Annotated in this window: 51 protein-coding genes and 10 pseudogenes (1 of these 61 running past the window's edge); 24 read left to right on the forward strand and 37 right to left on the reverse strand. The window is 45.4% G+C overall.

Translation table 11 applies throughout. The features are described from left to right. Positions 1-372 precede the first annotated feature (372 nt). The gene (locus H6G17_RS17150) at positions 373-978 is read left to right on the forward strand and encodes a hypothetical protein (RefSeq protein ID WP_192159179.1); all 606 of its coding nucleotides are present in this window, start codon (positions 373-375) and stop codon (positions 976-978) included. A 2-nt stretch (positions 979-980) separates the two neighbouring features. Here H6G17_RS17150 and H6G17_RS17155 read toward each other — a convergent pair whose 3' ends face one another. Then, on the reverse strand, positions 981-1,598 hold the full coding sequence (locus H6G17_RS17155) for a TMEM165/GDT1 family protein (RefSeq protein ID WP_192159181.1): 618 nt from the start codon (positions 1,596-1,598) through the stop codon (positions 981-983). Positions 1,599-2,102: 504 nt separating this feature from the next. Between H6G17_RS17155 and H6G17_RS34705 the strand changes: the two are divergent. Beyond that, positions 2,103-2,655: pseudogene (locus H6G17_RS34705) on the forward strand (cation diffusion facilitator family transporter); the annotation flags it as partial. 81 nt (positions 2,656-2,736) lie between these two features. On the opposite strand, the gene H6G17_RS17165 reads toward H6G17_RS34705, so the two are convergent. Continuing rightward, positions 2,737-3,003 carry a metal-sensing transcriptional repressor gene (locus tag H6G17_RS17165; protein WP_347276444.1) on the reverse strand — a complete coding sequence of 89 codons (267 nt, stop codon included), beginning with the start codon at positions 3,001-3,003 and terminating at the stop codon, positions 2,737-2,739. A gap of 274 nt (positions 3,004-3,277) precedes the next feature. On the opposite strand from H6G17_RS17165, the gene H6G17_RS17170 reads away from it, so the two are divergent. The 4 genes from H6G17_RS17170 (at position 3,278) to H6G17_RS17185 (ending at position 6,979) form a co-directional block, all read left to right on the forward strand. Continuing rightward, positions 3,278-4,669 (forward strand): MFS transporter, encoded by a 1,392-nt coding sequence (locus H6G17_RS17170; protein ID WP_192159183.1) that lies wholly within the window; start codon positions 3,278-3,280, stop codon positions 4,667-4,669. Positions 4,670-4,814: 145 nt separating this feature from the next. Beyond that, complete coding sequence (locus H6G17_RS17175; protein WP_242038448.1) at positions 4,815-5,363, forward strand: NAD(P)H-dependent oxidoreductase; 549 nt, start codon at positions 4,815-4,817, stop codon at positions 5,361-5,363. Between the two features lie 81 nt (positions 5,364-5,444). Then, entirely contained in the window at positions 5,445-6,305 is an 861-nt protein-coding gene (locus H6G17_RS17180) for an RNA polymerase sigma-70 factor (RefSeq protein WP_192159185.1), read from the forward strand. A gap of 14 nt (positions 6,306-6,319) precedes the next feature. Further along, complete coding sequence (locus tag H6G17_RS17185; RefSeq protein WP_192159187.1) at positions 6,320-6,979, forward strand: class I SAM-dependent methyltransferase; 660 nt, start codon at positions 6,320-6,322, stop codon at positions 6,977-6,979. Between the two features lie 250 nt (positions 6,980-7,229). Here the strand turns inward: H6G17_RS17185 and H6G17_RS17190 are convergent, their stop codons facing one another. From H6G17_RS17190 to rppA, 4 genes are all read right to left on the reverse strand, one after another. Beyond that, a complete protein-coding gene (locus tag H6G17_RS17190; protein ID WP_192159189.1) occupies positions 7,230-7,388 on the reverse strand; it encodes a hypothetical protein in 159 nt (52 codons plus the stop codon). Between the two features lie 20 nt (positions 7,389-7,408). After that, positions 7,409-8,110 carry a glycoside hydrolase family protein gene (locus tag H6G17_RS17195; protein ID WP_192159191.1) on the reverse strand — a complete coding sequence of 234 codons (702 nt, stop codon included), beginning with the start codon at positions 8,108-8,110 and terminating at the stop codon, positions 7,409-7,411. 174 nt (positions 8,111-8,284) lie between these two features. After that, positions 8,285-9,655: a two-component system sensor histidine kinase RppB gene (gene rppB, locus H6G17_RS17200; RefSeq protein WP_192159193.1), complete on the reverse strand. Its 1,371-nt coding sequence runs from the start codon at positions 9,653-9,655 to the stop codon at positions 8,285-8,287. Between the two features lie 34 nt (positions 9,656-9,689). Beyond that, a complete protein-coding gene (rppA, locus tag H6G17_RS17205; RefSeq protein WP_192159195.1) occupies positions 9,690-10,376 on the reverse strand; it encodes a two-component system response regulator RppA in 687 nt (228 codons plus the stop codon). Between the two features lie 125 nt (positions 10,377-10,501). Between rppA and H6G17_RS17210 the strand changes: the two genes are divergently transcribed. From H6G17_RS17210 to H6G17_RS17220, 3 genes are all read left to right on the forward strand, one after another. Beyond that, entirely contained in the window at positions 10,502-11,185 is a 684-nt protein-coding gene (locus H6G17_RS17210) for a cobalt transporter (RefSeq protein WP_192159336.1), read from the forward strand. Positions 11,186-11,191: 6 nt separating this feature from the next. Further along, positions 11,192-14,356: an efflux RND transporter permease subunit gene (locus H6G17_RS17215; RefSeq protein WP_192159197.1), complete on the forward strand. Its 3,165-nt coding sequence runs from the start codon at positions 11,192-11,194 to the stop codon at positions 14,354-14,356. A 343-nt stretch (positions 14,357-14,699) separates the two neighbouring features. After that, on the forward strand, positions 14,700-16,013 hold the full coding sequence (locus H6G17_RS17220) for an Nramp family divalent metal transporter (RefSeq protein WP_192159199.1): 1,314 nt from the start codon (positions 14,700-14,702) through the stop codon (positions 16,011-16,013). Between the two features lie 46 nt (positions 16,014-16,059). Here H6G17_RS17220 and H6G17_RS17225 read toward each other — a convergent pair whose 3' ends face one another. From H6G17_RS17225 to H6G17_RS17235, 3 genes are all read right to left on the reverse strand, one after another. After that, positions 16,060-16,791: a tetratricopeptide repeat protein gene (locus tag H6G17_RS17225; RefSeq protein WP_192159201.1), complete on the reverse strand. Its 732-nt coding sequence runs from the start codon at positions 16,789-16,791 to the stop codon at positions 16,060-16,062. Between the two features lie 198 nt (positions 16,792-16,989). Then, positions 16,990-18,348 carry a mechanosensitive ion channel family protein gene (locus H6G17_RS17230; protein WP_192159203.1) on the reverse strand — a complete coding sequence of 453 codons (1,359 nt, stop codon included), beginning with the start codon at positions 18,346-18,348 and terminating at the stop codon, positions 16,990-16,992. A 129-nt stretch (positions 18,349-18,477) separates the two neighbouring features. Further along, positions 18,478-18,831, reverse strand: coding sequence for a phage holin family protein (locus tag H6G17_RS17235; RefSeq protein ID WP_192159205.1), 354 nt, complete (start codon positions 18,829-18,831; stop codon positions 18,478-18,480). 122 nt (positions 18,832-18,953) lie between these two features. Between H6G17_RS17235 and H6G17_RS17240 the strand changes: the two are divergent. Beyond that, positions 18,954-19,825 (forward strand): annotated as a pseudogene (locus H6G17_RS17240) (IS630 family transposase). A 54-nt stretch (positions 19,826-19,879) separates the two neighbouring features. Here H6G17_RS17240 and H6G17_RS17245 read toward each other — a convergent pair. Beyond that, a complete protein-coding gene (locus tag H6G17_RS17245) occupies positions 19,880-20,599 on the reverse strand; it encodes a hypothetical protein (protein ID WP_192159207.1) in 720 nt (239 codons plus the stop codon). A gap of 562 nt (positions 20,600-21,161) precedes the next feature. Between H6G17_RS17245 and H6G17_RS17250 the strand changes: the two genes are divergently transcribed. Next, on the forward strand, positions 21,162-22,283 hold the full coding sequence (locus H6G17_RS17250; protein WP_347276445.1) for an AI-2E family transporter: 1,122 nt from the start codon (positions 21,162-21,164) through the stop codon (positions 22,281-22,283). A 26-nt stretch (positions 22,284-22,309) separates the two neighbouring features. Here the strand turns inward: H6G17_RS17250 and H6G17_RS17255 are convergent, their stop codons facing one another. Then, positions 22,310-22,993 (reverse strand): methyltransferase domain-containing protein, encoded by a 684-nt coding sequence (locus H6G17_RS17255; protein ID WP_192159208.1) that lies wholly within the window; start codon positions 22,991-22,993, stop codon positions 22,310-22,312. A 324-nt stretch (positions 22,994-23,317) separates the two neighbouring features. Here H6G17_RS17255 and tnpB point away from each other — a divergent pair, with 324 nt between their 5' ends. Then, positions 23,318-24,502 carry an IS200/IS605 family element RNA-guided endonuclease TnpB gene (gene tnpB, locus H6G17_RS17260; RefSeq protein ID WP_192159210.1) on the forward strand — a complete coding sequence of 395 codons (1,185 nt, stop codon included), beginning with the start codon at positions 23,318-23,320 and terminating at the stop codon, positions 24,500-24,502. An 11-nt stretch (positions 24,503-24,513) separates the two neighbouring features. On the opposite strand, the gene H6G17_RS17265 is transcribed toward tnpB, so the two are convergent. From H6G17_RS17265 to H6G17_RS17285, 5 genes and pseudogenes are all read right to left on the reverse strand, one after another. Beyond that, positions 24,514-24,858, reverse strand: a complete 345-nt coding sequence (locus tag H6G17_RS17265; protein ID WP_192159212.1) for a DUF3703 domain-containing protein — start codon at positions 24,856-24,858, stop codon at positions 24,514-24,516. A 243-nt stretch (positions 24,859-25,101) separates the two neighbouring features. Then, a pseudogene (locus H6G17_RS17270) lies at positions 25,102-26,148 on the reverse strand (IS701 family transposase); the annotation flags it as partial. 16 nt (positions 26,149-26,164) lie between these two features. Beyond that, positions 26,165-26,994, reverse strand: a protein-coding gene (locus H6G17_RS34710) for an IS5 family transposase (RefSeq protein ID WP_347276447.1) whose coding sequence is annotated in 2 segments (ribosomal slippage) — positions 26,165-26,604 and positions 26,604-26,994 — 831 coding nt in all. Because the reading frame shifts where the segments join, the coding sequence is not laid out codon by codon here. Positions 26,995-27,095: 101 nt separating this feature from the next. Beyond that, positions 27,096-27,395 (reverse strand): annotated as a pseudogene (locus H6G17_RS17280) (transposase); the annotation flags it as partial. Between the two features lie 63 nt (positions 27,396-27,458). Then, positions 27,459-28,425, reverse strand: a protein-coding gene (locus tag H6G17_RS17285; RefSeq protein WP_199316814.1) for an IS630 family transposase whose coding sequence is annotated in 2 segments (ribosomal slippage) — positions 27,459-28,068 and positions 28,067-28,425 — 969 coding nt in all. Because the reading frame shifts where the segments join, the coding sequence is not laid out codon by codon here. Positions 28,426-28,802: 377 nt separating this feature from the next. On the opposite strand from H6G17_RS17285, the pseudogene H6G17_RS34715 reads away from it, so the two are divergent. Beyond that, positions 28,803-29,507: pseudogene (locus tag H6G17_RS34715) on the forward strand (cytochrome b/b6 domain-containing protein). A gap of 17 nt (positions 29,508-29,524) precedes the next feature. Further along, positions 29,525-29,917 carry a YkvA family protein gene (locus H6G17_RS17295; RefSeq protein ID WP_192159216.1) on the forward strand — a complete coding sequence of 131 codons (393 nt, stop codon included), beginning with the start codon at positions 29,525-29,527 and terminating at the stop codon, positions 29,915-29,917. Positions 29,918-30,015: 98 nt separating this feature from the next. Here the strand turns inward: H6G17_RS17295 and H6G17_RS17300 are convergent, their stop codons facing one another. From H6G17_RS17300 to H6G17_RS17315, 4 genes are all read right to left on the reverse strand, one after another. After that, on the reverse strand, positions 30,016-32,715 hold the full coding sequence (locus tag H6G17_RS17300; RefSeq protein ID WP_192159218.1) for a LuxR C-terminal-related transcriptional regulator: 2,700 nt from the start codon (positions 32,713-32,715) through the stop codon (positions 30,016-30,018). Between the two features lie 212 nt (positions 32,716-32,927). Beyond that, positions 32,928-33,425 carry a hypothetical protein gene (locus H6G17_RS17305; RefSeq protein ID WP_192159220.1) on the reverse strand — a complete coding sequence of 166 codons (498 nt, stop codon included), beginning with the start codon at positions 33,423-33,425 and terminating at the stop codon, positions 32,928-32,930. Positions 33,426-33,527: 102 nt separating this feature from the next. Then, on the reverse strand, positions 33,528-34,568 hold the full coding sequence (locus H6G17_RS17310; RefSeq protein WP_192159222.1) for a F510_1955 family glycosylhydrolase: 1,041 nt from the start codon (positions 34,566-34,568) through the stop codon (positions 33,528-33,530). Positions 34,569-34,639: 71 nt separating this feature from the next. Continuing rightward, positions 34,640-34,954, reverse strand: a complete 315-nt coding sequence (locus H6G17_RS17315) for a hypothetical protein (RefSeq protein WP_192159225.1) — start codon at positions 34,952-34,954, stop codon at positions 34,640-34,642. A 193-nt stretch (positions 34,955-35,147) separates the two neighbouring features. Here H6G17_RS17315 and H6G17_RS17320 point away from each other — a divergent pair, with 193 nt between their 5' ends. Further along, positions 35,148-35,648, forward strand: a complete 501-nt coding sequence (locus H6G17_RS17320; RefSeq protein WP_192159227.1) for a heavy metal-responsive transcriptional regulator — start codon at positions 35,148-35,150, stop codon at positions 35,646-35,648. 124 nt (positions 35,649-35,772) lie between these two features. Continuing rightward, entirely contained in the window at positions 35,773-36,042 is a 270-nt protein-coding gene (locus H6G17_RS17325) for a thioredoxin family protein (RefSeq protein WP_192159229.1), read from the forward strand. 313 nt (positions 36,043-36,355) lie between these two features. Here the strand turns inward: H6G17_RS17325 and H6G17_RS17330 are convergent, their stop codons facing one another. Then, positions 36,356-37,000 carry a transposase family protein gene (locus H6G17_RS17330; protein ID WP_192159231.1) on the reverse strand — a complete coding sequence of 215 codons (645 nt, stop codon included), beginning with the start codon at positions 36,998-37,000 and terminating at the stop codon, positions 36,356-36,358. A gap of 113 nt (positions 37,001-37,113) precedes the next feature. On the opposite strand from H6G17_RS17330, the gene H6G17_RS17335 reads away from it, so the two are divergent. Next, on the forward strand, positions 37,114-37,572 hold the full coding sequence (locus H6G17_RS17335) for a helix-turn-helix domain-containing protein (protein ID WP_192159232.1): 459 nt from the start codon (positions 37,114-37,116) through the stop codon (positions 37,570-37,572). On the opposite strand, the gene H6G17_RS32705 is transcribed toward H6G17_RS17335, so the two are convergent. Genes H6G17_RS32705 through H6G17_RS32715 form a run of 3 tightly spaced genes read right to left on the reverse strand, consistent with a single transcriptional unit; the run spans position 37,562 to position 38,716 of the window. Continuing rightward, the gene (locus tag H6G17_RS32705; RefSeq protein WP_347276446.1) at positions 37,562-38,080 is read right to left on the reverse strand and encodes a transposase; all 519 of its coding nucleotides are present in this window, start codon (positions 38,078-38,080) and stop codon (positions 37,562-37,564) included. The genes H6G17_RS17335 and H6G17_RS32705 overlap by 11 nt on opposite strands. After that, complete coding sequence (locus H6G17_RS32710; RefSeq protein WP_199316804.1) at positions 38,025-38,246, reverse strand: transposase; 222 nt, start codon at positions 38,244-38,246, stop codon at positions 38,025-38,027. The genes H6G17_RS32705 and H6G17_RS32710 overlap by 56 nt, the downstream gene beginning before the upstream one ends. Before the next feature lie 11 nt (positions 38,247-38,257). After that, positions 38,258-38,716, reverse strand: a complete 459-nt coding sequence (locus H6G17_RS32715) for a transposase family protein (RefSeq protein ID WP_199316805.1) — start codon at positions 38,714-38,716, stop codon at positions 38,258-38,260. 181 nt (positions 38,717-38,897) lie between these two features. On the opposite strand from H6G17_RS32715, the pseudogene H6G17_RS17345 reads away from it, so the two are divergent. Next, a pseudogene (locus tag H6G17_RS17345) lies at positions 38,898-39,483 on the forward strand (IS630 family transposase); the annotation flags it as partial. Here H6G17_RS17345 and H6G17_RS17350 read toward each other — a convergent pair. Next, the gene (locus H6G17_RS17350; RefSeq protein WP_192159234.1) at positions 39,445-39,807 is read right to left on the reverse strand and encodes a hypothetical protein; all 363 of its coding nucleotides are present in this window, start codon (positions 39,805-39,807) and stop codon (positions 39,445-39,447) included. The pseudogene H6G17_RS17345 and the gene H6G17_RS17350 sit on opposite strands and share 39 nt — an antisense overlap. A 74-nt stretch (positions 39,808-39,881) precedes the next feature. Here H6G17_RS17350 and H6G17_RS17355 point away from each other — a divergent pair, with 74 nt between their 5' ends. Then, complete coding sequence (locus H6G17_RS17355; RefSeq protein ID WP_192159235.1) at positions 39,882-40,508, forward strand: methyltransferase domain-containing protein; 627 nt, start codon at positions 39,882-39,884, stop codon at positions 40,506-40,508. Here H6G17_RS17355 and H6G17_RS17360 read toward each other — a convergent pair. Continuing rightward, on the reverse strand, positions 40,505-41,395 hold the full coding sequence (locus H6G17_RS17360; protein ID WP_192159236.1) for a hypothetical protein: 891 nt from the start codon (positions 41,393-41,395) through the stop codon (positions 40,505-40,507). The genes H6G17_RS17355 and H6G17_RS17360 overlap by 4 nt on opposite strands. Before the next feature lie 90 nt (positions 41,396-41,485). Next, positions 41,486-42,616, reverse strand: a pseudogene (locus tag H6G17_RS17365) (efflux RND transporter permease subunit); the annotation flags it as partial. 328 nt (positions 42,617-42,944) lie between these two features. Between H6G17_RS17365 and H6G17_RS17370 the strand changes: the two are divergent. From H6G17_RS17370 to H6G17_RS17380, 3 genes and pseudogenes are all read left to right on the forward strand, one after another. Then, a complete protein-coding gene (locus H6G17_RS17370; RefSeq protein ID WP_192159342.1) occupies positions 42,945-43,505 on the forward strand; it encodes a recombinase family protein in 561 nt (186 codons plus the stop codon). Between the two features lie 52 nt (positions 43,506-43,557). Next, a pseudogene (locus H6G17_RS17375) lies at positions 43,558-45,170 on the forward strand (IS481 family transposase). Further along, positions 45,164-46,138: pseudogene (locus tag H6G17_RS17380) on the forward strand (AAA family ATPase). Before H6G17_RS17375 ends, H6G17_RS17380 begins: the two co-directional pseudogenes overlap by 7 nt. Positions 46,139-46,334: 196 nt before the next feature. Here the strand turns inward: H6G17_RS17380 and H6G17_RS17385 are convergent. The 9 genes and pseudogenes from H6G17_RS17385 to H6G17_RS17425 form a co-directional block, all read right to left on the reverse strand. Beyond that, a pseudogene (locus H6G17_RS17385) lies at positions 46,335-48,359 on the reverse strand (efflux RND transporter permease subunit); the annotation flags it as partial. Between the two features lie 81 nt (positions 48,360-48,440). Continuing rightward, positions 48,441-48,953, reverse strand: a complete 513-nt coding sequence (gene fldA / locus H6G17_RS17390) for a flavodoxin FldA (RefSeq protein ID WP_192159240.1) — start codon at positions 48,951-48,953, stop codon at positions 48,441-48,443. A gap of 439 nt (positions 48,954-49,392) precedes the next feature. Beyond that, the gene (locus H6G17_RS17395) at positions 49,393-49,779 is read right to left on the reverse strand and encodes a VOC family protein (RefSeq protein ID WP_192159242.1); all 387 of its coding nucleotides are present in this window, start codon (positions 49,777-49,779) and stop codon (positions 49,393-49,395) included. A 280-nt stretch (positions 49,780-50,059) separates the two neighbouring features. Continuing rightward, positions 50,060-50,473 (reverse strand): heavy metal-responsive transcriptional regulator, encoded by a 414-nt coding sequence (locus H6G17_RS17400; protein ID WP_192159244.1) that lies wholly within the window; start codon positions 50,471-50,473, stop codon positions 50,060-50,062. Positions 50,474-50,560: 87 nt separating this feature from the next. Further along, a complete protein-coding gene (locus H6G17_RS17405) occupies positions 50,561-51,175 on the reverse strand; it encodes a cupredoxin domain-containing protein (RefSeq protein ID WP_192159246.1) in 615 nt (204 codons plus the stop codon). A gap of 123 nt (positions 51,176-51,298) precedes the next feature. Beyond that, entirely contained in the window at positions 51,299-53,554 is a 2,256-nt protein-coding gene (locus H6G17_RS17410; protein WP_192159248.1) for a heavy metal translocating P-type ATPase, read from the reverse strand. 43 nt (positions 53,555-53,597) lie between these two features. Then, entirely contained in the window at positions 53,598-53,792 is a 195-nt protein-coding gene (locus tag H6G17_RS17415) for a heavy-metal-associated domain-containing protein (protein WP_192159250.1), read from the reverse strand. Positions 53,793-53,985: 193 nt separating this feature from the next. Beyond that, entirely contained in the window at positions 53,986-54,318 is a 333-nt protein-coding gene (locus H6G17_RS17420) for a four-helix bundle copper-binding protein (protein WP_192159252.1), read from the reverse strand. 159 nt (positions 54,319-54,477) lie between these two features. Further along, positions 54,478-54,834, reverse strand: a complete 357-nt coding sequence (locus tag H6G17_RS17425) for a four-helix bundle copper-binding protein (RefSeq protein ID WP_192159254.1) — start codon at positions 54,832-54,834, stop codon at positions 54,478-54,480. Positions 54,835-55,117: 283 nt separating this feature from the next. Here H6G17_RS17425 and H6G17_RS17430 point away from each other — a divergent pair, with 283 nt between their 5' ends. Beyond that, positions 55,118-55,990: a DUF5602 domain-containing protein gene (locus H6G17_RS17430; protein ID WP_242038452.1), complete on the forward strand. Its 873-nt coding sequence runs from the start codon at positions 55,118-55,120 to the stop codon at positions 55,988-55,990. Positions 55,991-56,126: 136 nt separating this feature from the next. Here H6G17_RS17430 and fldA (H6G17_RS17435) read toward each other — a convergent pair whose 3' ends face one another. Continuing rightward, entirely contained in the window at positions 56,127-56,639 is a 513-nt protein-coding gene (gene fldA / locus H6G17_RS17435) for a flavodoxin FldA (RefSeq protein WP_192159256.1), read from the reverse strand. 457 nt (positions 56,640-57,096) lie between these two features. On the opposite strand from fldA (H6G17_RS17435), the gene gorA reads away from it, so the two are divergent. After that, positions 57,097-57,671 carry the 5' end (the start) of a glutathione-disulfide reductase gene (gene gorA / locus H6G17_RS17440; protein WP_192159258.1) on the forward strand. It continues 769 nt past the right edge of the window, so only the first 575 of its 1,344 coding nucleotides appear in the window; it begins with the start codon at positions 57,097-57,099; its stop codon lies off the right edge, out of view.

The raw sequence follows: 57,671 nt of genomic DNA on the forward strand, positions 1-57,671 counted from the left end.
GATCTGGAATTTTATTCATCACTACAACCAAAGGATTCAAGCGGAGCCATCCAGTTGTTAAGAAGTCTATTTTTCTCCATCCTTTACGAAATACCACTACCGTACAGTTTGCTTACTAGGTTGCAGTCAAGTCATTTTAAGATTAAAGTTGTCATTTGCACTCATTCTATTGCTGTGTTTATGAGCGATTGCCACTTGATGGAAAAGTCTGTGAATTCTATATAGCTGAGTCAGTTGCTACCATTATCGCTAGCTTAGATGTTTGGCTTCTGTTAAAAACTTTTTTAGATTGGCTGTAAGTTTATCCCAATTTAGAGGCAGTTCGCTCTCCAAAAAGCTAATGTAAATTTATGATTACTAGGTTTATCATCAATGCCCCCACCACAAATAACAAAATTAATTGGAGGATTAGCTGCAATCGCACAGATAATCCTCGCCCAGCTAATTTACTGGGAATACAGCCAAAAAAATTCATCTATCTCAACGGGAAAACACATACCAGTTAGCGATCGGATTAACTCAAGGCTTGAACTAACCGACCGCTTATTTTCTTCTAATAAAGTTTGGACCCTTGGTTTATTAACTTTCGTACTTTACGGACTGCTGGGGTTTCATTTTGCTGTTGTTGGTGCTAGTCTCTGGGTTTGGGCTTTAGCCGTTTTAATTAACTATTGGAATCTTGCTAATCTGAGGCAAAGAAGATTTTGCGAGCGCCACAAAAATTATTTGGTCAAGATATTACTAGCTGCTCAGATCATGCCTTCAGCTATAGCGGTTGCGGGAATAGTCTGGGCAAGCATTCAAAACTTACCAATTTATCTTCCCATCACCCTTGGGCTGGCAACTGGTATCAACTCAGTTGTGACAATCGCGATGTTTACAGAATCATTTGGCAGGAGCAAAGCTGTTACTCTGGCAACAGGTTTATCTTATTCAGGTTTCATCTTGGGCTGGATGGTACAAAACGTTCCCCTTTAGAGCTAAACTCCTTCCCACCAAGCAACGGCAGCAAATAAAAAGAATAATACTCCTCCTAGTATCGCGATCGCCCGCTCGGAAATTCGCCCCGCGATCGTTTTGCCGCAAACAACAGCAATTAGGGCGCAGATGGCGTGTCCGAGAATCGCTCCTACCGTTACGCCCAGAGTATTATTCGACGCGGCAAGCGCAATTGTGGCAATTTGAGTGCGATCGCCCCACTCTGCTAAAAACGTCAAGATAAAACTCTCTAGAATGACCGCCCAGTTGCTTTTGTGCTGTTTCAGGCTCAGTTCGCTGTGTTCTACAGCTGTCTTCGCCTCATCGACAACTGAACTTTGGGCTGTAGAGGGCATTTTCCACCCATCAACCAGCAACTTGATCCCAAAGCAAACAAACAGAGCAATTTCAGCATAGTGGATGTATGTTTTGGGCAGGAAAGCGATCGCTTGTCCTAACATCACCGATAGGACTGTCATGGCGGCAAGTGCTGCCACTGCGCCTGCAAGCACAAAACGGCGGGAATGGCGCATGGACATCACGACTGCGATAAAAAATGTCTTATCGCCCAATTCGGAAATTGTAATTAGTAACAAGCCAGCAGTAAAAGCAGTTAGCACTCTCCCAAACTCCTCAAATGCGTTGCGATTTTTGAGCGAGCTTGACGAGCGCACAAACACTTCACCAAGCTCACCTCAGTTGTGAACTTAGTGAAGGTCTCGCTTTCAATCTTTTGCTTTTCAGTCTTAGCGGTTATCCTAACTGAATTCAGCAGTAAAATTGTTTTCTGAACCAGGCTGGATGCCAGTATGTTGATTCAGATTACTGGTAATTTAACTACCAGCAGCTACTCCCCTTCAAACTTTTTCTATCATACATCAGAGCGAGTAAAAAATCATAATATTTCCGATCGAAATGCGAGATAATTCTCATCATCAAAGTCATTTTTATTTCATATTTTTCTCATTTTTATTTCATGTTCACGTTCCCTATTTTCCAATTTCTAACAACTCAAACTTCCCCCGATCGTTTCCTACTTACAGGTGAAGAACTTGGAAGCGACTGGCTCTAAAGTAGAAAATTGTTTGGATTGTTCCTACACTCTGACGAACGCAAAAGCTGCTATGAGAAACTCCTCTGCCCGTTCTTATGCCTTGCTCTCAATTGGAGCCGCTCTACTGACTATTGCCCTGAAGGTGGGTGCATATTTTCTGACTGGCTCTGTAGGATTGCTTTCAGATGCAGCTGAGTCTGGAGTCAATTTAGTCGCGAGGAGTCGCAACCTGGGCGCTGACTTTTGCTGCCAAACCCCCTGACGAAGAACACGCCTTCGGGCATTCTAAAGCAGAATACTTTTCTAGTGGTGTGGAAGGGTCACTGATTCTTGTTGCTGCTGTCAGTATTGCCGTAGCCGCATGGCAACGCCTACTTCATCCACAGCCCATAGACCAAATCGGGATCGGACTGGGACTGTCATTGGTAGCTACGGCAGTCAATGGCGGACTTGCCTTGGTGCTGTTACGTGCGGGCAGACGCTTGCGCTCGATTACCCTGCGAGATGATGCCCATCACCTGCTAACAGATGTCTGGACTTCTGTTGGTGTCATGCTAGGTCTGATCTTCGTGCCGCTAACGGGCTGGTTAGTACTCGATCCACTAATTGCCTTTCTAGTTGCTGCAGAGTCAACCCGCCAATACCTGTACAAACTATTAGGATCTTCCCTAACTTCATGCAGACCTCCTTGAATGAATTGGCAGCTAAATAATTAGATTCAGAGCTTTGCGAAAATTAGCTAATTCTGTCTCATAATTGCTCCCTGAATCTGCATTTATTTGGAATTGTTCGAGCTGAGCCATCAGAATTATCTGGGCTACTTTGTTGAGTGCTGAGCGTACAGCCACAATCTGCAAAATCAACTCAGAACTGGACCTATCCGCTTCAACCATCTCGTGAATACTTGCGACATGCCCTTTGATTCTAGCTAGACGGTTGAGAACATCTTTGGACTGGGAGCTAGACATCATTATCCCCCCCTGGGGTATACAGATATAAATATTCTAGTTTTGCTTCTATTTGAGTGCCAACCCAAATTTTCCCCGCTCTTGCTCGCTGCTTTTCACTGGCTCACCTTGATATGCCCCTATAGGGGTTAATTCTGAATTTACTTAAATATAGGGATTCCACAGCTATCCCTTGAGATAATATGGTAATAAGCGAGCTTTTATCCCAACTTTCACCTGGCTGAATGCCGATCGCTATTCAACTCCTTAACTAAATAGATTGGAGCGTGACAAGCTAATGAATGTCTTTTCGATTTTCAGTAGCCTGAGAAATCCCATATTTGCCAGACTTTATACAGCTCAAACCACTAGTCTGTTGGGCGATGCCCTCACTTGGGTTGGTCTAGCTCTCCTCGCTTTCGATTTAGCTGGGAAGAACTCGGCGATCGTGCTATCTTTGGCGCTGACATTGAGAGTGACTGCATTCGTTCTGTTTTCGCCGTTAGCAGGTGCGATCGCCGATCGCTTCGACCGCAAGCCGATCTTGGTCGCAACTCACTTGATACGAGTGGTTATTGTCAGCCTATTGCCGTTTGTGACAGAAGTTTGGCAAGTTTACGTACTGATCTTCGCACTCAACACCTTTAATGCCTTCTTTACGCCAACTTATCAAGCGACAATCCCCCTAGTGACTGGGCAAAACGATTACCCGCAAGCGATCGCGCTTTCTAGTGCCACATTCCAGTTGCTAGGTGTACTCGGTCCAGGTATTGCTGGTAGCGTTGCGGCTTTGATTGGAGCAAGACAGGTTTTCTTTCTAGATGCCTTGACTTTCTTAATTGCCGCAGGATTAATCTTCACTCTACCTGATCGATTGAGAGCATCAAGCCAACTCTCGTCACAGACAAAAGGCAGAACTTGGCAAGACATCAAAGATGGTACAACCCGCCTTTTAACGGATGCCCCGATTCGATACGCGCTTTTCATGCAGTTAGTCGCATCCATTGCTGGAGCGCAAATTTTAGTCAATACAGTCAATTACGTCCAAGGAACGCTGAAACTAGGAAACGTACAGTACGGCTGGGTAATGGCTGCTTTTGGGGTGGGCGCAACTCTTTCAGCAGTCGTTGTAGGTAGCGCGAACAGACGCTTGCCGAGAACAACCTTTGTGCTGTGCGGTGCAATTCTCGTGACATTGGCACTGCTACCCGCTAACTTTTCCAACCTAGCGTTGCTGATGGTATTATGGCTACTGGCTGGTGCCGGACAAAATTGCGTGAACTTACCCACTCAAACCTTAATTGCCGATTACATCAGTGCTGATGCCCAAGGACGAGTTTACGGCGCACACTTTGCTTGGAGTCATCTGTGGTGGGGAATTTCCTACCCCCTAGCTGGCTGGTTGGGAAGTTACTTTAGCGATCGCGAATTTCTCTATGGCAGTTTAGTCGGCTTGACAGTCCTGATTGCGGTACAACTTGCTCTCTCACCCCAAGGACGCGATCGCGAACACATACACGTACACAAGAGTTTTTGGCACGAACACGAACACGTTCATGACGAGCACCATCAACACGAGCACGTTCGAGAGACACTAGCGCGCGAACCACACAATCATTTTCACAAACACGAAACTATGCGCCACAGCCATCCTTATCAAAGCGATCTCCACCATCATCACAGTCATTAGAGTTGTTGGAGGGGCAAAACACGCAATCGCGCCAAGAAGTGTTACCCAGTCTATTAAATTAGCTTTGACAGATTGCGACTGTCACAACAATGGGACGTTTTTCGTCTTATATATAAGCGATCCACAAAAAACGAAAAACCTTTTCATGAAGAAGTTACTGGAAATTCAATCCAGCGTTCGTCAGGAAAATTCAATTTCCCGTACCCTGAGCAACCAGTTTGTCCAAACTTGGAAAACCGCTCATCCTGACATTCAACATATCATCCGTGATGTTGGTATCGATCCCCCAGCCCATCCTACAGAGCTATGGACAAAAGCTAATTATACTGCTCCAGAAGCCAGAACACCAGAAATGATTGCAGCTTTAGCGCACTCCGAGCAACTAATTGCAGAATTATTGGGGGCAGACTACCTTTTGCTTGGCGTGCCGATGTATAACTTTAGCATACCGTCAAACCTGAAAGCATATTTAGACAATGTAGTTCGGGTAGGTCGAACCTTTGCCTTTGACAAGGAAACCCTGACATTTGAGGGACTAGCCACAGGTAAAAAAGCCTTAGCGATCCTTCCGAGCGCATCGGACTATAGCCCTGGCACACCGATGGCACAGATGGATTTCTGCAAACCTTACTTGCGAGCGGTTTTGGGCTTTGTTTGTATTGAGGAAGTGACGGTTGTATCAGTACCAAACTAATTTATGCCGGATGCAATTCGACAGCAGGCGATTGAGACAGCAAGAACGAAATTAAAGACGATAGCAGCGACTTGGTAACTGATGAATCGATTAGAGGTGTTTAACCAGTACCGACCTTTGCTATTGGCGATCGCCTATCGTATGCTCAGTAGCGTTACAGAAGCGGAAGACATGGTGCAGGAAGCGTGGTTGCGATGGCAACTGAGCGAAGTAGAGGTAAAATCCCCGAAAGCCTACCTTTCCCAACTCATTACTCGGATGTGTATCGATTACTTGCGCTCGGTTCGCACCCAACGAGAAAAATACATCGGTCCCTGGCTGCCAGAACCTTCAATCGCCGAAATTACTACCAATTCCATTGAGCAAGTCGAGCTAGCCGACTCGCTACAGTTTGCATTTTTAATGTTGTTGGAATGTTTGTCGCCAATTGAACGCGCAATTTTCTTGCTGCGCGAAGTATTTGATTATGAGTACGCTGACATTGCCAAGATAGTCGATAAAAGCATACCTAATTGTCGTCAAATTGTCCGTCGCGCCCGCCAGCATCTTGCCCTGCGAAGACCTAACGTCGGTACGTTATCGCAACAGCAAGAGGAGCTAGTTGCACAGTTTTTAGAGAGCTGGAACCAAGGAGATTTACACAGTCTCATTGCATTAATGGCAGAAGATGTGACTTTTTGGGCAGATGGCGGTGGAAAAGTCGTGGCAGCTCAAAAACCGCTAAACGGTCGCTTGAAAGTGGCACGGTTCTTGATTGCAATTCGACGCAGCCGACTTTTACCCACACTCACGCCTCGGATGCTTCGGATTAACGGTCAACCTGGACTAGTGAATTATGTAGATGGTAAGCCCCACAGCGTTTTTACGTTTGATGTTTGCGATCGCGAAATTAAATCGTTATTTGCTGTCGCGAACCCTACTAAGTTGAAGCAAATTCAGTAACAAGAAGAAAAATAATGCATCGAATTCAACCTTCCGCACAACCACCTCAAACCACCGGTCAAACTGTTCGCCGCTGGGCGCATTTATATGATGCAGTTGTTGGGTTAGTCTCCTTGGGAAAAGAGCGGGATATTCGAGAAATGACTGCTACGATGGCAAACCTACAACCAGGCGAGCGAGTTTTGGATGTCGGGTGCGGCACTGGCAGTCTGGCGATGGCAGCCAAGTCACGGGTTGGTTCAACCGGGAAGGTGTACGGCATCGACGCTTCCCCAGAGATGATAGACGTAGCCCAGCGTAAAGCCCTACAGGAAAATGTAGACGTATCCTTTCAAGTTGGGTTGATTGAAGACATTCCTTTCCCCGATTGTACGTTCGATGCCGTTTTGAGTAGCATGATGCTGCATCATTTGCCTGGAGAAGAGCTGAAACGCCAAGCATTTGCTCAAATGCACCGCGTTCTGAAACTAGGTGGTCTCTTACTGATTGTCGATATTGAACCACCGACTCATCCCCTGCTACGGATTTTATACCCCCTACTGCTGGTTCATTTCTGGGTGGAAACTAGCTTATCTGAGTACCAAGCTTTGATGGCAGAGATTGGATTTACGGAAATTGAAGTAGGAAAGACTCGTTATGGCGGACTCGCATTCATTCAAGGAAAAGTCTGTTAATAATTTTTTGTCAATGAAGATTTCAGTGCCGCTATTTCTTCTCCTTTAGCAATACAAAGAGCGTCGAAAATAAATATTTACCTCTTGGCAAATAAAATTTTAGAAGATGCGATCGCAGACAAGCATCAATAATTTATCAGGTCGAGGCATGGGAAACATACGAAAAAGGAAAGGATATTATTTGCATCAGGAGCAATAGATTTTGAGCGAGGTTGCATTCTCACAAAAGCTTTTTTGGCAGAATCTCGCCTCACGAGGATGGATACTTGTTAAAGGCTTTAGCTCTACCTTGGCGATCGAAGGAAAACACAATAAACGAGTCTTTGCGGTCTCCCATCTCCATTCCAAGAGTACCTACAGGCATTTTGGGAACGGTTACACCAGCAACATTTAGCTTTGTAAATTTCAAGTCAATAATCGAGCGAAAATTTAGTGATGGCGATCTCCCGAACTTTGGACTTGTGCCAATTCCTCGGCAAGAACTTGTTGATAAATTTTTGCTAAATAAGGAGTTACCCAGTTATCTTCAATTCCATATCCCAAACTTGTCCAAGTACCTGATAGCATCTGTAGGACTTCATCGACTCGTCCTTGTCTCAACAAAAACGGAATATCTGTACCCCAAGTCCGACGGTCTTTCAGCCATTTATAGGTGACTTTATCTTGGTATTTAGGCTCAAAACTATACGTACTCAAACCTGTAGACCCATGAGGGTGAGGGTGATATTTGCGAGCTTTTTCTAACCAAGTCGATGTGAGAAATTGGTAACGACCCGCAGCAGTAGAACATTTTTTCTGATTTGGACCGCTAGCAATTTGCCTGCAAACGTTAGGATGTCGATTTAAATTGTGAACGTGGTCTCCACCGTAGAGCAGAACGTATGGATTTTTAGCATTTGACTCGCTGGCAGATATCGTCCGCATTAATGCCCGAATATAAGGATCGCCTCCCGCCATAGCTAGTTGTGGTAAGTAGCCAAAAGGATTTTTTTCAGGAGATTGTTGTTCTCTGCGTCCATTCCAAACGAGAATAGGTAAGGCTAACACCCCTAAAACAAGAAATCTAAACCACCATCTCGGCTTTTCAGGTTGTCTGAGGTTGTTTGGCTTGTTACTGAAGGATTTCTGCATTTGCTTAGAGCTAACCGAGCGGAAATTGTTCTAGTTTCATGTCAGAATAATCTGCATTTAGCCGTCCTTATTCTTAATGCGATCGCAACAATCCCAGCCATCATAACAGGAATTTCTGGCAGATTGCTTGACATCATCCTCAGATACTAATAAAAATATCTTTCCCCGTGCATATCAGTCGATCGCTAAGGATAATCGCAGGGTAAATAGCGTGCCTTGACCGAGTTGGCTCTGAACCTGAATGCTACCCTGGTGAACCTGCGAGATCGCCCGGACAATAGCCAAGCCCAACCCAGTTCCCCCAGTTTTTCGCGAACGATCGCTGTCAACGCGATAAAAGCGGTCGAAAATGCGGGTTTGTTCTTCTGGCGCAATCCCAATTCCTGTATCTTTTACGCTAATAAAAGCGGAGCGATCGCGGGCGGTTAAGCTAACCACCACTTGACCTCCACTCGGTGTATACTGAATCGCATTCGCAATTAAGTTTGACACCAGACGGTAAAGCTGGGACTCGTTCCCCAAAACATAAATTTCGCGATCGGGAATTTGATGCGTTAGGTGAATTTCAGCGATGGTTGCTAGCTCTAAAAATTCCTCCGTTAGATCGCTGACTAGATCGTTTAAGCAACAGGGTTGAAAGGGCTTGGGCGATGAATTGTGCTCGAGGCTGGTCAATAAGAGCAAGTCTGCGATCGAATGACTCAAGCGTCGTCCCTGTCGTTCGACCGTGTGGAGCATGGCTTGCATCTCTTGCGGATTCGATTGCGGCACTCGTAAGATGGCTTCTACGGTGGCTAAGAGGCTGGCAAGCGGCGATCGCAATTCGTGGGCGGCGTTAGCAGTGAACTGTTGCTGTTGCTGATGGGACTGGTAAATCGGTTGCATCGCCAATCCTGAGAGCCACCAACTAGAAACCGCAACCAAGCCTAAAGCGATCGGAAACCCAGCGAGCAAAATCCATTGCATCCGGTTGACTTCAGCATCAAAGGATTCTAAGGTGCGCCCAATTTGTAAATACCCCCAGGATGAGTGAGGACTGTGCTGATGAATCGCGTCATGGGTATCAGCACTGTGTAGGATGATGGTGAATTGATGGTAGCGGATGCCATTCGGACTCCGAAGCGATTGCCACGGGTCAACATGCAAAGTTTGAGGTAGTTTTGCGGGTTGGTTGGGTGAAAAGGCGAGGAGATTACCTTGGCGATCGAACAGACGAAGGTAGTAGGTGCTGCGATCGCTCAGTCCAATTGTATGTCTTTGAATCAAGGTAGGATTGGTGTTACAGGGTTGTCCGATCGAGCACAATTCAGGGAAAATCTGCCGCAGTGCGGTAGTAGGATCTCCTGAAGCAGGCAGCATTGGTTCCAAGCTGTCGTGCAGCGTTCCCGCGATCGACTCCATTTCTCGTTCCATTGCCGCCCAATTGGACTGAACCAACGAGCGATACATCCCAAATCCAGAAAGACTCAAGATTGCCCCCATAACAACCGCATACCAGAGTGCTAAACGGGTACGGCTGCGGCGAAAAAGTCCGTGACTGTTCATGGTTGCGAGCGAGGTAAGCTATGCATCGATCGGGTTAAGGATTAAATCGGTAGCCTTGACCGGGAATTGTTTCAATCGGGCAGTCGCAGCCATAGCTGGCTAACTTGCGACGCAATAACCGCATTTGTGCCGCGACCACGTTGCTAATCGGTTCTTCTTCGAGATCCCATAGTTGATGTCGAATTTTGCTACCCGAAACGATGCGAGCGGGATTTTGCATCAGATAAGCGAGTATTTGAAATTCCTTCACCGTTAAAGGAATCGTTTGAGGTGGTTGGGCTAGTCTATTGCAGAGTGCATTGTTAGCGTAATCCAAGGTAAACGTGCCAACGGTAAGCGATCGCGGTTGGAGGTGGGGCGATCGCCGCTGAAGTGCCCGCAACCGCGCCAGCAGTTCTTCCATCACAAACGGCTTGACCAGGTAATCATCGGCTCCAGCATCCAGTCCAGCTACACGATTTTCCGGCTGACCCAAAGCAGTAAGCATCAGCACGGGTAAGGGATTTTGGTGCAATCTGAGCCGCTGACATAGCTCCAGACCCGATAGCTCTGGTAGAAGCCAATCGACGATCGCTACGGTGTAATCCGTCCACTGGTTTTCCAGACAGTGCCATGCCTCAACACCATCCGGCACCCAATCTACCACATATTTTTCGCCGATTAACACTTGCTTAATCGCCAGTCCTAGATCCGCTTCATCTTCTACCAACAGAATTCGCATTGCTCAAAAATTCAACCACGAAATTGATTTTATCGAAACTGCTTCTATTTCACCTGAATTTCATCTGCTATTTGGCAGACTATGAAAGATTTTGGTTCAGCCCTGCGTCTGTGTAAGGAGGTATGATGAAACCCGTTCCATTTATTAGTTCCATTCTTGCCGTCAGTTTAGTTGTTAGTGCGCCCACTGTTGTGTTTGCTCATGTTGGGCATGGCGATGAATTTCAGTCACAAGGCGGCGCTCAGCGCGTAAAAGTCAATGCCCAAACCGACCAGATGTTGGGGATTGTAGTCGCGCCGATCGCCCCAGCCGCAGATGGTAGCTCCGCTGTCATGGTGCCTGTCACCGCATTGGTAGATGCTGATGGCAAACAGTTAGTTTTTGTGCAATACGAGAATTTTTATGAGCCAGTTCCCATCACCAAGGGCGCGACCAAGGGCGAACTGGTTGAAGTGACAAAAGGATTATCCGTTGGGGAAAAGCTCGTCACTCAGGGGAGTTTGTCGCTCTATGCCGAATCTCGTAAAACCCAAACCACTGCATCTCCCAGTCCAGATGCGATCGCTTCCCCTCAAACCAATGCAAATCACGCTCAGGCTGATGCACAAGGAATCCCTCACAAACACGATGCCGCTGGCAATCTTGCTTCACAGCCTGGTGAAACGACTCCGCGATCGAGTGGATTCCCGATGGGGATCTTAGTCGCCGCAGTCGTTGGAGGAGCAGCACTGTTGGTAGGAGGAATTGCCCTCATGGGTGGCAGTCGCAAGAAAAAGAGAACCTTTTCTAACAAGAAAGGGGGCTTCTAATTTAAAATGTTTAATTCAATTCTGAATCAGACGCTCAAAAATTCAATTGCCCAACGGTGGCTCATCGTCGTTGGTGCCATTTTGGTAACAGTGTGGGGTGTGATCGGCGTTACCCAGATGCCGCTGGATGTGTTTCCCGAATTTGCACCTCCCCAGGTTGATATTCACACCGAAGCATTTGGACTGGCTCCGGAGGAAGTGGAATCGCAAATTACCGTGCCAATTGAGAGTGCGGTAAATGGCTTGCCAGGAGTAACCACCGTGCGATCGTCCTCCAAGGTAGGGCTATCGATGGTACAGGTGGTGTTTGACCAGGATGCCGATATTTATCGGGCACGCCAATCGGTGACGGAACGCCTCCAGCAGGTGACCAATCAGCTTCCTGAAGGGGTGCATCCACCGGAAATTTCACCATTGGCATCGCCATTGGGCACGATTCTGCAATATGCCTTCACTGTCAACGGACAGGGAAAAACGTCGCTGATGGATCTGCGTCGTTTAGTCGATAGTACGCTCAGCAATCAAATTTTGTCCGTGCCTGGAGTTACCCAAGTCACGGTCTATGGTGGCGATGAGCGTCAGGAACAAGTGCTGATCGATCCGGCAAAACTGCGATCGCTCGATGTTTCTCTCACCGAAGTCACCGATGCCGCCAGGGGGGCAAATGCCAATGCTCCAGGCGGGTTTTTGATTGGTGGCGGTCAGGAACTGCTGGTGCGCGGCATGGGACAGGTGAAATCCATCCAAGATTTGCAGCAGTCCGTGGTCAAAGTGAAAGACGGCAAACCAATTTTGCTCGAAGATGTGGCAGAGGTAAAAACTGGGGCAGCCCTAAAACGGGGAGATGCTAGCTTCACCGGACAGCCTGCGGTAGTGCTGATGATCAATAAACAGCCCAACGTCGATACGCCCACAGTTACAAAAGCGGTGGAAGCCGTAATGCGATCGTTGCAGTCCACCTTGCCTGCCGACATACAGGTAGCGCAAACATTCCGTCAATCTAACTTCATTGATGTAGCCATTGGCAATGTCGGTGGTTCTTTGGTGGAAGGCATCGCGATCGTGTCGGTGGTCATGCTGCTGTTTTTGATGAACTGGCGCACAGCAATGATTACCCTGACTGCGATTCCCCTATCGCTGTTGATCGGTGTGCTATTGATGAAAGCGTTTGGCTTAGGGATTAACACCATGACGTTAGGTGGATTGGTCGTTGCTTTAGGCGCTTTCGTTGATGACTCGATCGTCTACATGGAGAATTGCTATCGCGGACTCCGAACCAATCAAACTCAGGGCAATCCTAAGCACCCATTCAAAGTCATCTTCGATGCGTTTGTGGAAGTGCGACTGGCGGTAATTTTCTCAACGGTAATCATTATCGTTGTGTTTGCACCCATCTTTAGTCTGACTGGCGTAGAAGGACGGATTTTTGCGCCGATGGGGTTAGCCTATTTGCTCTCAATTGGTGCGTCTTTGCTGGTTGCTATGACCTTAACCCCCGCCCTATGCGCCATTTTGCTAGCTAATCAAACGCTGCCTCAAGAAAACACGTTCGCCTCGCGCTGGGCAGAACGCTTATATCGTCCGCTGCTCAATTTATCGCTGCGATCGCCCCAAATCATTCTGGGATTGGCACTGGCTGCCTTAGTTGCAGCGTTTGCGATCGTGCCTTCCCTCGGACGGGTATTCCTGCCGGAATTCCAGGAAAAATCGATGGTTAATTCAATGGTGCTGTTCCCTGGTGTTTCGCTGGATATGACGAATCGGGCAGGGATGGCGCTTTCTAACTTGCTGAAGGACAATCCCCTATATGATTGGGTGCAGGTGCGGGCAGGACGCGCTCCTGGCGATGCCGATGGGGCGGGAGTCAGTATGGCGCACGTGGATGTGGAACTGAGCGATACGGCGCTGAAAGACCGAGAAGCCAGCATCAAGCAACTGCGTGAAGCATTCCTCAAGTTCCCTGGTGTTGCGCCTAACATTGGTGGGTTTATCTCCCACCGCATGGATGAGGTGCTGTCTGGGGTCAGAAGTGCGATCGCGGTGAAAATTTTTGGACCTGACCTGACAGAACTGCGAAAGGTAGGAGAACAAGTCCGCGATGTCATCCAGCCGATTGCTGGAGTTGTAGACTTGCAGCTCGAACCGCAACTCCCGATTCGTCAGGTGCAAATTCAATACGATCGCGCCGCAGCTGCGACCTATGGCTTGAGCATGGAACAAATATCGGGCGTTGTGGAAACGGCACTAAACGGTCGAGTGGTGTCGCAGGTGTCAGAAAACCAGCAGCTGATCGATATTTCCATTTCACTGGCAGAGAATGCTCGCAATAGTTTAGATGCGATTCGCGCGATTCCGCTTTTCACTCCCACAGGTCAAACCATCCCCCTCAGCGCCGTTGCTAAAGTAGATTACGGCATGGGAGCTAATGTGGTAAATCGAGAAGACGTTTCACGGCTAATTGTCGTTTCAGCGAATGTTGCCGAGCGCGATCTGGGTAGCGTGGTGGGCGATATTCAAGCTCAGATTCGGCAAAAGGTACAGTTGCCCAATGGCTACTTTATTCAATACGGCGGACAGTTTGAATCAGAGCAAAATGCCACTAATAACCTACTGGTGTTTAGCATCCTGGCTGCGATCGTCATTGCGGTGTTGATGTTCTTCTCGGTGAAGTCACTCCCTGCTACGATCGCGATTATGATCAATCTACCATTAGCGTTAGTGGGCGGAATTGTGTCGATCGTATTGAGTGGCGGTGTGATGTCTGTTGCATCTTTAGTTGGCTTTATCACCCTGTTTGGTGTCGCTGTCCGGAATGGCTTGTTGTTGGTAGACAATTACAACAACAAGTTTGCTCAAGGAATGCACCCCAAAGATGCGATCGTCAGCGGCTCTTTGGAACGAATTGATGCTATTTTGATGACTGCTCTCACCTCAGCACTGGGAACATTACCCCTTGTCCTGTCTGGTGGAGCCGGAAACGAAATTCTACAACCGCTGGCGATCGTGGTTTTGGGCGGCTTATTCACCTCCACAGCATTGACGTTGTTAGTAATTCCTGCAATCTACGCTAAGTTTGGCAAGTGGTTGATCCCCAAACAAAAAGTAGCCGCAGTTGAAACGAACTTTCCCGTGAACGTGACACCGCAACCTTCAGCAGACTCGATGCTGTAATTCTTTGAGGATTAGCAGAGGCGCGATTTGTTTACCGACATGGGAAGCGATCGCACCTCAAGGTTTGGCGTTGCTGATTCCGTAATGAAATCTGACAAATATGAAACTTGAAATTCTATTTTCTTCGTAAGCAGCCACTTGAAAATTATCACACTTTCAGCAACGCGCTGTTCTAGGGATGGCGGATGGACGGAATTGCTCCAGACAGATCGGTTCGTCAGTGTATGGCTACCGCTTTTGGGCGTGTCGAGCGTGATGTATGTGCCTAGAAGTTGATGATACTAGCAAAAAATCTGAGATTATGAGAAGAATATGAAAAATAATCTCGGTTAAATAAACGACCATGCCAGAAAACCGCCCCAGCCTACCAGAAGTTCACCGCAGTATCAAAATCCCTGATGGTAGTGGCTTTTGGCGCAAGATGCTTGCCTATGCGGGACCAGGGTATCTCGTTTCAGTTGGTTATATGGACCCTGGCAACTGGGCTACAGATATTGCTGGCGGGTCTAAGTTTGGCTACACGCTATTGAGCGTAATTCTGCTGTCGAACTTGATGGCAATCTTGCTGCAATCGTTATGCGTGCGTTTGGGTGTTGCTACCGGACGAGACTTAGCACAAGCTTGTCGTGACTATTTCAATCCGAATGTTAACTTTTGTTTGTGGGTACTGTGCGAAATCGCGATCGCCGCTTGTGATTTAGCAGAGTTACTAGGTAGTGCGATCGCCTTACAACTCTTATTTGGGCTGCCTTTAGTCTGGGGAGTGTGCATCACGGCTCTAGACGTGCTGATGTTGTTATTTCTGCAAGGAAAAGGCTTCCGCTATGTAGAAGCTTTGATAATTATGCTGGTAGCAACAGTAGGAATTTGTTTCGGCTTAGAAATTCTCTTCTCTCGCCCCGACGTAGCAGGAATATTACTAGGGTACGCACCCAAGCCGGAGATTTTGCAGAATCCAGAAATGCTCTACATTGCTATGGGTATTTTGGGAGCAACAGTGATGCCACATAACTTGTATTTGCATTCCTCGATCGTACAAACTCGCGATTGGCAACCAACGAGCCAAAAACGGTGGGAAGCAATTAAGTTTGGCACAATTGATTCAACAGTAGCTTTGTCACTGGCACTATTTATCAATTCAGCGATTTTGATTGTTTCTGCGGCAACGTTTCATTTTTCTGGTTATCAAGATGTAGCAGAAATTCAAGATGCTTACAAATTACTATCTCCACTATTAGGAGTCAGTGCCGCCAGTGCGATTTTTGGTCTTGCCTTACTTGCTTCTGGACAAAGTTCAACCCTAACTGCAACTTTGGCAGGACAGATTGTGATGGAAGGCTTTCTACAACTGAGGCTACCCCCTTGGTTGCGCCGTTTAGCTACCAGGCTGATTGCGATCGTTCCAGCTTTAATTGCGATTATTTTCTTTGGCGAACGCAGTACGGGGAACTTACTCGTTTTCAGTCAAGTGATTTTAAGCTTACAGTTATCGTTTGCGGTGATTCCGTTGGTGATGTTTACGAGCAATCGCCGCTGGATGGGAGAATTTGTCAATCCCCTCTGGCTGAAAGTTCTAGCTTGGTCAGTCGCTACAATTATCGTCAGCTTAAACGTTTGGCTGCTGTGGCAAACCTTTTTAGGCTGGCTGAAGCTATAGAATAGAAACTTCCGCTCTTTGTCTTCTTGTACTTTACCTTCAAGATTTACGGTTGTACGGAAGGTTTAGCAGTTGATGGCTGTTGGATCGTTTGCAGAAAAGTCAACGCTTGTTGGTGGGCGGGGACATTTCCTTGAGCGGAAAAAATTCGCGCTGCTTGCTGTAGATCGGCGATCGCTCCCGACTTATCTCCCAATCGATAGCGGACAGTGCCTCGGTTGCCATATGCTTCAGCCATGTCAGGCTGGAGTTGAATTGCTCGATCGTAATCGGCGATCGCTGCTTTGGCATTTCCCAGCCCTGAATGTGCCAGTCCTCGATTGTAGTAAGCATCGGCAAAATTGGCATCATATCGTAAAGCCGTGTTAAATTGAGCCAGCGCTTCTGAAAAATTTCCCCTTTGGGCTAGTACAGTTCCCCGTTTATTGTAAGCATCAGCGTGATGGGGATCGATTCGCAGTGCCGAGTTAAAGTCTGCTATTGCTCCTTTGTAGTTTCCTAGTTCGGCACGGACAAAACCTCGGTTGCAGTAAGCTTCAATAAAACTGGGATTCAGCCGCACGACTCCATCAAAGTCTTCAATTGCACCTTGTAAGTCTCCTCGTTCGGTCTTTTCCACCCCCCGATTAAACAACTCCTGAACGTTTGTCTCGGTTGCAGGCGTTGGCGATGAAGGGTAACTAGGATTTACCGTAGATACAGCATAGACGGCAGGAGTCAGTCCACCCAAGGCAGTGGCTATTCCTAAGATGGCAATCGCTCTACTTATATTGTTCATGAATTGGCTCCACAGTTAGAGAACAACCTCAGATTCGTTAGAGAGTATTTCCTGCTAAATGGGCTAGTTCTGCCTAAAACCAGATCGAGTAAGGAAAATACGATGTAGATTGAATTGAAATCGGACTTTAATCTTTCGTCGTTGGCGATCGAGAGTTTACATCTAGCATAGCAAGGGTCAGCGATTGAGTTAGCACCTTTAACTCTCGCTGTTGTGAGATTGGCTGGAATTTCCTACACCAAATGCATCCTGCCATTTGTCAGAATAGCGTGGTACGAGAATGCGGACATCGGGATCGGGCAACCCAATCCCTACTTGTTTCAAAGCACCAACGATCGCCATTCTGACTGCTGAGGTTGTAGCCACAAAGTCAGAACGTCGCGAGTCAGTCCAAAAACGCACTTCGATCGCAACATCATCCTGCCCTAGCTCCCGTATCCGCACGGAAACTCTTGGTTCTGCCAGCACTCCCGCAGCACTCTGGGCTGCATCTGTGACAACATTCACCACTTTTTGTAAGTCGCTATCATAGCCGATAAACAATTCCACGCTACTGCGGCGGATGGGAGCAGCTGTATTGTTAATAATGCGAGAAGTAAAGACTTCTGCATTGGGTACGAGGACTACGCGCCCGTCATAGGTACGTAACTGAGTTGCTCGCAATTCGATCCGCTCGACATTTCCCTCAGTTTCACCCACAACAATCTGGTCGCCTAACTCAAACGGGCGTAGAATCAGAATCAAAATCCCGCTGACAAAATTAGACAGGATATCTTTAAGGGCAAAACCCAAAGCAAGTCCAGTTAAACCTAACCCAGTGGCAACGGTGCGCGGGTCGAAACCAAAGGCATCCAGCGCCACAATTACACCCAATGTCCAGACAGCGTAGTATGCCACCTGCTTAATCAGATTTTCCACAGTTAGATCTTCCACAATATGACGGAAGATAATTCGCATTAACCAGCGTACACTGGTGGCGATCGCCCAAAATAATCCAATGACCAATCCAGATGCAATCGCACGCGGAACGATCGCGATCGCGGATTCCAGCAGCCGTCCGAAGGCAGTAGCGACCGATGCCTGGACTTCAGCCACAAACCGCCCCCACGGAGAAAGTCGCCGCCGACTCGCTCGCTTGAGGGCAGCATTAATTGCTTGCGACCACTGGCTAGCTAGAGCGTCAACAGTCGTTAAATTATCTTGAGCATCGGCTGACGTAACGGTGACTACAGGTACTCCCGCGATCGTGATGACGCGCTCGGAACGATCTGTGCGGGTTGTTTCAATTCGGGGTGGGGCGATCGCCTCTGGATTCTCTAACAACCTGTTCATCCGCCGCTCGATTTGCCGCGCCCGCGCCTGGGCATCGTTATTTTCCACAGCACTGATGCGAAATACCGAGCGACCATCTAGGCGTACAGTCACTCGTTCGTCTTGCGCTCCTACCCAAGTAGGAATAATTGTTGTCGTCAGGATGGCGAATAGCAGCAGCCATCCGATCGCAGCCTGCATCAGTTTGTTTTGATGGCTCGCGATCGCTCTCCTATTTTTAGGCATGACAAATCCACACTTCTTCTTAAAAAATAAAGCGTGGCTCCAGAAATGTCGTCACGCTTGAGTCAGAAGCAATGAAAAAATCTAATTTGCTAATTCTAATTTCCTTGCCGCTATTTGGAGTATTTCAACTTACAATCTCAACGCTGCCAGCAAATTGAAAAGAAGAGAGTTAATTAGACTTAAAGCAATGGAGCCGAGTAATGCACTCCAAATTCCCCAACGTAGCCGAAATCCCGTGACGAGAGCAGCAGCTAGACCAAAAATAATTGCATTCAAAACAAACAGAAATAGACCCAACGTTAAAAGAATCAAAGGAAAAGTAAAAAATCCTAAGATCGGTCGTAATAGAGCGTTCAAAACTCCGAAGACTGCGGCGGAAATAGCTGCTTTGCCAAAACTATCAACTTCTACCCCCAGTGGTAGCCGCGCAATAATTAAAAAACTAACGGTGGTGACTAACCAGGTAATTAGGATGCCAAGCATAATAATTATCGAGAAAATTGGCGCTCGCGTACGACATTCAGAATTCTGAATTTAGAATTCTGAATGTATAGCACTCGAAGCAAAGATTAGGACAGAATAGAGGGAGTAGGTAGGAGAAAAAAATGCCAACCCCTTACAGCTATGACTTGAGAAGAAAAGTAATTGAGGCAGTAGATGGAGGAATGGGAAAAACTCAAGCTAGTAAAATTTTCAAAATTAGTCGTAATACCATCAATTTGTGGCTTCATAAAAGAGAAGAAACAGGAGATTATCGAGCGGAGGATGGATACCAACGAGGTTATGGCTCGAAAATTACTGATTTAGACGACTATAAAGAGTTTGCCCGAAAACATGGCAGTCAGACTCAAAAGGAAATGGCACAGGCGTGGCACTTAGAAATCAGTGACAAAACTATTGGCAAAGCTCTAAAGAAAATCGGGTTTACCAGAAAAAAAAACCTACGGCTATCGAGAAAGAGATGAACGCGACAGACAAGAATTTATTATAAAAATTAACCAAAAGAAACCAGAAGAGCGAGTATATATAGATGAGTCAGGAATGGATAATCGGGACGACTACGGTTATGGGTGGAATGAGAAAGGACAAAGGTTGCAGGCTCTAAAATCAGGTAAAAGAAGTATTAGAGTTAGTATTATCAGCGGTTTATGCCAAGGAAAACTGATAGCTCCATTCAAAGAGTGAAGGTGCTTGCAATCGTTCAGTTTTTGAGCAGTGGTTATCAGAAAAACTACTGCCTGTGTTACAACCAGGGCAGACGATAATTTTAGACAATGCCACTTTTCATAAATCCGAGAAAATTCGAGAATTAATTGCATCGGTAAAATGCAAACTTGAATACTTGCCACCATTATCTCCAGATTTAAATGAGATTGAACATTACTGGTTTCCCATTAAAAACCGAGTGCGAAAATCTCAAGGAAGCATTGAAGATTTTCGCGAACGAGTAGATACTTCTGTTCGCCTAGCGTCCTAACCTATACTTCGAGTGCTATAATACTTATTCTAGTTTCTGCTGGCGAACTCCGAACTAGAATCCAGCAAAGTTGTAGCCGACACCAATCGCTAGCCCGACGCTAGTATCGTCAAAGAAACCAACATTTACGCCAGCATTGGCTGTAATTTGCCTCGCTACGGGTACGTCAACACCTGCTGTTAACATCGGACCGACATCGCTGTTGTCACCCGTCGCAATTGCTAAGCCACCTCCAACGTAAGGAGAGAAGGCAGATATTTCTTCTGTTTCTGCTCCGGTAGGCTGCAAATTGAAGTCGTAAGTGACTGGAATCAGAATGGCAGTGCTGTCACCAATCACTACTGATGGACGAGCGGATATGGCATTGGTCAGTCCCACTTTGCTGAGAACTGTAAAGTTACCCAAACCTAGAGCTGTTTCGCCACCACCTAAACCGATGTTACCGCCGATGCCGATATAGCTAGAACCTCCACGAGTGGCTCGACCTGGTTCGACATCTCCACGCGGAGGTTGAGCGGGTGTCGTTTCCGGTGTCGTCGTAGGAGCCGATGGTTCAGTCGTTGGGTATGTAGGCTCGGTTGTGGGAGCCGATGGTTCTGTTGATGGATAGTTAGGTTGGTTTGTTGGCGCTGATGGCTCGGTGGGTGGGTAAGTAGGTTGAGTTGATGGGTAAGTAGGCTGAGTTTGAGCTTGAGCAGACAGTCCACTTGCTACTACAGCTAAAGTAGCAAAACCTAAGACTACAGAAGTCTGCTGAAAAAATTTGGCGTTCATGGTCGTCCCTTTATCAAATTAGTTGCAAGAACTGTCTCAGAACTAAACTATCGAGAATAACGCTTGTCAAAAATCTGTATGTGAAGGATTATTTACTGACACATTTGCTAATAATCGCTAGCAAAAGATAGATAAATTATTGCTATATCTAGAGATAGAGATTGAATATTTCTTCTATTACTCGGAAGTCAAATATGTTTTATTGACATTCAAAAAACATAAAAGTATTGTACGGCTTATCGAATAGTGGCTCTGGTTGCTTTAGATATCGATCTTTTTTTGCTAGCTTAACTGGCATCAACAGATAGACTCAAAATATCCAGCTTTTAAAACAGCAAAAATTTTTCTGAACAAGATAAATATTAGAAATTAATCACTGCCGCTTGGCGATTGCATTTTCTAAAATATCACCCGTTCGGAGAAACAGAAATCTATTTTCATTACTCTTTGTACTGCTAAAGAGAAAGAAACATCGACGCTAAAAGCATCAATTTAATCCGTAGGAAGGATGAATTGGTCTAATCCAATTGAATAGTCTAACCACATCGTACAGACAAGCTGAGTGTCTTTGCCCCAGCAAAAGCAGCAGCAAGAGGAAGGTAAGGTTGTGAGTTTAGGACAGTCGATAGGCTTAGTCGTTTTTATTGTCTCTCTGTATATTTTGTGGCAAATTCGGCTAGTCGTCTTGCTGATATTTACATCTGTAGTGTTAGCAACAGCGATCGACCGACTCGTGCGGCTGTGGCAGCGACTTCACCTGAAACGAGGAATTGCGATCGCCCTCTCAATAACGCTGTTACTCGCCCTCCTGGTTGGCTTTTTTGTAGTCGTCGTGCCGCCTTTTGTCGAACAACTGCAACAATTGGTCGATCGCGTACCTCAAGGGATAGAACAGTTACGCGGTTGGGCAACCTGGTTACAAGATCTAATTCCAGAGCAAGTGGTAGAAGATCTACGCGGCTTAAGAGGATTTACTCAACAACTACAATCTTTTGCAACTCGCCTATTCGGTAATTTCTTCACTCTGTTTTCTAATTCACTGGGGATTATCCTCAACTCGTTGCTAGTGCTTGTTTTAACTATCATGCTCCTAGCCAATCCTACCCCTTACCGTCAGGGATTTATCCTGCTATTTCCTTCCTTCTACCGTCGCCGCGTCGAAGACATTCTAAAACAATGCGAAGTTGCTTTGGGGGGCTGGGTTACAGGCATCCTGTTTAATATGTTTGTCATTGCTGCCTTGAGCTGGATTGGTTTGTTACTTTTGCAAGTACCTCTATCTTTTGCCAATGCCATTCTCGCAGGTCTGTTAACATTTATCCCCAATCTCGGACCAACCCTGAGCGTTATTCCACCGATGGCATTAGCTTTACTGGATGCTCCTTGGAAAGCGTTGGCTGTGCTGGGACTTTATATTGCGATTCAACAGATTGAGAGTAACGTACTGACACCTATAGTCATGCAGAAACAAGTCTCTTTACTGCCAGCAATCACCCTGGCATCCCAAGTTATTTTTGCCAGCTTTTTTGGTTTCTTAGGTTTGCTGCTGGCTCTACCGCTACTAGTTGTGACTCAGGTTTGGGTAAAGGAGCTTTTAGTTAAGGATGTGCTGAATAACTGGCAGAGAAATGAATCGGGTAATTCTCGGCTAGCTCCAGCCGGAAAAGGCGATTCGGCTAATTGAAGACCATTTCAATTTCTGCGTAGCTACTACTTTTTGAATCCCACGCCAGCAATACTCGTCCAACGCGATAATCCAAAAGTGAAGGGGTAGCAACGAATCTCGGACAATCCTGCTTCAGCCATCAGATGAGTTAGCCGCTTTGGACTAAGACAACCATTTCCCCAATGCCATTGAATGCACCACCCCAGTAAACCTGGACGAGTGACGGTGAGGACGAGCGGTGCTTTTGGACGCAACACCCTGACCATTTCTTGGAGTCCTCTAATGGGATTTGGTAAGTGTTCTAGCATATGGGCGCTCAGAACTAAGTCAAAGGCGTTGTCATCGAATGGTAGATTATTGACATCGCTTTGGCAGACTTGGCAATTCACTCCTGCTTGAACTAATAACTGGTTTGCCTTGGCTAACATCTCTGAGGAGATATCTACGCCTGTAACGTGTAATTTGGGACTCACGGTTTTAGCTAGAGCCAAACTGAAGGCAGCTGTACCGATGCCGCAATCGCACACAGTTGAGCCATCATGCAAATGCGCCATTACACCAGACTGTTGTAGAGATTGGAATAATTTCGCATAGGCACGGCTATAACCCAGCCATTTCAGGTGACGATGCCAACATGGAGCGGCTGTATTGTACATCCGAGTCAGTTGCTCGGTAGTGGGATAAACTCGCCCAATCGAGATTTGCCAGTATCCAATGACCCATTCCATCGCTCGAATTCTCAACTGCTACTCTAGCTTTAATGTCGCTCTGTAATAGCAATAGATCGCTAGTCAAATGGATAGTTGGAGGACGATTGAAAGGATAGTTTTAGCGATCGCGATGCAAAAGAAAAGGGGCTAGTATAGCGCCCCTACGCGAATTTATCAATTCTTGGCGATTCGACACTAAGTGTAGTGTAACGGAACTTAGGGACGGACACTTTGCTTATGCCGGGAAACCCGTCCACCGCAAGTGTCCTCATGAAAGCCAAGGCAAGATCTTAACTTTTAACCAATTGATTCAAAAAAGATAAGTCTTGTATACTGACAGACATGGGAAACAAGGCTTACAAATTTCGACTCTATCCAAATGACGAACAAACTTCGTTTTTGGCACGTTGCTTTGGTTGTTCTAGGTTTGTCTACAATCACTTTTTGAGATTGACGACTGATGTGTATGCTGAGGCTAAAAAATCTTTGCGCTACAAAGACTGGGCTGGTTTGTTGGTTGAGTTGAAGAAGCAGTTTGAGTGGCTAAAAGAAGTTAACTCTCAGGCGCTTCAGCAAACCCTGAAAGATTTAGAATCTGCATTTGTGCGCTTTTTCAAGAAACAGGGCGGTTTCCCTAATTTTAAGAAGAGAAGTAACTGTCAATCGTTTAGAGTACCACAGCATTTTTCTATTGATGAAAACGGATTCCTCAAGCTTCCCAAAATGACACCTATCAAAATGGTGATTCATAAGAAGATACAAGGAACTCCAAAAAACGTGACCATTTCTAAAACCCCTTCAGGAAAATACTATGCATCCATTATCGCCGAACAAGATATTCCTCATGCTCCCTTGAATGGAGATCAAATCGGTTTAGATCTTGGTGTCAAAGAATTTGCTATCACATCAAAGTCAGAGAAATTTGAAAATCCAAGATATTTTCAAAAATCTTTGCGACGACTCAAGATTAGACAAAGGAGATTAAGCAGAAAGAAAAAAGATTCTAATAATCGTGTCAAAGCGCGTCTAGTTGTAGCTAAAGTGCATGAAAAAGTTGCATTTCAGCGATTAGACTACCAGCACAAGATTAGTCTGAAACTAACTTGCGAGAATCAAGCAATTTCAGTGGAAGACTTAAATATCAAGGGAATGGTAAAAAATCGCAAACTAGCTAAACAGATTAGCGATGTGGCTTGGGGTAACTTTTTGACAATGCTAGAGTACAAAGGCGACATCTACGGATGTGAAATCAAGTATGTAGATAGATTCTTTCCTAGCTCAAAAAGATGCTCTAATTGCGGCTACATTAAAGAAGATTTGACTTTGAAGATTCGAGAGTGGGAATGCCCAGAGTGCCGCAGATTTTGGGATAGAGATACCAACGCTGCTCTAAACCTGATGCTGTTTTCTGAATCTAAAATACCCCTGGAAGAGGGGAAATCTACGCCTGACCAGCTAGTTGTAAGACTAGGTATGAGCCGCAGTAGTGGCTCAGGGCAGGAAGCCACGGGTGAAGCGTATGCGTAACCCGTGGTACTTCACTGCTCTAATATTTGCAGCAAATCGTTTGGAATAGACATGCGCTCGGAGTCACTGATGTTAACTCTGCCGTCTCGAAGATATCGCTTGCGTCCAAACAACAAAGTGAGAGGAATAGCCAACACAGTTGGGATTATTTGACCAGCTATTTCTTTCACATCTCGTTGCTTCCATGCTAATTTGAGCATTTCCCAGTGGGCGATCGCGTGCGGCAAAGGATCGGCTTGACCGAGAATATGCGCTCGTTGCAATGCCGTCCATGCAGCTGCAAAATTTCCAGTTTCAATAGCAGTTCGCGCCTGACGTATTTCTGTTTCAAAGTGCTGGCGCACAATTGCTTTCATAATTTTTCGTCCTTTCGATCTTTCTAATTTCCATGTTGCAATCTCAACGCCATTAGCCACTAGCCGAAAGGATAGTTGAGAGGATAGTTAATTAGGTAGAGTCTTTCCCGATTATTGTCTGAAGTATTCAGATGCAACAGTGGTAAACTGTCTAGGTTGGTAGTATTTCAAAGTTGAATTAATCAGGTGTTCTAGCTTTTGGTGGAAGCGAGCGGCGATCGCAGCTATCGCTCTTTCATCACTCTAGGCAGAAGAAAATGAGAAATTGTCTTGCTCAGTAGGATTAGGAATCATAGTTCTAAAGGAATTCATCAAAGCGATAAGTTGCGAAAAACCGAACGATAATTGTTCAATAGAAAAGACCTTTAACCACGGTTTTAGTAAATTGAATAAAACAAATGGTTGGATAATGAGACGCAAATTGTTAAGTAGGTTTTTCCAACCAATGCCTGTATCCCACCACTCATGAGTAGCAAACTTAGAGGGAATATTGTCTAGATTTGGGCGCGCAGGATCATTTCCTAATTTTTGAGCAGGATTGAGTGCCTTTGAGTGTAAACTGACCATCAAGTAAGCACTCATTACCAATTCCCACCATTTCTGAATCTGGTCATAATCTGTGACGCGAAAATCTGCCCAACCTAATTCATTTTTACTCTGCTTGAGTCCGTATTCTACCCAGTTTCTTAATCCATCGAGATTGCCAACTTTCTGAAATTTCACCCCTGGAATTTTCGTCATTACATACCAAGTTGAATTTTCTGGTAATTTATCTGGGTCGGTGGTAATGAGCCAGTATTGAATCTCTCGGCGTTTGCCAAAAATTACTTCTCGAATATACCGTTTTTGCTTAGTCCCATCTGAGAAAATACGCTCAAAAGCTCGCCAACGCTTTTGCCTGACTGACTGGCTTTGTGGCAACCATACTCCATGATTATTACGAATTGCTACAGCATAATTCAAATGAAATTCATTCAAAACTTGGATAAAAGTAGTACGGCTTTCTCCATACAGACTATCAGCTAACACCAGTTGGAATTTAAAACCAAACTGCTGTAAGTCACGAATCATTTTGGCAGCGATTTGAGGTTTTGTTTGATATGTGTCTCCTGGCATTAATTTCTCTTTCGGTTTATAGACTTCAAATGTGAGGGGAAATGTCATGCTCTCAAACAAACCGTATGCTGTGACCGCAACTATTCCATTCTCTACTTTTCCTAAATTTCCAATATACTGTCGTTTGACATAATCAGTCGCACTTCCTTTCTTTCTATCTCCTGTCTCATCAATAGACCTCCTGCATGAATCAAGCAGCATGTGCCAGTTCATAGTTCAGCAGCCCAGCGATCAAATTTAAGCGTAAGCCAAAACGCTTTCGGCGATTACGATAACGTCCAGAAAAAATGCGGAAAATCTTGAACCGACGGATAACATGTTCGACTCGAACTCGCAGTCGCGCCAAAGCACGATTGTGTTGCTTTTCCGCCTCTGATAAGGGTTGGTTGCGTGGCTTCTTGGTAGGCAGACAAGCCCCTCGATGCTGTTTGCCAAAACCCTGATAGCCTTTATCTGCTAAACACAACTGAGATAGCACGAAGGGCAAACGACTATGCTTGAGTAGCTTGAAATCATGCACTCTGCCCTTGTCTACATCAGTACAGATCACCTGCCCAGTATCAAACTCGATCAACATCTGCGCCTTCATCGTATGACAATGTTGTTTGCCACTGTAATATCGTTTTTGTTTTTTTTCGGACGTTCTATTTCGATTTCACCCACATCTATTACCATGACTTTCCACTCCCAACCTGGCTGATACAAAGCACGCTTACTCGGTAGCCGAAACTTGCCACATTTGATTAACAAATCTTCGACTTTTCTGACTATCCGCCCTACTGTGGTTTCGTGCAGTCCCCAACTGGTGGCAATATGAAATTGACTGCGGTATTCACGCCAATACTCCAAAGTCACCAATAATTGATCTTCCACACTCAACTTGTTTTGTCCTCCCCGCCGACCCTGACGCTCTAGATCTGGTCGCAGCACTTCAACCATGTCGTTTAAGGTTTCATGGCTCACCCCGCACAGGCGTTTGAACTCAGCGGCTGAAAGATTTTGTAAGTCGGTGTATGGCACGCTCACCCCTCCTCTTTTCCATTCCTGCCATGCTTCTACCCCATTATCCAACTCTTTTCTTGCCAACTGTCACACTGCTCTACTATTCATGCAGGAGGTCTAATGATTAGCACTATTTCTCGCTCTGCTAACACAGACAAAATTAAGTTTAATCTTGCTTTCCTCAATTGCGATGCTTTCCACGGTGATTCTGTCAAAAAATGAAGTAAACCTTGCTCGTTATTTAATCCGACGATTTTCGCAATTGCTGGTAATGATTTACGTTTGATATCTGAAATCATCCCCACATGAAGATACTTAAATGCTTCAAAACTTCGCACCTCTGGAAATAATCGCCGATACCATTCACAGTAATCGTCAACGAATTTGATAGTAGGTGCAGCAACTCTAGGCTCAATCATAGTCGTACTAAGGAGTAGCGACGCTTTACCCTATTATTATCTCATAAGAGTGATGAAAGAGCGCTATAGCGTTTTCCAATCTACTGAGATACAGTAACAGCAATGAGTAAACCAACCACGGAGATCGTTGAGCGAGATTTTCTTAAAGGCTAATTCAATTGCTTTAGCCAAATCTGGATAGTTTCTGGCACCAATAGAACGCAGTATGCTCTTAATCTTTGACCAGCAATTTTCAATTGGTGAAAAATCAGGAGAATCAGGTGGCAAATAAATCAGTTTAGCTCCAGATGCTGCGATTAAAGTCTCAATTTCTTTGCTTTTGTGAATCGAACAATTATCCATTACAACATAAGCACCTGACCAAAGTTTTGGAACTAGTTTTTGGGAAATAAATGCCTCAAATGTAAGTCCATTTGTTGCACCGAGGAGACTGACTTGAGTTATTACGCCCTTGAGAGCAATAGCACTGATTAGAGAAACATTTTTCCCTCGTCTTTGGGGGCGTGACCCATACGCCCTTTGCCCTCTAGGTGAGCGAGCAAACAACCTTACCAAAGATAAATTGACTCCAGATTCATCAATGAAGATCAGATCTTGTGCCAAAATACCTTGAACCAACTGCCAAAACTCTACCCGTTGTTTTTGCACTCGTTCGCTCTGTTTTTCCGTGGGGAAGAGTGTTTTTTTTAACGGTTAGGTTCAACTTTTGCAACATCCTATCCACGGTGGAACGACCGATGAGAACTCCCGTTTGTTGGTGCAATAGAGTTCGCAGTTCTTCTAAAGTCGCATCATTGTTGGCTTCTACAATTGTAGCGAGAACGCTTAACTGCTCCTGTTTGAGCTTGGTTGGCGTTTGTTGCGTGCGAACTTTGGGCGCAATGCTTCCAGTCTCGCGATATTGTTTCAACAATTTTTCAACAAAACTTAGGGCGACTCGGAATCTTTTTGCTAGCTGTCGTTGAGATATTCCGCCTTCAAAATAGGTATCGATAATTTTCTGGCGCAAGTCAAGCGAGTATGCCTTCATTTTTATCTGGGCAGAATACACAACCATTACTATCGATTGTACCTGAGTAGACTAGGAAATGCTATATCCCTGTTTTGTCACTTTGGGAGAAGCCAATTTCTGTAAGGCTTTCGGCGCTTAACTTTCAACTTTTTGGCTAGAAGTTTTGGTTACTGTTAGAAAATAAACCTTCTAACCTCGATCAATTCAAGCTTACAGTCTTGAGCTTCGATTTTTACTTTCCGAGAGTGACATAACAGGGATATCTTGACAGTTGACTGCATTCGAGTCGTTGAACTCTGCTATTGCTTCAACTTACTACCATTTTGGTAGGATAAAAATATTTTCTGAAACTTCTATCAGTAGATAGATTATTATCAATTTTATTAGCAGACCTGATGAAATCGTCTCAGCCTTATCAGCCACTTCTTTTTCGGATTTTGCATGGACTAATTGGCTTATTTGTATTGTGTGCAATTCTAACGGCTTTTTGGACTTACGATACTTATGATGGACGGTGGGGACGAATTCCTTTACCCCGATTTGAGGCAATTGAAAGCATTCATGGTACGTTTGGGCTGTATGTTCTGCTCTTATTTCCTCTGTTTGTTTTGTATGCCTTTCATCGCGGACAGCAACGCCTGATTCAACCAGATTCTCTCACGAAGTTAACTCAAGTTGGCAAACCGATTTGGTAGTATACGCTGCATCGGTTAACCAATACAATCGTTATCCTGGCACTCACTTTTGCTTTATTCTCTGGCAAAATGATGGACGAAAAGTGGTTGCCAAATGGGGAACTCGATCGCGGATGGTACTACATTCATCTCATTTCATGGGTAACGATCGTGTTAGGCGTTGCGCTTCACCTGTTGATGGTGGCTAGGGTTGGCGGTAGATCGTTACTAATGTCAATGCTAAATTGGCGTTTCCGCGATCGCGATCGCCCTACTCTATGGTTGGGGCATTTGCTCAACTGGTGGGACAATTTGCAATTAGTTGCAGTTGCATATTGGTTGCAGTCAGCTTCTACACTGAAAATCTTAGAAGCTATTGTACTGTTTAGTATTGCTGCTGCTTGGATTGTTCCCCTCTTCAAGTAAGCCACAAGCCACAAATTATGACAAGACTTGACAAACTAAAGCAACAAGCACGATACCTCAAGGCAGAACTGTATGCTTTGTATCTAGCATATCGCGATCCTCGCGTGCCTTGGTACGCCAAAATATTTGTGGCGTGCGTGGTAGGCTATGCCTTCAGTCCAATCGATCTGATTCCCGACCCGATTCCGCTTTTAGGTTATCTTGACGATCTGATTCTCGTTCCACTCGGTATTGCACTGGCAATTAGAATGATTCCGGCAAATGTGATGGCAGAATATCGCCAACAGGCGCGACTGAACCAACAGCGCCGCAAACCGACGAATTGGGTAGCCGCAGGAGTTATCGTCAGTATTTGGTTATTGTTCGCTATGCTAGCGGTGTTCTTAGTGATGAGAGCTATACGACGATAAGAAAAAACTCCCATCAACTAATCCAAACATTTGTTTGAAACCACGACTTGCTAGACGGGCGATCGCGGCTGCATGGCAAAATTATCTCGTGTTATGGCTTATACCAAAATTCCTAATTCTCTCGCCTTGGCTACTGCTTGCGTGCGGTTGCTGACATCCAGCTTGCCGTAGATATTGCGGGCGTGCCATTTAATCGCGGCAAGGGTGACGAAAAGTTTATCTGCGATCGCCCGATTGGAAAGACCTTGGGCTAGATGTTGCAAAACCTCCAGTTCGCGATCGCTCAATGGTTCGATGAGTGGCTGAACTTTAGCAGCTGTCCCCTCAACCTGACTAAAGGCTGCTAACAAGCGATTGACCGATTGAGGATGAATCCCCTCCGCGACAGCTTGGCGTAGTAACTCCGCCATCGGCTGACCTTCATCCACAAACAAACGGATATAGTCTCCTGTATGGGGAAGATCGAGTGCTTGTTGCAGTAGATGCAGCGATCGCTTCCTATCTCCACGATTGTGCCAAACTAAAGCTTGCAGCATCAATACTTCCATCACTCGTGCTTTGCGCCCACCTGCTGCGGTAAAATCATGGAGTCGCTCCAGCAGTCGCAGAGCGTCATCTAAGTATGGCTTAGTTGGATCTGCCAATTTACCACGGGTAATTAGGACTCTTGCTAGCGTTAGGTAATCTAACTCCGAACCAGCTAGAAACTCGTCAGTAAAACTGTATCGTAATTTGCCATCTACGCTTAAACCGCTATCCTCCGCCCAAATGATCGCGGCATCTAAATTCCCCTGCGCTAGATTTAATCTTGCTTGACAAGCTGGGACCGAAAGAATTGTCGCCCACAGCCAAACTTGACATTGCCCAGCTGCCTTAATTGCATCCATTGCTGCTTGGGTGTCCCCTTGCGCTTGACGCACGCGAGCCAAGGTGATGTAACCCATCATTAAACCTGGCTGTCGAGTTTGAATACCGCGTTCAATGCTTTCGGTTAGGTGTTGTACGGCTGCGACTAATTGGTTTTGTTCTCGCAGCAATTCACCCATTGCCACTTGTACCAATACACCTGCATAAGTGGATAACCAGCCGCGTTCCCTAGCTAGACCGACTCCTTGCTGGCACAGAACGGTTGCCTCATCGAGCCAACCGCGCAAGGCGAGAAACTGCGCCTGCAAATACAATGGGGCGATCGCCGGATCTGCTATGCCTCTGTTTTGACCGATTTGAGTTACTTCGGGCAGCAACCTTCTAGCCGCGGCATAGTTGTCTGTAACGAAGTAAGTCACGCCGAGATTAAGTAGAATGACTGCCCGCAGCCAAGAATCGTCTTGAGGCAACTGCTGCAAGGCTCGTTTCATCAGCGTCACTGATTCAGCCGTTGCTCCTTGTTGACGCGCTTGTATGCCTTTAATTGCAGTCACCAGTCCCCATAACTTTTCGGTATTCGCCGATGGTTTTTGTTGTTGCAGCAGGGATTCCAGCGATTGAACCGCCTGCACTGCGGCGGGAAATCGAGCTGTAGAGTAGAGCGCCCAGGCATAAGATAGCAACAACCAAGGGCGCGTCCAAACGAGACCGTCGGGCATTGCCTTTAGAAATGTTAGCAACCTGGCAGGCTCAACCCGTGGATTGGTCAGTTGAGCCTCTCGCTCGATTGAGTCTGCTGCCTGGGGGAAATCGCCAGCGGCGATCGCGTGGCTAATTGCTTCGGTGACAAATCCATGATGTTCGTACCACTCTCGCGCCCGACGATGATACTCGCTCACCTGCTCCGGTTCTGTCCGTTGCAAGCGATCCAAGAGCAGTTGGCGAAACAGGTGGTGATAGCGATACCACTGCCGATTGTCGTCCAGCGGCACAACAAATAGGTTGCGGTGTTCTAGCTGTGCTAAAGTCTCCGTCCCATCGAGCGAGCGAGCGCCTTCCACAACTGCTTGACAAAGATCGCCGCACATGCGCTCTAAGATGGAAGTGCGTAGGAGAAATGACTGGAGAGGTTTGGGCTGACGCTCTAGCACCTCTTCAACTAGGTAGTCCAGAATGTAATGCCGATCGCCTGTTAACGATGCAATAAATGTCGAAATGTCTTTGACATCGCGCATTGATAGCGCCGCTAGTTGTAATCCCGCAATCCATCCCTCCGTCCGTGCTTGAAGTGTCGCTACTTGATCTTGTGATAGAGATAGTTGCATTGACTGGTTGATGAATGCAGTCGTCTCTGCTAGGGTGAAGCATAAATCTGCTGCTCCCAGTTGCATCAACTGGTTACGGACGCGCCATCGCGCCAGTGGTAGGGGTGGATCGACGCGAGAAGCAATCGCCAAGTGTAGTTGCGGTGGCAAACGACCGAGCAAAAAGGTCATAGCCTCATGAATTGGACGAGCGGAGATCGCTTGATAATCGTCCAAAACTAAAATCCGCTCGTCCGAAAAACTGGTAATTTCGTTAATCAGCGGGATCAAAAAAGACTCGAACGATGGGGATTCGAGCGATCGCAGCATGGAGAGCGTTGTTGCTCCAATGTTTGGGTGAGATTGTTGTAAAGCCGCAACAAAATAAGTCCAGAATCGGAGCGGATCGTTATCCCCTTCATCTAGCGATAACCAACTGCTAGGTAGATTAGTTTGACGCAACCACTCGCTCAATAGGGTGGTTTTACCAGAACCAGCCGGAGCCGAAATTAGGCTTAACTTGCCTGACAAACTACGATTCAACCGTTCGAGTAGGCGATCGCGCTGTACCAGAGAAGATCGAACTGGTGGAATGTGGAATTTTGTCAATAACAGGGGATTAGTCATCGATGATGCCCCTCAACTCTAATTCACGCTGCTTGGCTAACGCATTACTACCAAATCAACCACTGAGAATTTAACTCAAGACTAGCAAATAAAGGCTTTAGAAGGTTACTAGGCAAACTACTTTACTTTACAAGGGATAAGCGTTGCTTATCAGCGATACCAGAGTAATGCACAAGCCAACTTATTGTTTAGAAATCGATCGGCAAAGTACCTCATTGCATTGGTTTCGAGCTTCTATATCTGACATGAGAAAGTTGACGCTTGACGAACCAAATTGTCAGAGGCGGTATCAGCATCCACATCAATAGTGGCACTAGTCCAGTACCGAAGAAGGGGAGCGTTGGCATAGAATTGGCATATGTCCATACACCCAGCGGTTCAGTTGCTAGGGCTTCAAAAATAACTGTAATAACAACTCCTACAAGTGTAAAAATACCGACGTTCCAGCGGCTTAGTTGATGAAACCATTGACGCGATTTTGATATAGCTGCAACTACCCAAAAAGAGGTAAGTGAGATTCCAACATCCCCTAGTGTAGCGAGAGTGCAATTTCTAGTGATGTCAAAGCAGGAAAGTTCAGATGGAACTTGATAAAACGGCATTTGCTGAATTTCCCAAAAGAAAGACAACAAAAATGAGAATACACTCACATTCCATTCGGGCGAATCCAGCCAACGAAAGGAGTGCATGGCGTTTTGACGATTTGACATACGACAATTTAAGTAAGTCCTTGAGACAATCGTTCAATAGTGAAGCGAGGTAGCGTTTTGGCGATTGACCTAAAACCCGCCATTGATTTCACCTGCGCTTCGTCATTCCAGTTCTTTCCAAGTTTTGCCGCCATCTTGGGATTGAAAGACAGCATTGTTTTCATTCACTGCGTAAAGCACCTGGGGATTGCTGGGGGCGATCGCCAAATGTAATATTGTTCCGTTCGTTCCAGTTCCCAACGGCTGCCACGTCTTGCCATTGTCAGCACTGCGATACAGACCAGGTGCCGATTGGAGGGCGCGATATCTAACCAGCACACTGTGGTTTCCCTGTTTCAATAGGGCTAAACCTACTACGGGTGCAGTTTGAGTGTTGGGAACTAACGTCCAACTGTTGCCACTGTCGGTACTTTCATACAAACCTGAGCGAGTCGTGGCAAACACGCGAGCGGCATTTTGGGGATCGACCGTCAGGCTAAAGGGAGCATCCCCTAGCCCAACCATGCGCGGCTGAGTCCAAGTTTTACCGCCATCCGTTGAAGCATGCAATCCCTGCGCTCCAGAAGCGGGCCAGCCATAAAAGATATTTGGATTGCTCGGCGCGATCGCCAAAGCGTGAAAATCCACTCCTGGTAGCGAAATTTGTTTCCAGTCCAGTCCTTGGTTGTCGCTGATTTGAAATCCCAGATTACCGCCTGTGGGTGGGTGACCGCTGGAGTAAAAGCGGTTGGGGTTGGTAGGGTCAGCGGTAAAGCCCATGTAGTCAGCCCGTTGTTTACCCATCCAAAACCACAGCCCAGTTTCGGAACGCTGAAGCAGTCCATGATGGGTAGCAACATAGGCGATCGCTGGATTAACTGAATTGACTGCTAACCCGTGTACGTGAGTTGTTTCCCGCCAGGTTTTGGGGGCAGGTGTCAGAGTAACAGCAGAAGAAGCATTAGTTGCTGTCGTTCTCTGTTTGGCAGCAGTTGCTTGCACTTGATTTGCTATTTGGTTACTGGTCTGCAGTCGGCTAGAATGGGCTAACCACAAGCCCAATCCTCCAACTAGAAAGACAAAAGCTGCTGGTAAAGCATAGCTCAGCGCTGTACTACTTCTAGCCCCTTTGGAAGCTTGATTGTTTGAATTTGGTTGGCTCATTTTAAATATGTTTATCTCAATAAAGTAGTTGCCGCTAACCGACAAGCGGTATAGCGGGGGCAGCTTACACCCTACTTAGATTGATTGTGCTGACGATCCATCGTCCCTGGCATATTATTCATCATTCCTGGCATATTGTTCATCATCGATTTGCAGCAGGCGCACCCCATCTGATTTGTCTGTGGCGTAGTTTGGTTTCTTGGCGCTGTTCTTTGACCGCTCTGCTGTTGAGTTAGTTTCGTCTCATTTAAAGTACTAGAGGCTTGATTGGGAGTCAGTATCCGCCCGTGAGTGTTGGCTAGTGTTGGACTGGCTGCTAGCACCATTAATGTTAGACCAGCTACAGAGCCACTTAATAATGTCTTAGTTAGTGCAATCATCTTCATTTCTACTCTCCATGCTTCTGTAGATTTACTAGTTCTTCAGGAACTAAAGCCATGCTAAACTCTCAAGTTAACTAAAGAGTCAAGTCACCTGTAATATTTCGTTTCTATATAAGGGTAAGAGCAAGCCTTGACTCTACAGCTGACTTTAAACTTTAAGCTGTAGTTACTCAAAGTAGATTGCCCGATATTTAATATGACTACTGTGAAAAAAACTTGTGAGCAGGTACAGCTAAATAAACTTTTAAAGATCGGAGAGCTAGCAGGGCAAACAAAGGTTGCTGTGGCAACCATTCGCTATTACGAAACTTTAGGGTTGGTAGAACCAGCACACAGGAGTGAAAGTGGCTACCGCTACTACACCGGTGATACCATCAACCGAGTGCAATTTATCAAGAAAGCTCAATCTTTACAGTTTTCCCTAGCAGAAATTCAGCAAGTGCTCGGTGTTCGCCGTCAAGGGAATCCTGCCTGTCCCCTTGTTCGAGACTTATTGAATCAAAAAATTGCTCAGATAGAAGAGCAACTTTATCGCATGAAATCGTTGAAGGCACAGCTAGAGGCGTATCGAAACCATTGGACAGACAGACCATTAGACGACCCTTGCAGCCAAGAGCTTTGCAGCTTAATTGAGGAAGTAGCTGAGCATTCACTACCCAGCGAACCAAATCTCAAGTCAGAGTTCGGAAGAAACTAGCCTCAGAATAGGTAAAATTTCGTTTTGTTGTAAAGAAAATTGTCTGTATGCTTGACTCTCAAGCCCAGTGGAGAGTCCAGAATATTAGTAGCAGAAAATCAAGAGTGCATACTGGATGAATATCATGGTCAAACGTCAAATTGAGATCTTTGTAGCGGACTGTCCTCTTTGCAATGAAACAGTTCGATTGGTGCAAGAACTGACTTGTTCTAGTTGTGAGGTATTGATATATGACCTGCGGGAGGGACAGACACACCCAACCTACCTGGTGAAAGCCCAGAAATATGGGGTTCAGGCAGTTCCCGCGCTGGCGATCGATGGAAAACTGGTTTTGACTGGCAAGCCAAATCAAGAGCAACTACAAGCTATTGGTGTAGGTCAGCCTTTCAGTTGAAATTAGCGGTGTAGATTACCAGCACTTTCGGGCTAACATTCCAGCAATTGTTAGCCCACAAATCATTGGTGTGGCAACCAAAAGGACTTGAAGTTGTATGGGAGTTTTCCGCAACTCTTTTCGCAGTTGGTCATTAGACTTATCCGTAAATGATAAATGCTTACGGGAAGGGAGTTTCAGTGATTATAATGGGATGTGCGATCGCAGTTGCGAAGTATACGCAAAAATAGGGCTAGGGGCATACTTCATGGCTAAATTATCACTTGGGAGGCAAAAATATAGGTGTAAAAAAATTCATTGTTTTCCAGTGAATTTAAACATTAATGGTTAGTGAAAACACTCGATTAAGTCGTAGCCTTACTAACCCACAAACTGCCATAATTATCTGGCTATACTTATGGCGGGCTAAACGGAATCTCCCACTGGCTACTCTAAATATTTTCACTTTACCTATCAAATGTTCAACACCTATTCTTCTAGACGATAATTGCTTGTTTTCTTCTTTTTGTAATTCCGATATTTCTGTTTTTCTCGGCTTTTTACGAGGTGTGATAATTGCCTGCTCTCCTATATAAGCTTTATCACCAATAAATGTTTGTTTTGAATCAAATTTATCTCGGGCTTCTCGGAATAAAACAATATCGCTTGTTTTCCCCAATTGCCCAAGATAAATATCAACAATATCTTCTCCATTTGGCAGCACGATAAACTGATTTTTCTGAGTGTGCATCTTTTTCTTCCCAGAATAGTATTGTTTTTGCTCTTGATAGTCAGAAGGTCTCTCTACCGCTTGCTCTGCGCTATCTACAATCAGTTCAGATTCACAAAGCATTTTACGTAATTCTTGATATTTATCGCTATCTTTTTCTACCTCTTCCATTTGAGAAGCTGGTAAAATATCTCTCAATATCTCTACCCAATAATTAAATGCATCGTTATACCATTTCTGAAAAGTCATGCACTATTATGTCAATAGTAACAGTTCGGTTGCTTGGCAGATGACAAGTATTTTTGATATTGAGATTACAGAAAGTATAGAAGAACTTAAAGAGCTACTGAGTAGTCAAACAAATGCTCGGTTGCGAGATCGGGTCAGAGCACTTTACTTACGCCAAACAGGAAGAGTACAAACGGGCGCGAGAACTAGCAACAGTGTTAGGTTGTGATGAATCAACAATTTATCGCTGGTTTCGGCTCTATCAAAGCCAGGGCATGACTGGATTATTGCAATTCAAAACTCCTCCAGGCAAACCCTCAAAACTCCCACCTGAAGTGTTAGAAAGACTACAGATGCGCTTGCAAGAGCGCCAAGGCTTCAGCAGTTATGGTGAGATTCAGCAGTGGTTAGCAACCGAATGTAATTGTGATGCTGCTTATCAAACAGTACATGGAATTGTCCGTTATAAACTCAAGTCAAAACTGAAAGAGCCTCGTCCACTCAGTGTTGAAGCAGACCCACAATTACAAGAAACTTTTAAAAAAAACTTCGGCTCTCCCGTACATAGGGTGATAAGAATTACTAATTACTAAAGCAGGCTAGCAGGCGTGAACGAAAGTTATCAAAGTTGGCAAGTCCATATCCTTGGCGCATAATCAACTTGATTCTATTGTTAATTCCCTCCATAACTCCACTGGTTGTCCGGCTGATAAAATAGTTGCAAATACCATCAAAGTGAGTGCGAATTGTCCGAGTAGATTTCTGGTAAAACACTTGAGCAATTTGCAGCCACTTATTTAAACTTCTCCGAGCTGACTTAACACTTTGATTCGTTTCATAAATCGCTCTCAGTTCCTCTTTTAGTTCGTAGGCTATTCTCAAACAAATAGACCGAGCTAAAATCTCTTCGAGTTTATCTTTTTGCGCTTGATTCAAATCCGTTGCATTTTTCAACAGTAAATACTTACTATGTTTATCTGTAACTCCGGCTTGTTTCCGAATCTTATTCAACTCCTCATTCACTGACTTCATCACATGAAATCTGTCAAAAACTACCACGGCATTGGGGAAAACGAAAGCCACCAATGCGCGAAAACCCACCCCACATATCAATACTGACTTCTTCTACAGCTTCTCGAACCTCAGTTGGCTGTTGCATAAGCATTTCAATAATTTCTTCACTTTTATGAGTGTCGAGAATTTCTAGCAGCTCTCCCCTGTCAACGTTACTCACTACAGTCTTAAAATCTTTGTGTCCTTTATGCATGGCAATTTCATCTATACTGAGGCGTTTTGCTGGCTGCCAGTCTGTTTTTTCATTTGGTTACTCACGTAAGTAAAAATGCCTTGAATTTCTTCTGAACTTAAGTTTTCTTCTCGACTTATTTGCTCAATACTAGAAGACTGAACTCGTTGATAAATACTTTGTTCGTAACGTTGGGTATGAAGTCTACGCTCCTGAACAAAATCTAGCTTTTCTGTAGAATATTTCTGACATTGACGACAGTAGAACTGACGGCGAGGAACTTTCAAGTATACTGGTTTACCAAAAGTGGGTAAGTCTCTGACTAAAATGGAGCGCACTTGGTTTAATTCTGAAGTAGGCTTTTGGCAGTGAGGACATTCACTGACTGCTGCTAAGATGTTGACATCAATACAGACATATCCCTCCACTTCCAAACAGCTTTCAACAGTGATTCCAGGTAAATCCAGTAGCGCATCAACAGAAGAACTCATCGGTGAAATGTCGAGAATTTCTCAAAGTTTATCAAATTCCTCCTCGACCTCTAGAAAAGTAGTAGTTTTTTCAGGTATCTTCGCCTCGTTAGGTTTACTCAACAAGGGATTTAGCAATTTTACTGCTGTTTTTACTCTGACTCAATAAGAAAAATTTATCACCCTCTGTACGGGAGAGCCAAAACTTCCAGACATAGTACAGGTGATGGTAACTCATTTAGGACGGGGACTTCCTGTACGCTACTTTTGTGAGGACGAAAGCCGATGCAGGACTTCATACGCTCCTGGGTCGGGTAATTACTCTGTTTGGTGTCAAACCAATTGCACCTGTGCAGTGTTGCTCTGAGAATTTTTGGCTTTATGGAGCAGTGGAACCGATAAGTGGAGAACACTTTTTCTATGAATTCTCGCATCTCGATTCTGTCTGCTTCCAACGGTTTATTAACTTATTTGCTGCTAGCTTTCCTGATAGTTTGAATCTGTTGCATCTAGACCAGGCTAGTTGTCATACCGCTACGACTGTGAGCTGGCCAGAAAATGTCATTCCCGTTTTTCAGCCAGCTCACTCTCCAGAACTTAATCCTATCGAATGCTTATGGTCAGATTTAAAGAAGCACTTTAAAGGCAAGAATTTCGACAACCTATCTACCCTTAGAGATGAAGTTTTTAACTTGGTTAATTCTCTTTCATCCGCTACAATTGTGTCGCTAACAGGTTGGTCTTACATTTTAGATACTTTGGCAGAACCTAGTAAAAACAGTGCATGACTTTTCAGAAATGGTATTAGCTTTAGTTTTCGAGATATCAAAGAGCAAACCTAAAATATCAAAAATTGGCTTTTGTCTCAGATAAACTAAACATAGACATAGACATACCCCTTCTTTGGGAGATATTTCCGGTTTCCGCCCGCCGCCGCGAGCAATAATGCGGACTTTTCTTTTCTCAATTTCTGCTTGTTTCTCTAAATGTCGTTTTTCTGCCAACGCAACTAATGCCATAAACTGTTCATAATCAATACCAATTAATCGCTTTGCTGACTGGGGATGTGATTCGATTCTTGCTAAAGGACTCGTCATCGTCAATGCACTCATTTTTTTGTTATTGTCTCATTTTTCCACAGGCTTTGTTTTAAGGACATGTCTATTCAATAACATCCAAAATCCATATGACTAAAACCACAGTTCGCGAACAATACGATCGAATGGCAGCGAAGTACGATCGACGCTGGAACAGTTATATTATCAATACGCTGTCATTTCTCCAAGACTGGGCGCAGATTTCTTCCCAAGACAAAGTGCTGGATCTTGGTTGTGGAACGGGGGAATTTGAACGACTGGTACTGACCCAGCAGCCGACGCAAGAGATAATGGGAGTAGATATTTCAGAGAGGATGCTGGCGATCGCCCGCCAAAAACTGTACACCTACCCCAACGTTTCGTTTCATACTGCACCTGCGTCGGCACTGCCATTTCCCGATCGCAGCTTTGATATCGTTGTATCTGCCAGTTCTTTTCACTATTTTGAAGACCCTGTGGCAGCATTAGTAGAAATGAAGCGGGTTTTGCAGCCCCACGGTAGAGTAGTAATTCTAGATTGGTGCAAAGATTATCTGCTGTGTCGGCTCTGCGATCTGGCATTGAAATTTTTTGACCCAGCTTACCAACAATGTTACACCGAAGCAGAGTTTCATCAGTTGTTGGAGCTGGCAGGCTTTGACATCCACCGCGCTACCAGGTTCCGCTTTAATGTGGTTTGGGGAATGATGGTAGCGACAGCTACGATTCATAATTAGCTCGAACTGTCTACAACATTCACCCAAAAATCAGCCGTGACGATTTTACCATTGCGGTTAAATTGACCCCAAAGTTTATACTGTCCCGTTCGAGGAAAGCGAGTAGCAAAATGCACTTGTCCAGGAGGTGTATCTTTGAGTGCATGAGCGTGGACGTAATCGTTCGATGTGAGAGGGGATGACTGTCTCAGGATAACCAAATGTCCCTTCTCTCCTAAGTAAGGTTGCAAATCTGCAATCGGCTTGTCGTTGGCTGCATCTTGTAGATCGAACATCAAAGTGACTTCTTCACCTGCTTTAACTGTTGCTGGAGACAGCTCTAAATTAACTTTTGTATGAGCAAACGTTTTCGTGCGACTCACGTCCATTTTTACAGCAGGTGGGCGATCTCCAGAAACTCTTGTTTTCAACACTGAAACTCGTTCCTGTTGACCCGTCGGTTTGTAGTCGCTGAAGAACGTATAGCTTCCAGGTTTGGGAAAACGAGCTTCCACCTCAAAGCGTCCATTGCTTTTGTAGACAGGATGTAAGTGTGCGAACGACTGTAGATCGTCGCTGACCATAATCAAGTGCATCAGTTCTTCTTGGAACGTATCAAAATTGGCGATCGCGTTTCCATTGGAGTCTCGAATTTCAATCGCTAATCCAACTGAGGTATTGGGAGCGATCTTGTCTGGAGTTGTCAGTTTGGCTTTGGTAGCAGTTTTCTTCTCTGCGTCATTAGCGCGATCCATCCCGTGTCCGTCATGGTTCGCGTCTGCTGCTGCACGCTCGTTATGCTCGGTTGTGCTACTCGCCATTGTTTCTTGAATGTTCGATGCTGACGAGCAGCTTTGAACGAATAATAAGGTAGTTGCTATGGTAAACGCAATCGCTAAACGATTCATAAACTTTCTCCTATTTTCCAGCAGTCAACAAATCCTAAATTCTCCTGTAGGCTAGAGAGTCAAGAGATTTTCCAGCCTAAACTTGAACCATTAAACTTGTTTATTGTCTAAATCCGAAGCTTTTCGGGAACGAGATAACTGCAAGCGAACAGAACCGATCGCGATATATAAAATCGGTACGACAAATAAACTCAAAAATGTCGCAACTAGCATTCCCCCAAAAACTGCCGTACCGAGCGATTGGCGACTGGCTGAACTCGCACCCGTAGCAACTACCAACGGGTAAGTTCCGAGTAGTGTTGAAATAGCGGTCATCAAAATCGGTCGCAAACGTTCTTGAGAAGCTTGCACCGCAGCTTTGGTAACTGAAAGTCCCTGCTCGTGCAGTTGATTGGCAAATTCCACGATTAAAATGGCATTCTTACTTGCCAAGCCAATCAGCATGACTAACCCAACTTGGCAGTAAATATCGTTGTACAAACCGCGCATTGACTGAGCGAGCAGTGCCCCTAAGATTGCCAAAGGCACGGATAACATGATAGTCAAGGGATCGATGAAGTTATTGTATTGAGCAGCCAATACCAAAAAGACAAAGAGCAGACCGAAAGCAAAAACAATCGGAGCTTGACCGCCTGACTCGATCTCTTCTAAAGAAATTCCCGACCATTCGTATCCCATACTTGCTGGTAGTATCTCAGCAGCTAGTTTTTCCATCGCTTGGATCGCTTGAGTGGAACTAAAGCCAGGAGCTGACGCACCATTAATTTCAATCGAGCGCCATCGGTTGTAGTGATTAATTGTTTGCGGTCCCGTAGTAGACGTAACGTTGACGAGATTGCTCAGAGGAATCATTTCGCCCGTTTGCGAACGCACGTACAGTTGACCGATATTCTTGGGGTTAGACCGAAACGGCGTATCTGCCTGGACGTAAGCTCGGTAAGTCTGTCGAAATGCCTCAAAGTCATTGACGTAGCGCGAACCGAGAAAAATTTGTAGCGTACTATAGATCTCGTCTACAGGCACTTGTAAAGCTTTAGCTTTGTCGCGATCGACTTGAACGAGTAACTGCGGGGCATTAGCAGTATACGTGCTAAATACCCTTTGCAATTCTGGTGTTTGGTTGGCACGCTCCAACAACTTACCCATCGTTTGTACAAGGGTATCGATCTCGTTGTTATTACTCCGATCTTGTAACTGGAAGACAAAACCGCCTATACTACCTGTAGCGACCCGAAATCATAATCGCTCCGACCTGAAATCATCGCGTTTTTGAGACCAGATTAAATGAGAATAAGTGGGTGATTGAGACCAGATTAAGTGAGAATAGAACCAGATTAAATGACACTAGACCGAAATCATAAACTTCAGACCAGATTAACTGAGAATGAAAATTGGTGAGGAAACCAGTAAAGAAAACGGACATTTTCGTTACTGCGGTTAGATAAGTTACAGCAAAACGGGAAGTTGGCATTCTCTAGGGCAAAAAACTTAGTAATTATATCAATTACAAGATATGCTTAACAAACACGAGTTTATTTACTCTCTTGTGATGCTAATTGGCTATGCCCGCGTATCAACAGACGATCAAAAGTTAAATCTGCAAAAGGATGCTTTGCGGGCAGCAGGGTGCGAGCAGATTTTCGAGGATTACTTCAGTGGAGTTAAGGCTGTTCGTCCAGGTTTAAATTCAGCTTTAGAAATAGCTAGAGCTGGGGATACGCTCGTGGTATGGCGATTAGACCGTTTGGGCAGGTCGCTCAAAGATCTCATTGAATTGACAGAAACACTAAAAGGGCGCTCGATTGGACTGCACAGCCTACAAGAATCCATTAACACTACATCGAGTAGCGGACAATTAGTATTTCACTTGTTTGGGGCATTGGCAGAGTTTGAACGTAACTTAATCCGAGAAAGAACCCAAGCTGGACTAACAGCCGCCAGAGCTAGAGGGCGCAGAGGTGGGCGACCTAAAGCTTTAGATCCTAACAAACGACAGTTGGCAGTCAAGCTCTACAACGATCGTCAATACTCAATCGACGAAATCTGCCACATGATGGGCATCTCCAAACCAACCCTCTACAACTACGTAGCCGAGGGACAAACAAGATAATGCCCCGCCAACAAATTCCGGCTTCAGCCCTAGCTCGCGCTTACGTCAACGGTTGGACACTTTACCTAGTCGCTGTTCGGAGCGACGACAACTAATTGCCCAAACAGCTAGCTTATATGGAATTTCCAGTGGGACGTTATATCGGTTACTGCAAGAGCATTCCCGACCAAAGTCTCTTCAACGTGCAGACAAAGGCAAACCGCGCAAATTGTCACAAAGAGAGATGGAAAGCTACTGCGAAGTAGTTGCTGCCTTCAAGATTCGCACTAGTAACAAAAAAGGGCGGCATATCTCTACTTCACGAGCAATCGAGTTATTGGAAGAGCATGGAGTCAATACCCCTAATGGCTTTGTCCAACCGCAAAAAGGACTACTGACAAAAACGACAGTAAATCGCTATCTCAAAGCTTGGGGTTACGACACGGAACGGATGACTAGACAACCAGCCGCAGTAAGGTTTCAAGCGGATGATAGTAATGACTGCTGGCACTTTGACCTCAGCCCTTCAGACTTAAAACACATCAACCAACCAGCTTGGGTCGAACCGGAGCGTGGCAATCCGCTACTAATGCTTTACAGCGTCGTTGATGACCGTAGTGGGATGTGCTATCAGGAATACCACTGCGTCTACGGCGAGAATGTTGAAGCCGCACTGCGGTTTCTCTTCAATGCGATGACAGCTAAGAGCAACACCAACTCACCATTTCAAGGCATCCCAGCCACAATCTATGCAGATAATGGTCCGATTTCCAAAAGCCAGGTCTTCCAAAATGTCTTGTCATGCTTAGGGATCGAATTGATGACTCATATGCCTAAAGGCAGTGATGGTCGGCGAGTGACCGCCCGTGCCAAAGGCAAAGTAGAAAGACCCTTTCGGACAGTCAAAGAAGCGCATGAAACGCTTTACCACTTCCACCAGCCAGAAACAGAAGCTGAAGCGTTCCCTGTGGCTGCATCAATATTTGCTGAACTATAACGACCAGCCACATCGGTCAGAATCCCACTCAAGACTAGAAGATTGGCTACAAAATATTCCCAAGGGTGGACTGCGTGCCATGTGCAGTTGGGAGCGATTCTGTACCTTTGCCCGCGAACCCCAGCGCCGGAAAGTGGGCGGGGATGCCAGAGTCTCAGTCCTGGGAGTGGCTTATGAAGTAGATCCAGATTTGGCGGGTGAAACAGTTATTCTTTGGTGGGGATTGTTTGATAACGAACTGTATGTAGAACGAGACGAGCAACGCTATGGGCCATTCTATCCAGTTGATGGACCAATTCCCTTACACCGATATCGAAAGTTTAAGAAAAGCCGCACCCAGGAACGAGCCGACCGCATTGCGACTTTGGCTAGTCTACTAGATTTACCTCGGTCAGCCCTGGCGGGAAATAAGGACTTGCAGTTTGTCATAGACGAGCCACTCACTCCAACCTTGACGTTAACTCCGTTTCAAGATCCAGATCCTTACCAGGAATTCACCTATCCAACGACTTTAATGGCGAAGCGGGCTATTGCCGATTATCTAGGTCAGCCAAGGCGCGAAACTCTCCGTCGAGCAACGGGACTTCATTTGCACCCTAGTCGCGGAAACTTTGACTAAAAAGGTGATTATGGAGCGAGTGCGACAGTATTTCCACCTTTGCCAAGCAGGAGGCAGGAGCGAATGCTAGCTGAGGTAATGGCACATTTTGGTTTAGTTAAGGAGTTGCGGCAGGCAGGGTACTATGAAACGGCAGTCCAAAAACAGATGTTTCAGGAAATCAAAGCTGCGGCGAGATCGGGCAAATTAATCGCACTGACCGGAGTTGTCGGCTGTGGTAAAACTACAACGCTACGACGCTTGTTTGAGGTTTTAGCACGAGAAAATAAGATTCAAGTTTCCAAGTCGCTGTCGGTGGATAAGAACCGCGCCACCCTAGCAACTTTGATTAGTGCTTTGTTTTACGATTTATCAACCGATGACAAGGAGGTCAAAATTCCCTCTTTGGGAGAAAAGCGAGAACGAGAATTACGCAACTTAGTTAAGAAAGGGAAAAAACCTGTTGTCCTGTTTGTCGATGAAGCTCATGACCTGCATTTCAGTACGCTAACAGGATTGAAACGGTTAATTGAAGTGATTGAAGATGGGGGTGGGACGCTCTCAGTCTTATTAGCCGGACATCCCAAATTAAAAAATGACCTACATCGTCCCACAATGGAAGAGATTGGCTATCGGGCTACGATCTTTTCTTTGGAAGGGATGGCAGGTAGTCAGCGTGAATACATTACTTGGTTGATTGATGCCTGTGTGACGGAAGAGACTAAATTGCCTGATGTGTTGACGGTTGAAGCGATTGAACTATTGAGTGAGCGATTACGAACCCCACTGCAAATTGAGCAGCATTTAATGCTGGCCATGGAAGCTGCTTATCATGTTGGGGAGAAGCCCGTTACTGGGACGATTGTGGAGTCAGTACTGTCAAAACAAATTGATGAACTGGAACCAAAGTTAACTAGGCATGGCTATGATGTGCGAGGTTTGGCTCTTCAATTTAACGCTAAACCTGCGGAAATTAAGTGACTGTTTCGAGGTCAGCTTGACTCGGCACGGACAAAAGAATTGACTGACCAGATGCTGACCGCAGGTTTACCAATTTAGGGTAATTAATTAGTTTCAGCCATATACTTTTATTCTTATTTAATCTGGTCTGAAATTTATGATTTCGGTCTGGTATCATTTAATCTGGTTCTATTCTCACTTAATCTGGTCTCAATCACCCACTTATTCTCATTTAATCTGGTCTCAAAAACGCGATGATTTCAGGTCGGAGCGATTATGATTTCGGGTCGCTACAACTACCCAACCCTTGAATAGCAGGAGGATTTACCGGAAGTACAGTTGCTTCCAGAATGGAAGAAAGGGGTTTTTGCACTTGAGCGATCGCCGCTTGCGCGGATTGGTGAGGTTGTTGGCGATCGCCCCAAGGCTTGAGTGGTGTTAAAATCAAACCTTGATTAGCAGTGTTACCTGTAAAGCTAAAACCCCCCAAGGCAAACGTTCCAGCAACTGCAGGGTTTTTCAGCAGTATAGTTTCAGCTTGCTCGATAACTTGACTGGTGTAATTGAGCGAAGTGCCATCCGGTCCCTGAATCAAGTTGATAAAATAGCCTTGGTCTTCATCGGGAAGAAAGGCTTGCGGCGTGCGAAGGTAAAGCCAAGCCGTGAGAAATAATGAGGCAACAAATGCCGCAATTAAGATCGCTTTTACTCGTGTTAGGAGGTGGAGCGTCTGCTGGTATCCTCGACGCACCCAGTCTAGAAACCGATCGAACCGAGTAAAAATCCAGCCCAAGATGCCTGGATATCTCGGCTCTTGACGTAACAACAAGGCAGAAAGGGCGGGCGTAAGCGTTAAAGCATTGAAGGTAGAAACGCCTGTCGCAAAGGCAATAGTGAGGGCAAACTGTTGGTAGAGTTGTCCGGTAGAACCTGGAAAGAAAGCCACTGGAACGAAGACTGCCATGAGTACGAGCGAAGTCGCAATTACGGCTCCAAATAGTTCGTGCATTGCCTCCGATGCAGCTCGCAGTGGACTTAGCCCTTTTTCTTTCATCAACCGCGCAATATCTTCGACAATGACAATGGCATCATCGACGACCATGCCAGTGCCCAGAATAATGCCAAACAATGTCAAGCTGTTGAGGGAGAAATTGAATGCTTTGACAAATGCAAAAGTGCCGATTAAGGAAACCGGAATCGCGATCGCGGCAATCAGGCTAGCACGCCAGTCTTGTAAGAACACGAAAATCACCAGCACGACGAGGGCGACCGATTCCCACAACGTATTCACTACCTCTTGACGCGACTCTTCGACAAACTTAGTGCCATCGTAAGGAATTTCATAGACAATCCCTGGGGGAAAATTCTTTGCCAGTCGCGCCAATTCAGCTTTAACTCCATTTGCAACACTCAAAGCATTACTGTCAGGTAGCTGAAAGATTTGATAGCCCACTGCCTTGCGCTTGCTGTAGCTAGCTGTAGAGCTGTAATCTTCGGCTCCTAATTCTGCTCTCCCCACATCTTTGAGCTTGACCAGCGTACCATCTGCACCCGTTTTCAACACCAAATTCTCAAACTCGGTTGCTTCTTTCAGCCGACCTTGAGCTTGTACGTCAATTTGATATAGCTGCTCGTTGGGGGCAGGTGGTTGCCCAATACGTCCGATTCCTAACTGGATGTTCTGCTCGTCGAGCGCATCTACCACGTCTTGGGTAGTCAAGCCTCGACTTGCCATCTGAGGTGGATTCAGCCACAGTCGCATGGCATAACGGCGCTCGCCAAACCGAGCAACATTACTCACGCCTTCAACTCTTTCTAAGCTATCTAGGACGTAGAGATCCATGTAGTTGCTGATGAAATTCTCGTCGTATTTGTCTGACTCTTGGCTGTAAACTGCGATTCCTAAAATAGCTGCGCTCGATTGCTTGCTGACGGATACTCCAGTTTGTTGTACCACTTGAGGTAATCGCGGTTCGGCTACAGAGACTCGATTGAGAACGTTCACCAATGCGGTATCGGGATTATACCCTAATCTAAACGTAACGGTGATATTGCTAGTACCGTCGTTGCTGCTGGTTGAAGCCATGTATCTCATGCCCTCAACGCCATTAATCTCCCGTTCCAATACATTTGTCACCGTTTCTTCTACGACTGTGGCACTTGCCCCAACGTAGTTTGCCCTCACGACGATTTGCGTTGGGCTGATGTTGGGAAACAGTGCTATGGGTAATGTAGTCAGGCTAATCAGTCCGACTAGCAAGATGATGAGGGCGCAGACAATAGCGAAGACGGGTCGCTTGATGAAGAAATCGACGAACATGGTTTACATCTGGATGAATGAGGGCGATTGCGGCTAGTAAAGTGGAGCTTCCGAGTTTGACGAGCTGCCTATCATAACGTCCTACAGATCAAATTCTTGCTTCAGTCGATTCACCCAGGTTTTGATGCGCTTGTCTGTTAAGTTTGATTGATTATCTTCATCCAATGCCAGACCGACGAACTTACCATCTCGTAAGGCTTTAGAATCAGTAAATTCATAACCATCTGTAGACCAATAACCAACTGTTTCGCCACCTTGTTCTGTAATTTTTTCTTCGAGCATACCCATTGCATCTTGGAAAGTATCGGGATAGCCTATTTGGTCGCCTTCACCAAAATATGCAACTTTTTTACCACTGAAATCAATGCTATCTAATTCGTCAAAAAAGTTTTCCCAATCGCTTTGTAGCTCACCAACATTCCAGGTTGGGCAACCGATGATGATGTAGTTATAGCTTTCAAAATCACTCTTTTCAGCCTTGGAAATGTCATTTAAGTCAACAACACTATCTCCACCAAACTCTTTCTGAATTATTTCTGCTGCTGTTTGCGTGTTGCTAGTTTGAGTTCCAAAAAATAAACCAATCTTAGCCATTTCTTTTCCTCATTAGAACTAAAACTAATTTAAATTCTCTAGCCAACTGGAGAGTCAAGGGGTAAACCAAAAAAGATCTAACTGGTGATGAAGTTTTGAGGCATGAATAGATAGTGCTTAATTGAAAGAAGCACTAAATGTAAAAGCTATATTTACAAAGGTGTTAGTGGTAAACTTAGAAGCGGCTGATAACTGAACGTCAGACCGCGTTTATTGCTCTTCAGCACGATTTTTCAGGTTGACGTAGTTAACTGGCAGAGCGATCGCCAGTGAAATCAAGAAGAGCGAGAATATATCTAAAACCTTTGAAATACTGAGTTTTGGAGTATTTCATAACTCAAACCATACTAAGCTTTGGTGGCAAACTAGTGAAACAAGAAAATCTGATAGGGGTTTTCGTAGTAACAGAACAAATTTCGTCGCTAAGCCTATACGCTTGTCAGGTTCGTTTTGAGAATTCGTAGAAGGTGATGCAGATACCTGCCGAGTCTAGGATTGCAAACTCTCTTGTTCCCCAAGACTTCATCTCAAGCTTGCCATTGGGATGAATCATCTCGCCGCCCTTTGCCTGAAGCTCCTCATAAAGTCGATCGACGTGTTCGACGTGGATGCGAAACGTAGTCCATTCTGCAAGGTGCCGATCGTCGTTCCTTTGAAGGAATATTTCTGCCGAGTCACGTTTGACAATAGCCATTGTCACGGGATCGCCTTCTTTATGGATTGTTATGAAGCCAAGCTGGTCTTCATAGAAAGCTATCGCCTTTTCCATATCATTGCCCGCCGGAATAATCGGGCTAATGTTTCCTAGTCGAGGTGACTTGCTCATAATTTCACTATCGATGGCGTTTTTGCAGTAAAACAATAAACTTCATTAAGACAAAAGCGATCTGTTTAGACTTCTAATAATACTCCTTATCAGTAGCTAAGACCCCAAAATACTTCTGATAATACGCTTAGTAGCATTAATTTGGAAGATGGGACTTCTGATAACAAGAGACAATCGCATACTTCACTTGCTTTTCAGTCTTAACGTCGTTTTTTGTTCTTTTACTAAGAAAATCTCTGATAGCAGTGCCAGCAGACTCGTGTTGAGCAGAAGCGCTTATCTACGCACGTTCAATAATAGGGCAAATTGTCTGTTCGGGATTTTCCGGTATTGTCTCCCAACCAGAGAGTAACCCTTTTAACTCTAATTTGAGAATCTGTAGCTGCTGAATTTGTTGCTCTATTTGGGAAATCTTATCTGACAATTTTATTTGGACATGTTCGCAAGGTAACTCGCCGCGATCGTGAATATCTAAAAAATCTTTAATTTCTGCTAGACTTAACCCTAGTCTCTGCGCCCGTTTAATAAAGTTCAACCGAGCTAAAACATCAGGGCTGAATATTCTAAATCCGCCTTCGGTTCTCCCCGATGTTTTAAGTAGACCTAACTCCTCGTAGTAGCGAATTGTTTTGATTGGTACGCCACTTTCCTTAGCAACTGAACCAATTAATTTTGTCTCTTGAACTACTAACATATTCAACTTCTACGCTCGTAAATTCAGCTACTTCTATCCTAAACTCTCCAGTTGGCTGGAGAGGCAAGAGGATAGGTAACATTGTTATCAATGGGGATCTAAGTTGATGGAGTGAAGGACAGAAGCTTTCCCGTTGTTGTCAACACTGGATGCCTGTACTGCGATAGTAGAATTGGCTCCTTGAACTTCTATCGCACCTCGAAACATATTCATGCCGCAGGTAAACTCATATTTGCCAGGTTTGTCGGGCGTGAACTCAATCGGCGTAACTCTATTCAGAGGTAGTTCCTGGGCAATATGAAAGTCAGGAAAACGGACTTCTTCAAGGCAACTGCTAGGATCTTTACGGTAGAAGTTGAGCCGAACTGGTTGACCCGCACTCACTACAACGAGTCTGGGTTCGTAACCGCCATCTACCGTAACTGTCACTTCTTGAATTCCCCCCACAGCACTCGCCTGACGAGATTTGGGTTTACTGAGCAAGAACCACCATAGCTCTAGCCTAATTAATCCCAAGCCACCAACCGTAACTGCACCTTTTAACCATAAGGGTTGTTCGATCCGCTCAAACTGACTGGTGCGCTCTGAAGAGAAGCGTTGCATCTCTTCGTGAGGCATTTGTGCAACCGCTTGACCCGAAGCAATCCCTAATGCCAATCCCATACTCGCGATCGCTCCTGCAATCGCACCTTTATTTACCATTGGAAAACCTCCTAGACAATCGCTCCTGAAATGACTCCCAACAGAAATCCAAATCCTACTAACGTACCGAAAAATGTCACTTGCTTGAGCATTATTACTTCTCCTGGCATATGCGATCGCTTTTTAACTCGTTTTTGGATGGAAGTTACGCAAACGCAGCGCATTCGTTACTACTGAAACAGAACTAAATGCCATCGCCGCACCTGCAATAATCGGACTGAGCAGCCAACCGAAGAAAGGAAAGAGAATACCTGCGGCAATCGGAATTCCAGCCACGTTGTAGATGAAAGCAAAAAACAGATTTTGTCTGATATTGCGGATCGTGGCACGCGAGAGTTGAATCGCAGTCACAATCCCTTGTAGATCGCCAGAAATCAATGTAATGTCACTAGCGGCGATCGCCACATCCGTTCCCGTGCCAATAGCAACGCCGACATCCGCTTGCGCTAGTGCTGGTGCATCGTTAATGCCATCCCCCACCATCGCTACAACCTTGCCTTCTGCTTGAAGGTTCTGTACTTGAGCGGCTTTTTGGTCGGGACGAACTTCAGCAAAGACTCGTTTAATCCCAACTTCACGGGCAATAACTTCTGCGGTGCGGCGGTTGTCGCCCGTCAGCATCACCACTTCTAATCCCATTCGTTGCATCGTGCGGATTGCTTGAGCCGAAGATGGTTTGACCGCATCGGAAATTCCCATAATTCCTTGGACTGTGCCATCGATCGCAATCCAGATAACCGTTTTACCCAAATACTCCAAGCGATCCCATTGTTGCTGTAATTGGCTGGTATTGATGCCCAATTCATTCATCCAACGATACGTACCGATTTGTACCAGGCGATCGCTAACATATCCTTGCACGCCACTACCTGCGACTGCTTCAAACTCTCGTGCATCGGTCAATTCCACTCCTTGAGAAGAAGCATATTGCACCACTGCTTCAGCTAAAGGGTGTTCGGAATTGCGTTCGACAGATGCCGCTAGACGTAGGAGTTTTAGCTCGTTGCTATTTGCCGTACCGTTAACTGTGACCAGATCGGTGACAGTTGGCTTACCTTGCGTAATCGTACCCGTCTTGTCGAGAACGATCGCTTGCAGTTTGTGCGCTAGTTCCAGACTTTCTGCACCTTTAATCAGAATGCCGTTTTCTGCACCTTTCCCCGTTCCTACCATAATCGAAGTTGGTGTAGCCAAACCCAAGGCACAGGGACAAGCAATAATCAACACGCCAACAGTGGTAATCAACGCCATCGTCACGTTACCCATGATGTTGAACCAGATAATAAAGGTGGCGATCGCGATCGCCATTACCGCAGGCACGAACCACCCCGTCACTCGGTCTGCTAGCCGCTGAATTGGTGCTTTGGAACCTTGGGCTTGCTGTACGAGCTTGACAATTTGCGCTAAAAATGTATCCTTGCCAACTCTTGTTGCCTTCAACTTAAAGCTGCCAGTTTTGTTGATCGTCGCGCCGATCGCTTCATCGCCAGACTGCTTTTTTACGGGGAAGCTTTCACCAGTCACCATCGACTCATCAATGGTAGAAGCACCGTCTACAATCTCTCCATCGACGGGAATTTTTTCCCCAGGACGTACCAAAATGATATCGCCCAAAACCACCTGAGCAATGGGAACGTCAATTTCTTTCCCGTTGCGAATCACCCGCGCCGTTTTCGCCTGCAACCCCATCAGCTTGCGAATCGCTTCGGAGGTTTGTCCCTTAGCACGGTTCTCTAGGAGTCGTCCCAGCAAAATTAAAGTAATGATGACTGCTGCGGCTTCGTAGTATACGTCCGGTCTGAGTCCCTGAGCGATAAACCACCCAGGAAAGAAGGTGGGGAACAGGGAATATAAGTAAGCCGCACCCGTACCGATCGCCACTAACGTATCCATTGTAGCTGTATGGCGCTTGAGTGCTTTCCAGGCATTGACGAAGAATGATGCACCACACCAGAATTGTACGGGAGCGGTTAACACCAACTGCACCCAGGGATTGTGCAGCCACATGGGAATTAAGGGTATGGATAGCCCCGTCATTGCAGGCAATGACCCAATAACCAGAATGGCACTGATAATACCGCTCGTCCAAACCTTGCGGGTTAAGGCGCGATTTTCCCTCTGCCGCGTCTGACGTTCCGTATCGTCTTCTGCTGCCAAAACGTCTTCTTGCATTGGTTGAGCAGAATATCCAGCGGTATCAACTGCATTTTGCAGTGTTGCCACGTCTGTCTTGTTGGGATCGTATGTGACAGTTGCTTGTTCGGTACCAAAGTTAACGCTGCACGCATTCACACCTGGAACCGAACGAATCGCATCTTCAATGTTGTTAGCACAAGAGGCACAACTCATGCCTCTGAGTTTCAATGTGACGTTATCCATATAAAGAATTGTTTTTCATTGCTAACTGGTAACTAGTAAGTGCTTAAGCTGGGGGATAGCCAACAGCAGCAATCGCTGCTTTAATTTCCGCTTCCCCTTGCTGCGTATCGATTCTGACCATTTTCGTTTTTGCATCTGCTTCTACTTTTGCTGTTGCGTCAATACTCTGTATTGCTTGAGTGACAGTATTTATACAAGCTCCACAGGCGAGTTTGGGAACTTTCAGTTGTAGTGTCATTTGCTGACTCCATGAAGTGACTAAATCTATTGTGAATTCTCCAGTCAACTGGAGAGTCAAGGGGGAAATACAATTTTGTTGTTTTACTTCCGAGCAGCTCTAATTAGAAGAGAAGCGATCGCTCCATACAGCAATTCCCTCCTTAAAAACTAAGGAGGGTCTTATCCTACCTAAACTAGCTGTTTGAAATCGATTAAGCTATGCCTGCAACGCTAGCAACCTTACGGTATTCCTCAACAGCACGCCGACAAGCTTGAGCGCATTTTTGACAATGGGGGCTATCTTTGTGCTTCTCGCATTCGTTGGCACATGCTTCGCAGATTTCAATACACGAGCGAACGATCTGAGGAATAAAGCGCGAACCACGACTCATGTAAGCAGCAGAAGTCCAGCAGATATCGGCACAATCGCGGCAGAGGCGAGCGCATTCAGGCATACTACCGAGACACGTATCTGCACAGTGTTCGCATTCATAGGCGCAGTGAACAGCAGCATCTACAATCGATTGGTAATTTTGATGCGGCATCAGTAACTCTCCTAACACTTTGGTACAACTTTACGATCAAGCTTAAAGTCTCTAGTTAGCTGGAGAATCAAGGCGAGCGAGTACTACTAGAGACAGATTTTGGCATCGTCGCGGTAATTCGTCTGCCCCTTTAACAAGCAGACAGCAAACTTGGTTTACTTACGCTGCCATAGCTGAAGCCATTTGTCGGCAAGTCTCGGCACAGCGACGGCAAGCTTGGGCGCAACGCTTGCAGTGGTCGTGGTCGTGCTTCTCGCACTCAGCCGCGCAGCGATCGCAAGCTTCGGCACAAACGCTACACATTTGCCCGTGTAGGTCTGAATTGCGGGACATAAAACGAGCGCACAAATTGCAAGTGTCAGCACAATCACGGCACAGCTTGATACATTGAGCCATCATTTGCACCATGTCGCTATCCAAGCAGGTAGTAGCACAGTTTTCACACTCGCGCAAGCAATCAAAACAAGCTTGAATGCAAGTTTCAAGTAAGGATTGATGAGATTGAGCTGTAGTCATAAGTTTCCTCCGAAAGCTTTAAAAACAAAATGAAGCAGCGATCGCGCTTCGGTAGCTTCACTTTAGAAGGTAGTAAATGCGGTTGCGTCCTTCTAACGGTATGGAGAAAATTTCTGACTTTAGAAATATAACGATTTCATCCTAATTTCATCTCCATATGCGTAGCTGTTTTAGCCATTCGCGAGCCTGGATATTTCACGCTAATTTCATTTCCCTATGAGAACATAAAGTAATGAGTAACGGGTGTTAGTAAGAAGACGAGCGGCTTAATTACAACCTTTTTATGACTAGTACAGATCCCAGAAACATTACTAATAAAAAAGTTATTGCTCTACTGGTAGCTACTACTATAATCGTTATATTCCTACCAGGGTTGACAGAGCGTATCTCCAGTCTCTTTTCAGCTCTTACCTTCACAGCTACCAATACTGTTACTGCATCCAAGTTAGGGCAAGCTACCCAAATTTATGGCAAAACAGAACGGTTAGGTGATGGAGTTATCCGCTCCTTTGTCATGCTTGATGGTAAGAGGAATCCCTCAAAAATTGGCGTGACTTTTACTAAAGAAGCACTGTTAAATCTGCCAGCAACACCTCACGAATACGAGCTTTTGCTACCAAAGGAAGCCTCTGCTTCAGCATTCCGCTATGTTGTCATCACTTGGAATCCGCAAGGCCATCAACCGCTTGGGATCTACAATCCTCCTCACTTTGACTTTCATTTCTACTCGCTCAGTGCTGAGGAACGAAAGAAAATCACGGCAAACGGGGACGATTTGATTAAGGTATACAAGTCACCCTTAAAGAAATTTATCCCAACAGATTACATCCCAGAACCTACCAATCCTGCTCCTGGAGAAGGAAGGCATTGGATTGACAGCAAATCCTCAGAATTTCAGGGTTTACCCTTCACCAAGACGTTCATTTACGGAACGTACAATGGAGAAATAGTCTTTGGGGAACCGATGCTGACCAAATCTTGGTTAGAAACACAACCGAATTTTACCGAAGCTATAAAACTTCCAGAAGTATACTCCAAGAGTGCCTATTATCCCACTTCGTACAGCATTAAATACGACCGGACACGGCAAGAGTATACCGTATCTCTCGACCGATCGATCTTTCATTCTTTAAAATCTTTTGAAGACAAAAATTAGGCGATCGCCCACTTGAGACGATCGCAGCTCTGTTTAGCAGGAGAGCGTAAGCTTCAAGACAAGCAACAACGCATAAGTTTACGACTCCAAGGTTGAAATAGCGTTCGCTTGGATTAACATGAAGCTATTATTTTTTCTAAATGCTAAAGTCTTGCTTCAATTGATTCACCCAAGCTTTGATGCGCTCATCTGTTAAGTCTGATTGATTATCTTCATCCAATGCCAGACCGACGAACTTACCATCTCGTAAGGCTTTCGACTCAGTAAATTCATAACCATCTGTAGACCAATAGCCAACTGTTTCGCCACCTTGTTCTGTGATTTTTTCTTCCAACATACCCATAGCATCTTGGAAAGTGTCGGGATAGCCTACTTGATCGCCTTCACCAAAATAAGCAACTTTCTTACCCGTGAAGTCGATATTATCTAGCTCATCATAGAAGTCTTCCCAATCGCTTTGTAGCTCGCCAACGTTCCAGGTAGGGCAACCAATAATGATATAACTATAATTATTAAAATCATTTGGTTCAGCCTTTGAAACATCATTTAAGTCTACAACGCTGTCACCGCCAAATTCTTTCTGAATTGTTTCTGCCGCAGTTTGCGTGTTGCTTGTTTGCGTTCCGTAAAATAAACCGATGTTTGCCATTATTCTTTCTCTTTTCTAGTTAGTATTAGGTATTAGAAATATTTGCATCGTAATCCGCAAGCGCAATTGTAAATCTCTCTTTATTGTTTACGTATTTGACAGATAAATACTTCCTCCATAAGAGAGAGCGGATTCTTAAGGAAGTTAAGAGGTAAAAGATAAGCGAGACACTTCTATTGCATCAAACCTTTAGGCAGAATTAGCTTACGCTATTGCAATGAAATTCCAAGCGTTTTTTCTCTACTTTAGAGAATTATAAATATGGGTTTCATCGCTCTCTTACACGTTTGTAATTTCTATCTTTTGATAGATAAAGATTTCATGCTAATTTCATGTCGATATGCATAGCTATTTTAAAGTCTGACTTATTAATAATTTCATACTCATTTCATTTCTTAGTGAAAAAATTAAGTATAAGAGAACTTATCGCTGGTAGAAACTTGCCAGTAAGATTGTTATGGGTTTTGATTACGACCTATTTATAATTGGCGCGGGTCCTGGAGGCATTGCGGCTGCTAGACGCGCTGCTGAATACGGTGCTCGCGTAGCAATTTCAGAACGCGATCGAGTAGGCGGCACTTGTGTCGTTCATGGCTGTATTCCTGAGAAACTGATGGTTTATGCTGCTAGTTTCTCCCATGTTTTTGAAGACGCTGACGAATATGGGTGGGGCAAAGTTCATCGCCGCGTTAGTTGGGATCGATTTATGGCGGCTAAAGACCGAGCGATCGAGCATTTGAGTCAGTTGCATATTCAGCATCTTCAAGAAGCAGGAGTTGAACTGATTTACGGAAATACCAAGTTTTTAGATGCTAGTACTTTGGGTATTGAAGGACGCAAAATTACTGCTGACAAAATTTTGATTGCCGTGGGTGGGGAGGCTATTAAGCCGGACGTACCAGGAATCGAATACGCGATAACATCGCGGCAGATGTTTGAACTCAAACGGCAACCAGAGCATTTTGCAATTATTGGCAGCGACCAAATCGCCATGAAGTTTGCTGGAAGCATGAATGGTTTGATTTCAAAAGT

The sequence above is a fragment of the Chroococcidiopsis sp. [FACHB-1243] genome, assembly GCF_014696895.1.
Lineage (GTDB): Bacteria > Cyanobacteriota > Cyanobacteriia > Cyanobacteriales > Chroococcidiopsidaceae > Chroococcidiopsis.

Bases quoted from the DNA above. Each gene is read 5' to 3' on its own strand.
- H6G17_RS17150 (WP_192159179.1), top strand. From the start codon at position 373: ATGCCCCCACCACAAATAACAAAATTAATTGGAGGATTAGCTGCAATC.
- H6G17_RS17165 (WP_347276444.1), bottom strand. From the start codon at position 3,003: ATGATGTCTAGCTCCCAGTCCAAAGATGTTCTCAACCGTCTAGCTAGA.
- H6G17_RS17170 (WP_192159183.1), top strand. From the start codon at position 3,278: ATGAATGTCTTTTCGATTTTCAGTAGCCTGAGAAATCCCATATTTGCC.
- H6G17_RS17175 (WP_242038448.1), top strand. From the start codon at position 4,815: ATGAAGAAGTTACTGGAAATTCAATCCAGCGTTCGTCAGGAAAATTCA.
- H6G17_RS17180 (WP_192159185.1), top strand. From the start codon at position 5,445: ATGAATCGATTAGAGGTGTTTAACCAGTACCGACCTTTGCTATTGGCG.
- H6G17_RS17185 (WP_192159187.1), top strand. From the start codon at position 6,320: ATGCATCGAATTCAACCTTCCGCACAACCACCTCAAACCACCGGTCAA.
- H6G17_RS17195 (WP_192159191.1), bottom strand. From the start codon at position 8,110: ATGCAGAAATCCTTCAGTAACAAGCCAAACAACCTCAGACAACCTGAA.
- rppB (WP_192159193.1), bottom strand. From the start codon at position 9,655: ATGAACAGTCACGGACTTTTTCGCCGCAGCCGTACCCGTTTAGCACTC.
- rppA (WP_192159195.1), bottom strand. From the start codon at position 10,376: ATGCGAATTCTGTTGGTAGAAGATGAAGCGGATCTAGGACTGGCGATT.
- H6G17_RS17210 (WP_192159336.1), top strand. From the start codon at position 10,502: ATGAAACCCGTTCCATTTATTAGTTCCATTCTTGCCGTCAGTTTAGTT.
- H6G17_RS17215 (WP_192159197.1), top strand. From the start codon at position 11,192: ATGTTTAATTCAATTCTGAATCAGACGCTCAAAAATTCAATTGCCCAA.
- H6G17_RS17220 (WP_192159199.1), top strand. From the start codon at position 14,700: ATGCCAGAAAACCGCCCCAGCCTACCAGAAGTTCACCGCAGTATCAAA.
- H6G17_RS17225 (WP_192159201.1), bottom strand. From the start codon at position 16,791: ATGAACAATATAAGTAGAGCGATTGCCATCTTAGGAATAGCCACTGCC.
- H6G17_RS17230 (WP_192159203.1), bottom strand. From the start codon at position 18,348: ATGCCTAAAAATAGGAGAGCGATCGCGAGCCATCAAAACAAACTGATG.
- H6G17_RS17235 (WP_192159205.1), bottom strand. From the start codon at position 18,831: ATGCTTGGCATCCTAATTACCTGGTTAGTCACCACCGTTAGTTTTTTA.
- H6G17_RS17245 (WP_192159207.1), bottom strand. From the start codon at position 20,599: ATGAACGCCAAATTTTTTCAGCAGACTTCTGTAGTCTTAGGTTTTGCT.
- H6G17_RS17255 (WP_192159208.1), bottom strand. From the start codon at position 22,993: ATGGAATGGGTCATTGGATACTGGCAAATCTCGATTGGGCGAGTTTAT.
- tnpB (WP_192159210.1), top strand. From the start codon at position 23,318: ATGGGAAACAAGGCTTACAAATTTCGACTCTATCCAAATGACGAACAA.
- H6G17_RS17265 (WP_192159212.1), bottom strand. From the start codon at position 24,858: ATGAAAGCAATTGTGCGCCAGCACTTTGAAACAGAAATACGTCAGGCG.
- H6G17_RS17295 (WP_192159216.1), top strand. From the start codon at position 29,525: ATGACAAGACTTGACAAACTAAAGCAACAAGCACGATACCTCAAGGCA.
- H6G17_RS17300 (WP_192159218.1), bottom strand. From the start codon at position 32,715: ATGACTAATCCCCTGTTATTGACAAAATTCCACATTCCACCAGTTCGA.
- H6G17_RS17305 (WP_192159220.1), bottom strand. From the start codon at position 33,425: ATGTCAAATCGTCAAAACGCCATGCACTCCTTTCGTTGGCTGGATTCG.
- H6G17_RS17310 (WP_192159222.1), bottom strand. From the start codon at position 34,568: ATGAGCCAACCAAATTCAAACAATCAAGCTTCCAAAGGGGCTAGAAGT.
- H6G17_RS17315 (WP_192159225.1), bottom strand. From the start codon at position 34,954: ATGAAGATGATTGCACTAACTAAGACATTATTAAGTGGCTCTGTAGCT.
- H6G17_RS17320 (WP_192159227.1), top strand. From the start codon at position 35,148: ATGACTACTGTGAAAAAAACTTGTGAGCAGGTACAGCTAAATAAACTT.
- H6G17_RS17325 (WP_192159229.1), top strand. From the start codon at position 35,773: ATGGTCAAACGTCAAATTGAGATCTTTGTAGCGGACTGTCCTCTTTGC.
- H6G17_RS17330 (WP_192159231.1), bottom strand. From the start codon at position 37,000: ATGACTTTTCAGAAATGGTATAACGATGCATTTAATTATTGGGTAGAG.
- H6G17_RS17335 (WP_192159232.1), top strand. From the start codon at position 37,114: ATGCTCGGTTGCGAGATCGGGTCAGAGCACTTTACTTACGCCAAACAG.
- H6G17_RS32710 (WP_199316804.1), bottom strand. From the start codon at position 38,246: ATGCATAAAGGACACAAAGATTTTAAGACTGTAGTGAGTAACGTTGAC.
- H6G17_RS32715 (WP_199316805.1), bottom strand. From the start codon at position 38,716: ATGAGTTCTTCTGTTGATGCGCTACTGGATTTACCTGGAATCACTGTT.
- H6G17_RS17350 (WP_192159234.1), bottom strand. From the start codon at position 39,807: ATGAGTGCATTGACGATGACGAGTCCTTTAGCAAGAATCGAATCACAT.
- H6G17_RS17355 (WP_192159235.1), top strand. From the start codon at position 39,882: ATGACTAAAACCACAGTTCGCGAACAATACGATCGAATGGCAGCGAAG.
- H6G17_RS17360 (WP_192159236.1), bottom strand. From the start codon at position 41,395: ATGAATCGTTTAGCGATTGCGTTTACCATAGCAACTACCTTATTATTC.
- H6G17_RS17370 (WP_192159342.1), top strand. From the start codon at position 42,945: ATGCTAATTGGCTATGCCCGCGTATCAACAGACGATCAAAAGTTAAAT.
- fldA (WP_192159240.1), bottom strand. From the start codon at position 48,953: ATGGCTAAGATTGGTTTATTTTTTGGAACTCAAACTAGCAACACGCAA.
- H6G17_RS17395 (WP_192159242.1), bottom strand. From the start codon at position 49,779: ATGAGCAAGTCACCTCGACTAGGAAACATTAGCCCGATTATTCCGGCG.
- H6G17_RS17400 (WP_192159244.1), bottom strand. From the start codon at position 50,473: ATGTTAGTAGTTCAAGAGACAAAATTAATTGGTTCAGTTGCTAAGGAA.
- H6G17_RS17405 (WP_192159246.1), bottom strand. From the start codon at position 51,175: ATGGTAAATAAAGGTGCGATTGCAGGAGCGATCGCGAGTATGGGATTG.
- H6G17_RS17410 (WP_192159248.1), bottom strand. From the start codon at position 53,554: ATGGATAACGTCACATTGAAACTCAGAGGCATGAGTTGTGCCTCTTGT.
- H6G17_RS17415 (WP_192159250.1), bottom strand. From the start codon at position 53,792: ATGACACTACAACTGAAAGTTCCCAAACTCGCCTGTGGAGCTTGTATA.
- H6G17_RS17420 (WP_192159252.1), bottom strand. From the start codon at position 54,318: ATGCCGCATCAAAATTACCAATCGATTGTAGATGCTGCTGTTCACTGC.
- H6G17_RS17425 (WP_192159254.1), bottom strand. From the start codon at position 54,834: ATGACTACAGCTCAATCTCATCAATCCTTACTTGAAACTTGCATTCAA.
- H6G17_RS17430 (WP_242038452.1), top strand. From the start codon at position 55,118: ATGACTAGTACAGATCCCAGAAACATTACTAATAAAAAAGTTATTGCT.
- fldA (WP_192159256.1), bottom strand. From the start codon at position 56,639: ATGGCAAACATCGGTTTATTTTACGGAACGCAAACAAGCAACACGCAA.